The 57,671-nt window shown below is 51.0% G+C and carries 48 protein-coding genes, 1 pseudogene and 1 riboswitch (2 of these 50 only partly in view); of the genes and pseudogenes, 9 read left to right on the top strand and 40 right to left on the bottom strand.

Annotated features, from left to right (window positions below; all coding sequences use genetic code 11):
- The 11 genes from QET93_RS09370 to QET93_RS09320 form a co-directional block, all read right to left on the bottom strand.
- A protein-coding gene (locus tag QET93_RS09370) for a type II secretion system F family protein (protein WP_280126352.1) crosses the window boundary here: on the bottom strand, nt 1-443 show its 5' end (the start). It extends 835 nt beyond the left edge of the window; 443 of the gene's 1,278 nt are visible here — the first part of the coding sequence; the start codon lies at nt 441-443; its stop codon lies beyond the left edge, outside the window.
- A 69-nt stretch (nt 444-512) separates the two neighbouring features.
- Nucleotides 513-2,180 (bottom strand): GspE/PulE family protein, encoded by a 1,668-nt coding sequence (locus QET93_RS09365; protein WP_280126351.1) that lies wholly within the window; start codon nt 2,178-2,180, stop codon nt 513-515.
- Between the two features lie 30 nt (nt 2,181-2,210).
- Complete coding sequence (locus QET93_RS09360; protein WP_322189959.1) at nt 2,211-3,896, bottom strand: ATPase, T2SS/T4P/T4SS family; 1,686 nt, start codon at nt 3,894-3,896, stop codon at nt 2,211-2,213.
- 129 nt (nt 3,897-4,025) lie between these two features.
- Nucleotides 4,026-4,997 carry a tRNA dihydrouridine synthase DusB gene (gene dusB / locus QET93_RS09355; protein WP_280131334.1) on the bottom strand — a complete coding sequence of 324 codons (972 nt, stop codon included), beginning with the start codon at nt 4,995-4,997 and terminating at the stop codon, nt 4,026-4,028.
- An 18-nt stretch (nt 4,998-5,015) separates the two neighbouring features.
- The gene (locus QET93_RS09350; RefSeq protein ID WP_280131335.1) at nt 5,016-5,744 is read right to left on the bottom strand and encodes a metallophosphoesterase family protein; all 729 of its coding nucleotides are present in this window, start codon (nt 5,742-5,744) and stop codon (nt 5,016-5,018) included.
- A 52-nt stretch (nt 5,745-5,796) separates the two neighbouring features.
- Nucleotides 5,797-6,681: a hypothetical protein gene (locus QET93_RS09345; protein ID WP_280131336.1), complete on the bottom strand. Its 885-nt coding sequence runs from the start codon at nt 6,679-6,681 to the stop codon at nt 5,797-5,799.
- 21 nt (nt 6,682-6,702) lie between these two features.
- Nucleotides 6,703-7,626, bottom strand: coding sequence for a 2-dehydropantoate 2-reductase (locus QET93_RS09340; RefSeq protein WP_280131337.1), 924 nt, complete (start codon nt 7,624-7,626; stop codon nt 6,703-6,705).
- Nucleotides 7,627-7,713: 87 nt separating this feature from the next.
- Nucleotides 7,714-9,336 carry a formate--tetrahydrofolate ligase gene (locus QET93_RS09335; RefSeq protein ID WP_280131338.1) on the bottom strand — a complete coding sequence of 541 codons (1,623 nt, stop codon included), beginning with the start codon at nt 9,334-9,336 and terminating at the stop codon, nt 7,714-7,716.
- Between the two features lie 72 nt (nt 9,337-9,408).
- Nucleotides 9,409-10,404: a hypothetical protein gene (locus tag QET93_RS09330; protein ID WP_280131339.1), complete on the bottom strand. Its 996-nt coding sequence runs from the start codon at nt 10,402-10,404 to the stop codon at nt 9,409-9,411.
- A gap of 98 nt (nt 10,405-10,502) precedes the next feature.
- Nucleotides 10,503-10,883, bottom strand: a complete 381-nt coding sequence (locus QET93_RS09325) for an ApaG domain (protein WP_280126343.1) — start codon at nt 10,881-10,883, stop codon at nt 10,503-10,505.
- Nucleotides 10,884-10,894: 11 nt separating this feature from the next.
- Nucleotides 10,895-11,743 carry a hypothetical protein gene (locus QET93_RS09320; protein ID WP_280131340.1) on the bottom strand — a complete coding sequence of 283 codons (849 nt, stop codon included), beginning with the start codon at nt 11,741-11,743 and terminating at the stop codon, nt 10,895-10,897.
- 130 nt (nt 11,744-11,873) lie between these two features.
- Between QET93_RS09320 and QET93_RS09315 the strand changes: the two genes are divergently transcribed.
- The 5 genes from QET93_RS09315 to ptsP all read left to right on the top strand — a co-directional run bounded on the left by QET93_RS09315 (nt 11,874) and on the right by ptsP (nt 17,511).
- Nucleotides 11,874-13,382 (top strand): glycosyltransferase family 2 protein, encoded by a 1,509-nt coding sequence (locus tag QET93_RS09315; protein WP_280131341.1) that lies wholly within the window; start codon nt 11,874-11,876, stop codon nt 13,380-13,382.
- A gap of 116 nt (nt 13,383-13,498) precedes the next feature.
- A complete protein-coding gene (locus tag QET93_RS09310; protein ID WP_280131342.1) occupies nt 13,499-14,248 on the top strand; it encodes a L,D-transpeptidase in 750 nt (249 codons plus the stop codon).
- A gap of 59 nt (nt 14,249-14,307) precedes the next feature.
- The gene (gene hprK / locus QET93_RS09305; protein WP_280126339.1) at nt 14,308-15,282 is read left to right on the top strand and encodes an HPr(Ser) kinase/phosphatase; all 975 of its coding nucleotides are present in this window, start codon (nt 14,308-14,310) and stop codon (nt 15,280-15,282) included.
- A 66-nt stretch (nt 15,283-15,348) separates the two neighbouring features.
- Nucleotides 15,349-15,618, top strand: coding sequence for an HPr family phosphocarrier protein (locus QET93_RS09300; protein WP_280126338.1), 270 nt, complete (start codon nt 15,349-15,351; stop codon nt 15,616-15,618).
- Nucleotides 15,619-15,720: 102 nt separating this feature from the next.
- Nucleotides 15,721-17,511 carry a phosphoenolpyruvate--protein phosphotransferase gene (ptsP, locus tag QET93_RS09295; protein WP_280131343.1) on the top strand — a complete coding sequence of 597 codons (1,791 nt, stop codon included), beginning with the start codon at nt 15,721-15,723 and terminating at the stop codon, nt 17,509-17,511.
- Nucleotides 17,512-17,596: 85 nt separating this feature from the next.
- On the opposite strand, the gene fucU is transcribed toward ptsP, so the two are convergent.
- From fucU to QET93_RS09275, 4 genes and pseudogenes are all read right to left on the bottom strand, one after another.
- A complete protein-coding gene (fucU, locus tag QET93_RS09290; protein ID WP_280126336.1) occupies nt 17,597-18,016 on the bottom strand; it encodes an L-fucose mutarotase in 420 nt (139 codons plus the stop codon).
- Nucleotides 18,017-18,050: 34 nt separating this feature from the next.
- Nucleotides 18,051-19,475 (bottom strand): L-fuculokinase, encoded by a 1,425-nt coding sequence (gene fucK / locus QET93_RS09285; protein WP_280126335.1) that lies wholly within the window; start codon nt 19,473-19,475, stop codon nt 18,051-18,053.
- Nucleotides 19,476-19,590: 115 nt separating this feature from the next.
- Nucleotides 19,591-21,363 carry an L-fucose isomerase gene (locus QET93_RS09280; protein ID WP_280131344.1) on the bottom strand — a complete coding sequence of 591 codons (1,773 nt, stop codon included), beginning with the start codon at nt 21,361-21,363 and terminating at the stop codon, nt 19,591-19,593.
- A gap of 635 nt (nt 21,364-21,998) precedes the next feature.
- A pseudogene (locus tag QET93_RS09275) lies at nt 21,999-23,345 on the bottom strand (sugar MFS transporter); the annotation flags it as partial.
- 276 nt (nt 23,346-23,621) lie between these two features.
- Here QET93_RS09275 and QET93_RS09270 point away from each other — a divergent pair.
- The 3 genes from QET93_RS09270 (at nt 23,622) to QET93_RS09260 (ending at nt 26,518) form a co-directional block, all read left to right on the top strand.
- Nucleotides 23,622-24,584, top strand: a complete 963-nt coding sequence (locus QET93_RS09270) for a bile acid:sodium symporter (RefSeq protein ID WP_280131346.1) — start codon at nt 23,622-23,624, stop codon at nt 24,582-24,584.
- 74 nt (nt 24,585-24,658) lie between these two features.
- Nucleotides 24,659-25,177 (top strand): ferritin, encoded by a 519-nt coding sequence (locus tag QET93_RS09265; RefSeq protein ID WP_280126331.1) that lies wholly within the window; start codon nt 24,659-24,661, stop codon nt 25,175-25,177.
- A 333-nt stretch (nt 25,178-25,510) separates the two neighbouring features.
- On the top strand, nt 25,511-26,518 hold the full coding sequence (locus QET93_RS09260) for an IS110 family transposase (RefSeq protein ID WP_322189958.1): 1,008 nt from the start codon (nt 25,511-25,513) through the stop codon (nt 26,516-26,518).
- Nucleotides 26,519-26,600: 82 nt separating this feature from the next.
- Here QET93_RS09260 and QET93_RS09255 read toward each other — a convergent pair whose 3' ends face one another.
- From QET93_RS09255 to QET93_RS09210, 10 genes are all read right to left on the bottom strand, one after another.
- On the bottom strand, nt 26,601-29,369 hold the full coding sequence (locus QET93_RS09255; protein WP_280132084.1) for a Sip1-related alpha-galactosidase: 2,769 nt from the start codon (nt 29,367-29,369) through the stop codon (nt 26,601-26,603).
- 66 nt (nt 29,370-29,435) lie between these two features.
- The gene (locus QET93_RS09250) at nt 29,436-31,031 is read right to left on the bottom strand and encodes an arylsulfatase (protein ID WP_280132085.1); all 1,596 of its coding nucleotides are present in this window, start codon (nt 31,029-31,031) and stop codon (nt 29,436-29,438) included.
- 191 nt (nt 31,032-31,222) lie between these two features.
- Nucleotides 31,223-32,530, bottom strand: coding sequence for a hypothetical protein (locus QET93_RS09245; protein ID WP_280132086.1), 1,308 nt, complete (start codon nt 32,528-32,530; stop codon nt 31,223-31,225).
- A 103-nt stretch (nt 32,531-32,633) separates the two neighbouring features.
- Nucleotides 32,634-33,377: a hypothetical protein gene (locus tag QET93_RS09240; RefSeq protein WP_280132087.1), complete on the bottom strand. Its 744-nt coding sequence runs from the start codon at nt 33,375-33,377 to the stop codon at nt 32,634-32,636.
- Nucleotides 33,374-34,549: a serine hydrolase domain-containing protein gene (locus QET93_RS09235; protein ID WP_280132088.1), complete on the bottom strand. Its 1,176-nt coding sequence runs from the start codon at nt 34,547-34,549 to the stop codon at nt 33,374-33,376. Before QET93_RS09235 ends, QET93_RS09240 begins: the two co-directional genes overlap by 4 nt.
- A gap of 4 nt (nt 34,550-34,553) precedes the next feature.
- Nucleotides 34,554-35,225: a tRNA (N6-threonylcarbamoyladenosine(37)-N6)-methyltransferase TrmO gene (tsaA, locus tag QET93_RS09230; RefSeq protein WP_280126325.1), complete on the bottom strand. Its 672-nt coding sequence runs from the start codon at nt 35,223-35,225 to the stop codon at nt 34,554-34,556.
- A 77-nt stretch (nt 35,226-35,302) separates the two neighbouring features.
- Nucleotides 35,303-36,574, bottom strand: a complete 1,272-nt coding sequence (locus tag QET93_RS09225) for a dihydroorotase (protein ID WP_280132089.1) — start codon at nt 36,572-36,574, stop codon at nt 35,303-35,305.
- Nucleotides 36,575-36,587: 13 nt separating this feature from the next.
- On the bottom strand, nt 36,588-37,514 hold the full coding sequence (locus QET93_RS09220) for an aspartate carbamoyltransferase catalytic subunit (RefSeq protein ID WP_280126323.1): 927 nt from the start codon (nt 37,512-37,514) through the stop codon (nt 36,588-36,590).
- Nucleotides 37,515-37,580: 66 nt separating this feature from the next.
- The gene (pyrR, locus tag QET93_RS09215) at nt 37,581-38,114 is read right to left on the bottom strand and encodes a bifunctional pyr operon transcriptional regulator/uracil phosphoribosyltransferase PyrR (protein WP_280126322.1); all 534 of its coding nucleotides are present in this window, start codon (nt 38,112-38,114) and stop codon (nt 37,581-37,583) included.
- 56 nt (nt 38,115-38,170) lie between these two features.
- The gene (locus QET93_RS09210; RefSeq protein WP_280126321.1) at nt 38,171-38,581 is read right to left on the bottom strand and encodes a 5-(carboxyamino)imidazole ribonucleotide mutase; all 411 of its coding nucleotides are present in this window, start codon (nt 38,579-38,581) and stop codon (nt 38,171-38,173) included.
- Between the two features lie 364 nt (nt 38,582-38,945).
- Between QET93_RS09210 and QET93_RS09205 the strand changes: the two genes are divergently transcribed.
- Complete coding sequence (locus tag QET93_RS09205) at nt 38,946-39,992, top strand: tyrosine-type recombinase/integrase (RefSeq protein ID WP_322189957.1); 1,047 nt, start codon at nt 38,946-38,948, stop codon at nt 39,990-39,992.
- Between the two features lie 156 nt (nt 39,993-40,148).
- On the opposite strand, the gene QET93_RS09200 is transcribed toward QET93_RS09205, so the two are convergent.
- From QET93_RS09200 to QET93_RS09130, 15 genes are all read right to left on the bottom strand, one after another.
- Nucleotides 40,149-40,544, bottom strand: a complete 396-nt coding sequence (locus QET93_RS09200; protein ID WP_280126319.1) for a hypothetical protein — start codon at nt 40,542-40,544, stop codon at nt 40,149-40,151.
- A gap of 51 nt (nt 40,545-40,595) precedes the next feature.
- Nucleotides 40,596-41,363: a hypothetical protein gene (locus QET93_RS09195; RefSeq protein ID WP_280132091.1), complete on the bottom strand. Its 768-nt coding sequence runs from the start codon at nt 41,361-41,363 to the stop codon at nt 40,596-40,598.
- A gap of 32 nt (nt 41,364-41,395) precedes the next feature.
- Complete coding sequence (gene menB, locus QET93_RS09190; protein ID WP_280132092.1) at nt 41,396-42,220, bottom strand: 1,4-dihydroxy-2-naphthoyl-CoA synthase; 825 nt, start codon at nt 42,218-42,220, stop codon at nt 41,396-41,398.
- 217 nt (nt 42,221-42,437) lie between these two features.
- Nucleotides 42,438-44,042 carry an aspartate:alanine exchanger family transporter gene (locus QET93_RS09185; protein ID WP_280132093.1) on the bottom strand — a complete coding sequence of 535 codons (1,605 nt, stop codon included), beginning with the start codon at nt 44,040-44,042 and terminating at the stop codon, nt 42,438-42,440.
- A gap of 81 nt (nt 44,043-44,123) precedes the next feature.
- Complete coding sequence (locus QET93_RS09180; RefSeq protein WP_280132094.1) at nt 44,124-44,849, bottom strand: anaerobic ribonucleoside-triphosphate reductase activating protein; 726 nt, start codon at nt 44,847-44,849, stop codon at nt 44,124-44,126.
- 52 nt (nt 44,850-44,901) lie between these two features.
- Nucleotides 44,902-45,108, bottom strand: coding sequence for an anaerobic ribonucleoside-triphosphate reductase (gene nrdD / locus QET93_RS09175; RefSeq protein ID WP_280132095.1), 207 nt, complete (start codon nt 45,106-45,108; stop codon nt 44,902-44,904).
- A 54-nt stretch (nt 45,109-45,162) separates the two neighbouring features.
- Nucleotides 45,163-47,277 carry a ribonucleoside triphosphate reductase gene (locus QET93_RS09170; RefSeq protein ID WP_322189956.1) on the bottom strand — a complete coding sequence of 705 codons (2,115 nt, stop codon included), beginning with the start codon at nt 47,275-47,277 and terminating at the stop codon, nt 45,163-45,165.
- A 207-nt stretch (nt 47,278-47,484) separates the two neighbouring features.
- Nucleotides 47,485-47,664: riboswitch (cobalamin riboswitch) on the bottom strand.
- A gap of 185 nt (nt 47,665-47,849) precedes the next feature.
- On the bottom strand, nt 47,850-48,977 hold the full coding sequence (locus QET93_RS09165) for a hypothetical protein (RefSeq protein WP_280132097.1): 1,128 nt from the start codon (nt 48,975-48,977) through the stop codon (nt 47,850-47,852).
- A 59-nt stretch (nt 48,978-49,036) separates the two neighbouring features.
- The gene (locus QET93_RS09160) at nt 49,037-50,122 is read right to left on the bottom strand and encodes a hypothetical protein (protein WP_280132098.1); all 1,086 of its coding nucleotides are present in this window, start codon (nt 50,120-50,122) and stop codon (nt 49,037-49,039) included.
- 60 nt (nt 50,123-50,182) lie between these two features.
- On the bottom strand, nt 50,183-51,151 hold the full coding sequence (locus QET93_RS09155; protein WP_280132099.1) for a LamG-like jellyroll fold domain-containing protein: 969 nt from the start codon (nt 51,149-51,151) through the stop codon (nt 50,183-50,185).
- Between the two features lie 204 nt (nt 51,152-51,355).
- On the bottom strand, nt 51,356-52,453 hold the full coding sequence (locus QET93_RS09150) for a LamG-like jellyroll fold domain-containing protein (protein WP_280132100.1): 1,098 nt from the start codon (nt 52,451-52,453) through the stop codon (nt 51,356-51,358).
- Nucleotides 52,454-52,497: 44 nt separating this feature from the next.
- Complete coding sequence (locus QET93_RS09145; protein ID WP_280132101.1) at nt 52,498-54,000, bottom strand: hypothetical protein; 1,503 nt, start codon at nt 53,998-54,000, stop codon at nt 52,498-52,500.
- Nucleotides 54,001-54,079: 79 nt separating this feature from the next.
- Complete coding sequence (locus tag QET93_RS09140; protein ID WP_280132102.1) at nt 54,080-55,876, bottom strand: hypothetical protein; 1,797 nt, start codon at nt 55,874-55,876, stop codon at nt 54,080-54,082.
- Between the two features lie 35 nt (nt 55,877-55,911).
- Nucleotides 55,912-56,505 carry a hypothetical protein gene (locus QET93_RS09135; protein WP_280132103.1) on the bottom strand — a complete coding sequence of 198 codons (594 nt, stop codon included), beginning with the start codon at nt 56,503-56,505 and terminating at the stop codon, nt 55,912-55,914.
- 2 nt (nt 56,506-56,507) lie between these two features.
- Nucleotides 56,508-57,671 carry the 3' portion of a hypothetical protein gene (locus QET93_RS09130; RefSeq protein ID WP_322189955.1) on the bottom strand. It continues 519 nt past the right edge of the window, so 1,164 of the gene's 1,683 nt are visible here — the last part of the coding sequence; its start codon lies beyond the right edge, outside the window — the gene reads right to left on this strand; the stop codon is at nt 56,508-56,510.

The following is a 57,671-nucleotide window of genomic DNA, read 5'->3' as shown; positions in this document are numbered from 1 at the left end:
ACAAAAAGTTTGTTGAAAATCCTCGGGTGCTGAGCCAGAGATTCGGAGAAAGTAGCTCCACTCTGGACGGCATCTCCGAGAGCATTGATTGTTGCCTTAAGGTTTGGGTTGGCTTCCTGCTTGCCGAGAACGGTAAGGGATTGGAGGAGGGGAAGGCCAGCATCAATCAGGGTAGCGAGCTGGCGTGTGAAGATCATGAGGGTTTTGGTCTTGATCTTGCCGCCTGTTTTGCCCTTTTTGCCTGAATCTCCCTTCTTTTTAGATCCTGACTTTTTAGGTTTGGCTGTAGCCTGGAGCTTGCCTTTGCCTGCTTCAACGATTTCCGTTGGATATAGGCCTGTGGCGCGGATTTTTTCCAAAGCTTCTGCTTCGGAATTGGCCTCGAGAGTTCCCGTCTGGGTTTCGCCCTTGTGGTCAAGAGCAGCGTATTGGTATTTAGCCATAGGTTGTTATTGGTAGTGTTTAAATCAATGAAGTTTGTAACATGGGGATACGAAGATTCGGAGATGTCTTTAGGTGTATTTGAGAACTTCTTCGATGGTTGTTCTACCTTCGTAAATGTTCCGGAGACCGTCTTCGCGAAGTGTCGACATACCCATTTCGATGGCCTTTTGCTTGAGGACAACGCTGGGGGCCTTCTCCGTAATCATGTCGCGAAGAGTGTCGTTGATGTCGAGCAGTTCGTAAATACCTTTTCGCCCCTTGTATCCGGAGTTCGAGCAGCGATCGCACCCCTGTCCGGTGTAGAACTTCTTGTCTCCCAGTTCATAGGGAGATACTCCCAATTGACTCAGGATGGTGGAGGATGGTTCGTAGGGGGTCTTGCAGTCAGCACAAATGGTACGGACGAGTCGCTGGGCCAGGACGCCTTCCAGAGATGCGGCGACGAGGAAAGGCTCGCAACCCATGTCAACAAGTCGTGTGACGGCACCGGCAGAGTCGTTGGTATGGAGGGTGGAGAGAACAAGGTGGCCTGTCAGGGATGCCTGGATGGCAATCTGCGCGGTTTCCATGTCTCGCATTTCCCCCACCATGATGCGGTCGGGGTCCTGACGGAGGAAGGCTCGGAGTACCATGGGGAAGTCAAGCCCGATGGCTTCATTGACGGGGATCTGGACAATGCCGTCGATATCGTATTCGACGGGATCTTCGGCGGTGAGAACCTTGGCATCAATGGTATTGATTTCCCGGAGAGCGGCGTAGAGTGTCGTTGTTTTACCGGCGCCGGTCGGTCCCGTCACGATGAAGATGCCGTTAGGCTTGTTGACGGTTTCCAGAATGTATTCATGGATGTGTCGTGGAAGCCCGAGGTTATCCAGATTGAGGTTGACGGAGGAGCGGTCAAGAATACGAAGCACGACGGACTCACCATATTGAGTGGGCAGAGTCGATACACGCATATCCACCGAGTGGTCTCCAACCTGTTTGACGATACGACCGTCCTGCGGGACGCGGCGTTCGGCAATGTTCATGTTGGACATGACTTTGACGCGGGAGATAACGGGCACGGCAAGGTGAATAGGCGGAGGCTGCATTTCCAGCAAGGCCCCATCGACGCGGTAACGGATCTTGAATTCCTTTTCGAAGGGCTCGAAGTGAATGTCGGATGCGCGTTCCTTGATGGCCTGAAGGAGGACGAGATCCACAAATTTGATGATGGGGGCGGCGTTGGCTTCGTCAGTTCCGTCACCGTTATCTGCTGTCTGCATTTTGTCCAACTCGCTCATGAGGTCGTTCATGGCGGCTTCCGCACCTCCGTAGTATTCGTTAATGCGGGCCTGGACCTGATAGTCCGGGGCAACGAGCAGGAAGATGTCTTTACCGGCGGCAAAACGGAGATCTTCAACCGTTTGCGGATTGAGGGGATCGACGAGGCAGACGTAGATGCCTTCCGGACCGACACGGACGGGAAGGGCTCCGTGCAGGCGGACGAGGGAAGCGGGCAATTGATTGAGGATGACAGGATCGGGCGTGAAATTATCCAGATTGATGCATTCGACGCCGAGGTCGCTGGCGATGACTTGCCAGATGTCGTCCTTGTTTCCGATGATGCCGAAGTTGGAGAGGACTTCCGGGAGTTCCTTGCCGCTGTTCATCATTTCTTCTTTGATGTCGCGGGCAAGGGAACGGTCAATCATTCCTCTGCCGATGAAAAGTTCCAGTGTAAGATTGGTGTCCATGGAAAATAGCTGTTGTGAGTGGCAATAGGATTAGTTGGAGTCGCCCATGGTGACATGGAATACTTCATCGGCGGAGGTGAGCCCGGCCAGGATTTTACGGACGCCGTCTTCGCGGAGGGTTCTCATGCCGAGTTCCCGCGCCCGGTGTCTCAATTGGGGCGTGGTGAGGTTGTCATTGATCATGTTGCGCACTTCGTCGTCGATTTCGAAGATTTCAAAAAGTCCCATACGGCCTTTGTAACCCTTGTTGCGGCATTTGTCGCAACCGCGCGGCCCCTTGATCTGACCGGGGACGAGGCGGGAAACGTCGATATTGAGTGTCTGTGCCTGGCGTTCGGTGAGGGAACCGTCCCGTTTGCAGTTGTCGCAAAGTTTGCGGACGAGTCGCTGGGCCATGACGGCACGGACGGCGGAAGCGATAAGGAATCGCTTGATGCCCATGTCTGCGAGACGGGCAACGGAGCTTGGAGCGTCATTGGTGTGGAGGGTCGAGAGGACAAGGTGACCCGTCAGGGATGCGTTGATGGCGATATTGGCAGTCTCGGCATCTCGAATTTCCCCGATCATGATGATGTTGGGAGCTTGTCGGAGCATGGCTCGGAGGGCTGCGGCGAATGTCATGCCGATGTCGGCCTTGACCATAACCTGATTGATCCCGGAAAGTTCGTATTCGACAGGGTCTTCCACGGTGATGATCTTCTTGTCCGGACGGTTAATGTAGTTCAAACAGGCGTAGAGCGTCGTTGTCTTACCGGAACCGGTGGGACCCGTTACCAGAATGATGCCGTCGGGCAGAGTGATGAGACGGTCAAAAGTAGCTTCATCGTCCGAGAAGAAACCGAGCTGAGGGAGACCGAGGACAAGAGCGGATTTATCCAGAATACGCATGACGATACTTTCGCCGTGGTTACTGGGGACGGAGGAGACACGGAGGTCGATTTGCTTGTCTTCTCCAACATTGGCTTGGATTCGTCCGTCCTGAGGCATTCGTTTTTCGGCGATGCTCATGGTAGAGCTCATAACCTTGATACGGGCGATGATAGGGCCGAGGAGCTTTTTGGGGTGCGTGGCGGTTTCGATGAGTTTGCCGTCCACACGGAAACGAATGCGAAGGCGGTCTTCCATCGGTTCGATATGGATGTCGGATGCCCGCATCTTGTGGGCGTCGACGAGCATTTGCTGGACGAGGCGAATGATAGGAGCGTCTCCGTCTTCGTCGCCGAAGGACATACCGGCAGCCGGCATGATTTGTTCTGGATAGTATTCTTCGAGGGCTTTTTTGATAGCCGATGCCGTGGCGACATGGAAGATGACGTCACGCTTCAGGATGGCGGGAAGGCTGTCGAGCGTTTCAAAATTGAGCGGATCGGCAATGGCGATGTTGAGCGAAAAACCGTCGTCTGCAAAGGGAATAGCTTTGAAACGGCGGGCCGTATCAGCTGGAATCATGGCGATGATTTCCGGAGGGACAGACATGGAAGCCAGGTCGATGACAGCCATTGCTGCGTTGTTGGCGCATACGGCGGCAATGATGTCTTCCGTCAGGTACTGAAGTCTGATCAGGGCATCAATCAGTGATTCGGGCGGAGAGATCTGGCTCTGCGCGTACTGAATGATTTCCGGAGACAGGTAGCCCGCCTCCGTTAGAAGCTCAATGAGATAGGATTCGTTAGAATACACGTCGGGATGAGGATTGATTTTCGAGAGAGACAGCACGTTTCCGCACCGTATTCAATATCCCTTATTCTATGACAGATGGGAGGGGGAAAGTCAACCGAAGGAAGCCCGGGAAGTCGTTAAAAGTGCTATTTTTTTGTAGGATAGGCACTTTGGTATGTACATTGGCTATACAGACTGGGCTAAATCTATGAGTTCGTCCATTGTTTTGATGTGAACGAGCCGGGATCGGAGGTCTTTTGCTCCCGGGAATCCTTTGGTGTAGGCGACGAAGCGGGCGCGCATGAATTTCATGGTGTGAAGTTCGTCTCCGTATCTGCCGGATTCCAGAGAAAGCCTGGCGTGCCGTATGATGAGATCCCATTTGTCGCGGATACTTTTGCGGGGGAGGTGTTCGCCGTGAGTGAGGTAGTGTTTGGCTTCGGAGAATATCCAAGGATTTTCCATGGCGGCACGGCCAATCATGATTCCACGGACGGCGGAGGTGTTCCGGATATGTTCTACCATTTGAGCGGAATTGACGTCGCCGTTTCCGATGATGGGAACGGAAGCGGCGCGTGCGCAGAAATCGATCATATCCCAGTCAGCTTTGCCGGAGTATTGCTGGGCGCGCGTTCTGCCATGGATGGTGATCATGGAGATACCTTCATCCGTGAGGATCCTGCAGGTTTCCGGAGCACAAATGGAGTCGGCGTCCCAACCGGTTCTGATTTTGGCGGTGACGGGGACGAGGTCTCCGACGGCCAGGATAACTCCCCGTGCGACGGAGGCAAGGAGGGGAAGGTTTTTGAGAAGGGAGGAACCTCCGTTTTTACCGACGACTTTGGAGACGGGGCAGCCGCAGTTGATATCAATGAAGTCCGGGCGGAGTTCGTTGACAATGATTTTAGCGGCTTCGCCCATGTTGCGACCGTCCGCCCCGAAGAGCTGGATACCAATGGGGCGGTGGACTTCTTCGAATTCTGTGTAACGCCTGTTGCGTTCCCAGCAGGCAAGAACGCCTTCAGCAGAGACGAATTCTGTGACGACGACATCGGCCCCCATTTCTTTGCACAAGGAACGGAAGACTGGATCGGTGACTCCGGCCATGGGAGCCAGGAACAATGGGAATGCTCCGTTGTCGAACCAAGGCTGATGCATGGGTATTGATTGGCGGGGTCAGACGCCCTTCCCAAGACGTTCGGCCAGCATGGGTGGAAGGCCGGCATCCAGAATTTTTTGCTGGGTTTTGGCAATGTCGTATTCGACGCGGCGGAAGTACACGGCATTGGTATCGGTGTCGAACACACAGTAGCTGGCGCGCCAGTCGTTGTCGCGCGGCTGACCGACGGAACCGACGTTGATGAAGTATTTCTTACCGGGTTCCGGGCAGAAGTCGTTGGCCGCGTATTCGGTGGCTCCTCCGTTTTCGAAGACGAAGATTTTGGGCACGTGGGTATGCCCGTGGAAGCAGATGTTGGTAAACTGGAAGTTGAAGTTGGAAACTGCGTCGAATTTATTGACGATGTAATGCCAGAGGGAGGGCTGGTCCAGTGTGGAGTGGACGATGGTGAAGGGGGGGACGTTACGTACCATGCGGAGCCGTCTCAGCCATTCCTTTTGTTCTTCCGAGAGCTGGCTGCGCGTCCACATCAGGGCGTTGTAAGCCACGGGATTCATTTTTTCCGGGTTGTTGTCGCTGGAGGCGGCTTCGTCATGGTTGCCTTTGACGACTGGGCAATCGAGGGTTCGGATGATTTCCAGGCATTCGGATGGCGATGCATTGTAACCGACGATGTCTCCCAGGCAGGCGATGGAGGTACACCCCATGGCCTGGATGTCTTGCTGGACGGCTTCCAGGGCTTCCTGATTAGCATGAATGTCGCTGATGATTGCAAATCTGCTCATGGTACTTGGGACAATATGAAGGTGAAGAGAGGCTTTGCCAAGCCGGGAATGCTTATTTTTTCTTCTCCGGTGCGGGAGGGAGGGCATCCAGAGCTTCCCTGATTCCGTCCGTCGGGTAGCCGAGGCCGTTGGAGAGCTGGTTGATGAAGGAGACCCTGGCTAGTTTGTCGGAGGGGAAGAGTTCCCGGAAAGGGATTCTGTCCTTTTCCGGTATGTTCAATCTGTTTTGCAAGGCAAAGAGAGTTGTTGCCATGCTGGGGAGGCGGTTATCGGGGTTTTTGTAGAGTTCTTTTCCGAGTTCCCAGGCTTCTTTCGCCTTGCCGGGGATGCGCGCGAGGGAATAGAATTGCTGACGGGAAACAATAGAAGGGGCGCCCAGTTCTTTGGCGCGGGCATAGGCATCGGCGGCTTGCTGGAAGTCGGGATAGCGTTTGGTGTCGCTGAGGATGTTGCCGAGGCGGGACTGGACTAACCAGTCGTCGGGGTTGGTTGCAGCTCCTTTGCGGAGGAAGTTCTTGCCTTTGTCGATGTATTCTCTGTAAAGGCGTCTTTTTTCCGACATCGGGAGGTGATCGTGGTCGTCACGCAGAAATGAGGATGCGGCGTTGTAGGCCAGATGCCAGGCTCCCGTGTCCCAGTAAAAGGCTGTATGGGGGGCCAGGGTAACAATTTGTTTGTAACGGCGTTCGACTCCGTGCCAGTCTCCCTGGCGAAAGCTTTCGAAGGCTTCCAGACTTAGGAATGCGGCAACGAGGGAACGTAGTCCTCCAAGGGAGATCATGGCCATTTGCTGGTTGAGGGCATCGCCGCCGGCAAGCGTCTCCTCGGGGAGAAGTCCTGCTTGATTTTCCCTCCTGAGGATGGAGTTTTCCCAAGGCATGAGAGCTGTACCGAATAAGCCGCAGGAGATCAGAAGGACGAGAATGTTTTTCAACATGGGAGGGAAGGCAGGGGAAAATCAAGAGGGTTGCATGCCAAGACGTTCGCGGATCTCACGGTCGAGTTGTTCCCATTCCGGGATGCTGGCTCCGGCTTCGCGAGCTTTGGCTATAGGAGCCCCCCAGATGGCTTCGTACTCAATGGGGCGGCCCATGTTGTAGTCGATAGCGCTGGACGGGGTGAAGCCTCCCATGGTTTCCGTCCTCTGCATGTGGTAGTCGACGAGATCGTCGCGGAGGGTATAGCCCCGGGCTTTGGCCGCAGAAACTACTTCTTCCATGATACGGCGTGCACGCTCGACATTGGATGGGTCTTTGTAGAGTTCACCGACAGAGATGCCGCCCTTGGCCAGGCACATGCCGTTGAAGGGGATGTTCCAGACGAGTTTGAACCACTGGATTTTTTCCGCTTCGGCAAAGGCTCGGGTCGGGATGGGGGCTTTACCGAACAGTTCGGCCAGCTCTTCCGCTTTGGCTGTGCCTTCCGGGGTTGGGATGAAGGGGGCGAACTGGATGTTGCCTCCTTCCAGATGGGAAATGACGCCAGGATCAGTCCTCATGGTACAGATGAAGCAGAGTCCGACGAATATTTTTTTCGCAGGGATGACTTGTGCGATGGCTTCTGCATTGCCCATGCCGTTCTGGAGCGTGAGGACGATGGTGCCGGGACCCATCAGGGGAGGCAGGGCTTCCTTGAGATGGGAATTGGCTGTTGTTTTCCAGGCTACGATGACCAGGTCGACCGGGCCGACTTCTTCCGGGCTTCGGTATACTTGTACGTTAGGGAGACTGATGTCCCCATGGAGGCTGCGGACTTGAAGTCCATGTGTTTTAACGTAGTCGTATTCCGACCGCATGATGAAGCGGACGTCGTTTCCGGTTTCGACGAGGCGGGAGCCGTAGTAACATCCAAGGGCTCCTGCTCCGAGAACGGCTATTTTCATAATTGATGGCAATGGCTTGAATCGTATCGTCAGAGTAGTTTTTGACGACAATGAGGGAAATAATGCTGTGGAGGAGGCGGCAAAACGTCAGACGCCGTGGATGGTGCCGTCGTCGTCCAGTTCAATGCTCGTGGCATTGGGAATGCGGGGCAGGGCGGGCATGCGCATGATTTCCCCGCAGAGGGCGACGAGGAAGCCTGCTCCGTTGGCAATTTCGAAGTCTCGTACGGTAATGGTGAATCCTTTGGGGCGGCCGCGGAGTTTGGCATTGTCGGAGAGGGAATTCTGCGTTTTGGCCATGCAGACGGGAAGATTGGTCAAACCGCAGGACTCGAAGAGTGCGAGTTTTTTGCGTGCAGCAGGGGTTAGTTCCACTCCATCGGCACCGTAGATTTTCGTAGCGATCGTGCGGATTTTTTCTTCGACGGGAATGTTGACTTCATACAGAGGTTTGAAGTTGGGGCTGGGGCGGTCGGCGGCGGCGATGACTTTTTCCGCGAGTTCCCTGCCTCCTTCTCCTCCATTGGCGAAAATGTCCGCCACGGCGCAGTCGACTCCGCGGTCTTTGCAGAATTCGCGGATCGCCAGGAGTTCTTCTTCGTTGTCATCTGCAAATTTGTTAATGGCGACGACAACGGGCCGCTGGAAATTGGCTGCGGCATCCAGGTGGGCTGCCAGATTGGGAAGGCCGGCGCGGACGGCATCGACATTGGGGACTTTGAGGTCGGCCAGGGCCGTACCTCCGTGCATTTTGAGGGCGCGGGCCGTGGTGACGATCACGATGGCGTCTGGAGCGAGGCCAGTCTGACGGCATTTGATGTCGAGGAATTTTTCAGCGCCGAGGTCGAATGCGAATCCGGCTTCCGTGACGGCGTAGTCCCCATATCGGAGAGCCATCCTGGTGGCCAGGACGGAGTTGCAACCGTGGGCGATGTTGGCAAACGGGCCTCCGTGGAGAAAACAAGGGACTCCTTCCATGGAACGAACGAGGTTGGGCATCATGGCGTCTTTAAGGAGAGCCATGACGGCTCCCGTGATACCGAGTTCTTTGGCGAATACGGGTTTGTCGTCTACGGTGAAGCCGATGACGATACGGTCGATGCGGCTTCTCATGTCGGCATAGGAAGTGGCTAGGCAGAGACAGGCCATGATTTCCGAGGCGGGCGTAATGTCGAACGAGCTTTCGCGAGGAAATCCTTGTTTGTTGAGACCGACGATGATGGAACGCAGGCAACGGTCGTTCATGTCCATGACCCGCTTCCATGTGACTTTGCGCTCATCAAGGTTGATGGTACGGTAGAAAAGGGCGTTGTCGATGACGGCGCTGATGAGGTTATGGGCGGAAGTGATGGCGTGGAAGTCGCCGGTGAAATGCATGTTGATTTCTTCCGTCGGGATAATCGTACTCTTTCCTCCGCCGGTAGCGCCGCCCTTACGTCCGAAAACGGGACCCATGGATGGCTGGCGCAGAGCCAGGCAAACTTTTTTCCCCAGAACCTGCAATCCCTGTGCAAGGCCTACGGAAATGGTGGTTTTCCCTTCTCCCGATGGGGTGGGGGTGATGGCGGAAACCAGGATGAGCTTTCCCTGCTTATGATTGCCATCCAGTGCTTTAATGGAGACTTTGGCTTTGTTGCGGCCCATGGGCAGAATATATTCCGGTTCTGCACCGATGCGTTCCAGACAGTCTGAGAAAGTAGATTGTTCCATAAATGAATATCATGCAGAATATTCGCGGGAAATCAACAATTCATCGCGTTTATTCTTCCATGAGACGATTCATTAGGAAAAACTGGAAATCCTGCGGGACGACTTGAAGAAGGCGAAAAGCGTCAGTGCCGCGATAATTCCGCAAATGGTTAGGGACGCTTTCTTAATGTCGGAGAGCCGGATGCGGTTTTCTTCCATGCGTTTGCTGAGGATGGTGCCGGCTTCGAAGCGTTTGCTTTCCAGTTCGTCGCTGATGCGCGAGCATTCGATCTGGGCGGAGTGAAGAATTCCTGTCAGAATGTTGCGTTCCATCTTGTATTCTTCTTCCAGTTGCTCCAGAAGGTTGATAGAGACCATGGTTCTGGAATGGTTTTGCCTGATGTTTTTGACGGCATCGGAACGATGGTCTATTTTTCTGAGGAGGGTGATGAGTTCTTTTCGTTCCTGGGCGTATTTCAATTCTCCTTCCTTGATTTGAAGCTCTTGCGAGAGGCGATTTTTATAATCTTCCTGTTTGAGTGCCCTGTGTTTTTTATTCATGTTGTTTCTGGCCTGGGCGACGACGCTGGGGACTGTGTCGGATTGTCTGCCGCGGAAGATGCGGTGCTCTTTTTTGAGGTTTTCCAACAGTTGCCAATCCCGTGAAATGATATGGTCGATTTTGGCGGAATGGTCGGACATCCTGGTTTCAAGGTTCTGGAGGGTTTCTTCAAATTGAATTTGCTTTTTTTCCAGAGCTTCTTCGATGGATCTGCGCTGGGCTCGCAGACGGTTCAATTCGTTTTGGACGGTTTGCGAGCGAACCTTGGTTTTGGATTTGTTCAGTTCTTCCTCCTTGCGGATGCTGGTTTTGACGGTGCGGTATTGGCTGGCGAAGGTTGTCTCCGTCTGTCGGATTTCCTCCTGGGTGACAGTCAGATAGATTTGGGCGTGTTCCAGCGATTGTTCAAGTTCCTTGCATTCTTCATGGAGACGGTTGATTTCCGCCTGAACAAGGGAAGGGGAGAGCTTTTTTTCCTGGACGGAGTAGTAGTAGAAGCCTGAACAGCAGACAAGAATAAGAACCATGAACAAAAGGTACCGCATGCAGAAAGAGAAGATTATTGCCCGGAATACATACAAATTTTCCGGTGTAACTCAACTAAAAAATCGAGATCGGATGGCTTCTAGGAGGATTTATCGATCCTGATAACCAAAGGAGGAGTAATGAAATTTTCTCCGTGATTGTCTTTTCCAAGGAGAGTAAGACTGAGAGATGCCGGTTGACGGACGATATGGAAACCGGAGATGCTGAATATCTGACCGGGGCATAGCAAGGGATGGGTGTTGAACACGGTATCTCCCTCTACCACATCCGACTGGTCTTCTGCCGAGTTGATAATCCACTTGCGGCCGATGAGTCTGACTGGTTCCTTGGAAATATTGCGCATGCTGATGTTCAGCATGATAGAGTCATAGCCATCAGGCAGTGAAGAAGGCTGCTCCGACACCATCACGGAGGCCGCGATGCGGAATTCCAGACATTCGGATACGGGCAGTTGCTTCATGACGGGGTCTGTCAGGCGGAGAAGCCCCCGAGAGCCGTTTTGACGAGGCTGACGGCGGTCTCGCGCAACTTTTTGATGGTTTCTTCGGTTGGTTCCGGAGTTTCCGGGGAGAGCGTCATTTGTGCCTGGATGCGCTCAAGGAGTTTTCGGATACCCTGAATGTCGCGGCGTTGCTGCATTTCCGGTTCCAGTCCGCCAAGGATTTCCACAAAATATTCGGGGACGTCGGGTTGGAAGACGACTTTTGCCTGATCCGGCGAGAATTTTTTGTCAAGCGCGGCAGTGGCGGCGTCAAGGGCGCGGATCCATCCTCCGAGTGCAATCAGATGGGCCATATCGGGATCGCGAAGGGAAGCGAGTTCCTGTTCGACGTCGTTCTGGGTCAGGGCCAGATTGTTTTTAAAGTTGGTGAGATCTCCGTCTTCCGCGTTTTTCAACAGGCTGGCCGCATGGCGGTTGACGCGTTCGCCGGCGCCCATGGCTTTGGCGTAACGAGAGAGATCAAGAGCGATGGGACGCACTTCGTTCATTTTACCGCACTGGACAATGATGAATCCGTCCGCCATCAGGAACCCCATTTCCAGAGCGAGGGAGGAACGGTCAACTGGCAATTTGTCCGGGCGTTTTCGGATGGCTGTTTCTTCCGGGATCGGGGGAAGGCCTTCCAGGTCTTCAAAGATCTTTTTGATAGATGGCGCCGTGAATTCATTGACGCCCAGCTCTTCTTTCATATGTGATTCGTCAAGCAGGCGTTCAGGAATGGCCGGTTGACTCTTTTCTTCAACTACAGGTTTTTCCTGGGCCCAGGCATACGTCAGAGAAGCAGCGCCTGCCAATGTCAGCATAGAAAGTTTATTCATGGAAGCTGGTGAGAAAAGGTGTGATGTATCAATGTACTTGACTCCGCCCTCATGGTGGCTTATGCAAGCCGTTCGTCAAGAAAATCTGCCAAAATTGACGCAGATGTGACAAAGAATCCCTCTCCACGCCATGCCTACTCAAGATATCATCTGGTATTCTGCTTATATTCTCGTCCTCATTGGAATGTCAGGTTATGGCTTACACCGTTTGATTATTGTGTACCTCTATTGGAAAAACGTACGCAACCGGCCCGAACCACGAGCTCATTTTGACGAATTGCCGGTTGTGACTGTTCAACTTCCGATGTATAATGAAATGTTTGTGGTGGATCGTCTTCTTGAATCCGTGGCTGCGCTGGATTATCCCAAAGAGAAGTTGGAGATACAGATTCTAGACGATTCTACTGACGGGACAACGGAACTGTGCATGAAGAAAGCAGAAGAATTGCGTTCCCGTGGCTATGATGCAGTTTGCCTGCATCGTACGGACCGGACAGGTTTTAAGGCCGGAGCCCTTGAAGAGGCCACGCAGGTGGCCAAGGGGGATTTTCTGTTTATTCTTGATGCGGATTTTCAGCCTCATTCCGACGTTCTGATGAAACAGATCCATTATTTTACCGATGACAAGGTGGGACTGGTTCAAACACGCTGGGAACATATTAACCGCAATTACAATCTGTTGACCCGCGTGCAGGCGTTGTTTCTGGACGGTCACTTCATGATGGAGCAAACTGCCCGCAACCGTTCCGGACGGTTTTTCACCTTCAACGGAACGGCCGGCATTTGGCGCAAAACAGCCATTACCGATGCCGGCGGCTGGGAACACGACACGCTGACGGAGGATATGGATCTTTCCTACCGTGCCCAGATGAAGGGGTGGCATTTCATCTTCCTGAACGATGTGGTGACTCCGGCGGAGCTTCCCGTGGATATGAACGGCTTCAAGGCTCAGCAGCATCGTTGGACGAAAGGCTCCATCCAAGTGTGCCAGAAAATGCTCTTCGATATTCTTCGTTCATCCGCCCCTCTGAAAGCCAAACTGGAAGCGACGACGCACCTGACAGCCAATTATTCCTATCTTCTGCTCATCCTTTTGTGTTGCCTGATTTACCCAGTTGCCATGGGGAATTTTAATTTTCAGCATTCGATTTATATTATTTTGATTAATCTGCTTCTTTTTTTCTTTGCTTCGATTGCTGTTTGCATCTTTTATGTGAGCGCCCAGATTGCCATCCGTCCTCGTAGTTGGTGGAAGGAACTGCCTTACCTCCCCGTGCTCCTGGCACTGGGTATCGGTATGGCCGTCAACAATGCCAAGGCAGTACTGGAGGCTATTGTGGGACACCAGTCCAGTTTTGTGCGTACTCCCAAATATGGTATCGGAGGCGAAGACGGACGCAAGGAAGGATCGCTCTTGAAGAAGCGCGGATACAAGGCGATCAAGTCGGTGATTGTGCCTGTTCTTGAACTGGCGTTTGGTTGCTTTTTCCTGTGGATGATTATTGAGTTATTGATCAGAGGCAATATCATTTCCGCCGTGCTGATGAGCCCGTTCCTTGGTTTTTTCTATACGTCTTTGTGTTCCTTTGGACAGATGTTGTTCTGTCTGTCCTCGAAAAAAGATGAGGTCCAGGCATAATTGTCCTAGGCAAGAGTGATTTTTTTTGCTTTATATTTCCTAATTAATCCGTTTTACTACTTTTATTAGGTTTATCTATGTTTAGCCGTCTCTTTTCATGGGCTGTTATATCAGGCATGGCTGTATGTTCCATGGTGTCCTGCCGCCATTCGGAGCCTTCCCCTTCGGCTGTTGTTACGGATGGGGTTGTTATTAGTGTCAAGGATCAGAAACTTGCCTTGATGCGTAAGGGAAAAATTGTTCGTACCTATCCCGTTAGCACTTCCAAATTCGGTTTGGGCGACCAGCGAGGCAGTTGCCGCACTCCTTTGGGCGTTCACAGCGTTGCCGCCAAGATCGGAGATAACCAGCCTCGTGGCATGGTTTTTAAGAGCCGGAGGCCGACAGGCGAAGTTGTAGTTCCCAATTCTCCCGGCCGCGATCCCATCGTGACGCGCATTCTCTGGTTGAAAGGCGAGGAAAACCGTAACAAAAATGCCTTTGCCCGCAATATTTACATTCATGGCACGGCCGAGGAACGTTCGATAGGCAGGCCTTCGTCCTACGGTTGCATCCGGATGAAGAGCAGCGATATTCTGGACGTGTACCAGTATGTACAGAGGGGGGAACCTGTCGTGATTGACCGTTGTTCTCTGGCTGCTTCTGAACAGATGGCAGGCAAACTCATGGTGGATCGCAATATGCAGGCCCAGGCCATACAGTCGGCGAATATGAATGCGCAGCGCCGTTCATCCCGATCCTCTTCTTCCAAGGCCATTGCTTCGAGCAGAAAGTCCGGCAAGGCGAAAAAGAGCCGATCCTCTCGCCGGGCCGGAAATGAATTGGCAAAAATTTCTCGTAGTGGCGGACGGGTGAGAAAGGGATGAATCCCCCCCTCTGCGAGAGACTTCCCCTGTCCATTCGGTTACTTCGATATCTTTGAATTATGTTGAGAACATCCCGCATCAAGAAAGTCGATTTTGTTACGGTTCACCAGTTTTACACGAAGTACAAGGATTCCTTGCAGCTTGAACTGATCAACAGCCCTGCCGGGTTGACCCGGAAGATTAGCGAACCGGCTATTAATCGTCCCGGTCTGGCTATTGCTGGATTTTATACCTATTTCGCCCACAAGCGCATCCAGGTGTTTGGCGCGGCGGAAGTGGCCTATCTGTTCCGCCTTCCGGCAGGAATGCGTCGTTCGCGCGTGCTTAGGATGTACAAGTGCGAAGTGCCTTGCATTGTCTTTTCCCGCGACCAGGAACCGCCGGCCGAAGTTTTGGAATTGGCCGATGAAGCGAATGTCTGTGTGTTCCGGACGAGCTTGGTTACAATGAAATTTGTCAATGCGGCAACGATTATTCTGGAAAACGAGTTTGCCGAAAGTACCACCGTGCATGGCTGCATGTTGGATTTGCGTGGAATCGGCATTCTGATTTGCGGCAAGAGCGGCGTAGGGAAGAGTGAAGCAGCCTTGGGATTGATCGAACGCGGAGGGGCTCTTGTCGCCGATGATGTTGTTCAGATCCGCAACATTGGCGGAGAACTGGTGACGAGCGCTCCGGAGATGAGCCGCGGCTTTTTGGAAGTGCGGGGCCTTGGCATCGTCAATGTGACAAACCTGTTCGGATTGAAGGCTTCCCGCAATCACAAGAGACTGGATCTGATTATTACTCTGAAAGCGGCTGCCGATATGTCTGATGTCGATCGTCTGGGACTGGAACGGAAAAAAATTACTGTCATGGGAGAACAGATTTATCACGTTGAACTTCCCGTGGCTCCCGGCCGTGATACGGCGCGTTTGATTGAAGTGGCTGCCATTGACCAGCAGTTGAAAAGCAATGGATATGACATGGCCGGCGAGTTTAATAAACGACTTTTGGACAAACTCTCCGAGGGCAGTGTCGAGGAAAGAAATTAAAAAAGAAGCTTGGAGTCTTTCGTCATTTCGTGTAGAACCCCCCTGAAGCAATCCCTCGAACTCTCCATGGTCACCAAGGAACTTACCATCATCAATAAACTCGGTATTCACGCTCGTCCCGCTGCTCAATTCGTGAAAGCGGCCAGTAAGTTCGTTTCCGATATTATTGTTGAAAAAGATGGAGAAGAAGTTGACGGGAAGAGCATTATGGGACTGATGATGCTGGCGGTAGGACATGGCTCCAAGATTACGGTTTCTGCGACCGGGGAGGATGAAGAGGAAGCGCTCAATGCATTGGAATCTTTGATCGAACGCAAGTTCGAAGAAGACGAATAAAATTTTCCACATGATTGTTCCGGTTCTCCGGATCGGGGCTATATTCTTCCGGGAGAATTCCGGGAAACCTCATCATTACTAACGAAGGGAAGACGAAAAACGATGCCATCCCAGACGATTGGGCTTACCTCTGAAGAATTGTGTTTGAAGGGGGTAGCTGTATCTTCCGGTATTGCCATCGGCGAACTCCTTCTCCGGTTTTCCTCCCATTTGTGTCCGGAAAAGTTTCCGATTACGAAAGATGCCGTGGAGCAGGAATTGGAACGTTTCCAGAAGGCTTTGGAAATTACTGAACAGCAAATTGAAGCTCTTCAGGAAAGAACCCGGACTGTTTCCGGTGAGAAGAACGCTTCGATTTTCGATGCCCACATTCTGTTTCTGAAGGATAGCATGATGCTTTCCCAGGTCAGGAAGGGAGTCGAGGAATCGCTATTGAATGTGGAGTATGTGTTCTACAATACGGTGCAGAGATACTTGCTGGTTATGCAAAGTCTCGGGGACGATTATTTGAGGAACCGTGGTATCGATCTGGAAGATGTCCGTTCCCGCGTCCTGCACAACATGCACTTGCAACAGGAGGACGAACTGGCAAAAGCTTACTATGCCAGCAGCCATATTCTAGTCGCCAACGACTTGAATCCATCCGACACGGCGGCTATGGATGTGGACCAGGTGCTGGGATTCGTTACCGAGCAGGGGTCTGCCATGTCCCATACCGCTATTCTTGCTCGTTCAATGGGTATTCCGGCTATTGTCGGTATGGAGGATGCCATGCAGAGGATTACTGACATGCACGCCCGTTGCGCCATTCTTGATGGCTATGAAGGGGTGCTGATTATTAATCCGTCCCAGGAGACGATTTCGAAATACAAGCGGATCCAGATGGAGAAGAAACGCGCATACCGTGCGTTGGAGAAGATGAAGAATCTTCCAACCGTGACGCTTGACGGCCATCATGTCTGCCTGGCTCTCAATGTGGAATTCCCGCACGAACATGAAGGGATGCGCGAAGTCGGGGCCGAAGGAATCGGATTGTTCAGAACGGAGTTTTTCCTTCTAGGGGACGGGGAACACCCGATGCCCGGAGAGGATGAACAAACGCGCCGTTATGAAGAACTCGTGACGGGATGTGCCCCCTACGAAGTCGTTTTCAGGACGCTTGATGCGGGAGGCGATAAATTGCCGATGGAAAAATCCGATCCCGAACCCAATCCATTCCTGGGATGGAGGGGGATCCGTGTTTCTTTGAGTTGCCGGGAAATGTTCAAGACCCAGCTGAAAGCGATTTTGCGGGCTAGCGCCAAAGGGGCTGCTTCCGTGATGTTTCCAATGGTGTCAGGTCGCACCGAGGTAATTCTGGCTAAGACGATTTTGCAGGAATGCCGGGATGAATTGGATGCTACGGGCATTCCTTATGGCAAGGATTTGAAAGTGGGGATCATGGTGGAAGTGCCGAGTGCCGCCATGCTGGCGGATGTCCTGGCACAAGAAGTGGACTTTTTCTCCATCGGTACCAATGATTTGACTCAGTACGCCATTGCCGTGGATCGCATTAACAGCCGTGTTGCCCATATGTTCCGTCCGACTCATCCCGGAGTCGTACGCATGATGGATATGACGATTCGGGCCGGTAAAAAGCATGGGATTCCGACCACGATTTGCGGCGAGGTAGCGGGGGATATCCTGTTGCTTCCCCTGATTGTAGGTTTGGGAGCCAGGGAACTTTCCGTTGGGGGGCATTTAGTGCCTATTTTGCGTTATGCCATTCGGAGCTTGAATTATGAAGAGTGCAAACGCATTGCTCAGGAAGCCCTGATGGCTCCGGATAGCCACACCGTTTTCAAACTGAGTTCGGAACTGGCAAGAAAGTCGTACCCGATTCTTTTTGAATAATCGGACGAGGACATGAAAAAAGCTGTGCCTGCCTTGATGATGCAGATCACAGCTTCGATATATGGAAATGTTTCCAAAGAGAAATTCAAGAAAGAGGCGTTACTCCCTTTTTCAAGATGATGTTGCCGTATTTGGCTGTTTCTCCGGAAAGAACAACGGCATAGGCAGACATGGCGCGTTCGTAGAAAGCGAAACGTTCCATACGTTCGATTTCTCCTTCGTATCCGAGGGCTTCCCGGTATTTGGCTTCGACTGTCGGGTCGAGCGTATCTCCGGGAACGGCGTCCATCATGACGACGGGCGTGGCATAGGCATCCAGTTCGAACAGGGGAATGATGCCGGAGAGCAGAGTGGTTGCACCGATCCCGTCCGCGCGGACGACATTGGCATTGAAGGTGTGGGCGGGGAAGTGGGCGTCGGAGATGACGATTTCGTCTCCATGACCCATTTCGGCGAGGATCTTGAGTAGTTCAGGGCTGATGGCCGGAGAAATTCCTTTAAGCATATGATTTGGTTGTGAATTGGTTGAAAGGGGGGTATTAGCGCGAAAAGATGTTCCGGTACAGAGCGGCATCCGGACCGGGTTCGTAGGTTTCGTAGGCGATGCCGAAGGCATCCCGGGCTGCTTCCGGAGTGGGATAGATTCCTGCACCGGCAAAGGCGAACATGGAAGCACCCAAAACAGTACTTTCAGAAACTTTGGAGACTTTGACAGGGATATTGAGGATGTCGGCACGGATTTGCGTCCATACTTTGTTGCGGGCTCCCCCTCCGACGAGAACGAGGCATTTGCTTTGGAAGCCTCCGACGGATTCCAGGCGTTCTAGGCGGGATTTGAGCCTGAGCGTGAGAGCTTCCATGGCTGCCCGGTAGATATGAGCGCGCGTCCTTCCGAGGACAAGGCCGTTGATGGAGCCTTTATGTGGATCGGAGGGTAGGAAGTCGGGGACAAGCGTAACTCCGTTGCTGCCGGGCGGGATGGCTGCGGCTTCGGCATCCATCGTGTCGTAGGATTCGCCATTGAAGCAGGTGCTCTTGACCCATTCGATGATGCCGGAACCGATCCACTGGAGACCGGGATTGCGCAGGGCGGGGTCGGCATCAAGTTCGGCAGTGGCTCCGTCATGGTAATCCTCGGGAGAAAGACTGGCCTGAGCGGAGCGAACCATGAGAATTTCCCAAGTTCCGGAGGAGAGGACTGGCTGGTCTTTTTCCGCTCCCGAGCCAAAGACGGCAAACTGAGTATCGTGGCCGGTGGAGATGACGGGGACGCCAGCCAGGGGAAGTCCCAGGGCTTCTGCGGCTTTCGAGGTGATTGTTCCGATGGTTTCTCCAGCATTGACCATGGCAGGGAAGAGGCTGCGTTCCAATCCGAGAGCGGAGAGTATTTCCGGGGAAAAATCTCCTGTGGAGAGATCCGTCATTTGAGAGGTACCGGCCATGGTGCGGTCCGTAGCCATGATTCCTGTGAGACGGTAGGCCAGGATGTTTGAGATGAAGAGCCAAGCATGGGCTTGCCCGATGAGTTCCGGGCGATTTTCCTTGAGCCAGATCAGTTTGTAGATCGTGTTGAAAGCGAAGGCTCCGACGCCGGAAATACGGTTCAGTTCCTCTTGGGGCATATAGGAACCTACTTGTTCCATCACGTCTGCCGTCCGGGGACATTTCCAGGAAATGACGGGATAGAGGAGTTTTCCTTCCCGGTCAACGAGGGTTCCGTCGACTCCGAATGTTGTGATTGTAACCGCCTTGATTCGTGTTGGATCCAGTCCCTCCAGAGTTTTGCGGGCACAGGCGGCAAGCTGTTCCAGGATGCGATCCGCATCCCAGACATGGAAATCGGGATTTTCGCTTCCAGGGGTGGTACTGTTGGGCTGGGAGGCTTTGGCAACGATGGTTCCCTTGTCGTCGACGACCATGGCTCGCACGTTGGTTGCTCCGCAATCAAGACATAAGACAAACATGATGAATGAGTATGGAAATTATATATTCGGAATGACAGACCCCGGCTGAGGATAGGATATGAAAAAGAAGCGGGGGAGGCAATACCTCCCCCGCCCACACGCGGTACGGAATTAATTAATACTTGCCGTAGATTGGGCCGTAGGCTGCACAGGCACGGTAGTCGGAACCTTCCTTGTCCATTCCGAAGGAAGCCCAGGCGGACGGACGGAAGATTTGGCTGTCTTCGATGTTGTGCATGCAAACGGGGATGCGAAGCATCGAAGCCAGTGTAATAACGTCGGCACCGATATGACCATGAACGAGAACACCGTGGTTGGCTCCCCAGTTGGCCATGACGGAGTAAACGTCCGTGAAGGCTCCCTTGCCGGTCAGGCGGGGAGCAAACCAAGTGGTTGGCCAAGAGGGGTCGGTACGCAGGTTGAGCGTATTGTGCACGTCTGCCGGGAGGTCGACGCTCCATCCTTCGGCAAGCTGCAGGACGGGGCCGAGTCCCTTGACCATGTTGACGCGCAGCATGGTGAATGGTACGCCTCCTTTCGTCAGGAAGCAGGAAGAGTAACCACCTCCACGGAAATATTCCGAGATGGCCGGACACCATTTAGTGGCTTGCATGCAGAGTTTGGCGTCTTCACAGGTCACTTCCCAGTGGGGCTTCATGGTCGGCTTGCCTTCGGCATCCGTCATGGCGCAGGAACCGTCGAGGGCGGCAGCACCGGAGTTGATCAGGTGGATGAACCCGTTGGAAGCGGTACCTTCCAGAGTGTGTCCGGTAACGCGCTTGACGGCATCCGGAGACCAATAGGTTCGGACATCGGCGAATATGGAGGCCTTGCCGGTCAACTGATAACCCAACAGGAGGCAGATGCCGTTGAGTGAGTCGTTTTCCGTGGCGACGGGCATGGGCGCACGGGGACCGTTCCAGTCGAAGGTGCTGTTAAGGAGGGCTTCCATCGTGTCGCCGTTCGGGTAAAAGTCCGTCCAGTGGCGCTGGCCTTGGAACCCGCCAAGGATGGCGTTGTAACCCATGCCTTCTTCGATGAACCCTTTGTCGCGGACGGCTTTGTTGCCCTGCATCATGTCGCGGACGATCATGGTCATCATGACGCATTCTTTGAGGACCTTTTTGTTTTCTTCCGGAGTCTTGCGGCTCTTTTCCGAGTTGCGATCCTCGCCCATGATGAAATTATCATTTACCCAGGACATGGCGAGCTGGAGTTCCTGAACATCGTAGATGCCCAGTTCCATGCGGCGTCGAAGTTCCGTCATGTCAACGGCTTGAACACGCATGCCGAGGTAGTTTTCGAAAAGACTCTGGTCCACGATGGAGCCGGCAATGCCCATGGAGCAACCTCCGAGAGACATGTAGCTCTTGCCGCGGATGTCGGCGACGACAAGGCCTGCGCGGACGAAGCGGAGGATTTTTTCTTCGACATCGGCAGGGATGGTATCGTCCTGAGCGTCCTGGACGTCATGACCGTAAATGGAGAATGCGGGCAGACCTTTTTGAGTGTGCCCGGCGAGGGCGGCAGCCAGATAGACGGCTCCCGGCCGTTCCGTGCCGTTGAATCCCCAAATGGCCTTGGGGAGCAGGGGATCCATATCCATCGTTTCACTGCCGTAGCACCAGCAGGGCGTTACCGTGAGCGTCATGCCGACATTGTTGGCCTTGAATTTATCTGCGCACATGCAGGCTTCCGCCGTACCGCCGATGGTTGTGTCGGCAATGACGCATTTGACGGGGGAACCGTCAGCGTGGCGAAGAGTTGATTCGATGAGTTTGGCCGCACTGCGAGCCATGTTCATGGTCTGTTCTTCCAATGATTCGCGGACTCCGCGACGACGTCCGTCAATGACTGGACGAATACCTACCGTGGGATTTGTTTTCATATGATGAGAAAGATGTATCATTATGTATAATATACAGCAAGTGATTTTTATGCGGCACCATCTTCATTTTCTTCTTTGATGTGAGCATTGCGGAAGAAAAAGGCATAGAGAAGGACGATAGCGAAGCAAATGACGGGAATGAAGAAGGATTCGCGAACGGAAGATTCTACAATTTGCTGCTGCTGAGACTGGAATGCATTCATCTCCAGAGGCTTGGCGACAAGATCCGAAATTAGGGACGACTGACTGGGGCTTGTTGAGACGAGAGCGGGAAGAAGTGTGAAGTTTCGGATTTGTTCCGTCCGGTCAGAGGGGGAGGGCAGTTTGGCCAGGTTGCCTTGGAGATTCTCGATTTCGGCATCGGAGATCAGAGCGCAACCGGGCAGAGTTTTGACTGCTACCTTGAATTGATCGCCGGACAGGGTCGGGAGGGTGTTGAAGGTGGCTAGATTTTTTTCAAATTTATCGCGTGTCTGCTTGTCCTGTCCCGTAGCATCGGCAGGGATTTCGGACATTTTGTAAATAGCCAGCATGGAGCTGGTAATGGACTTTTTGGCGTCTGCCTCTTCAGCACGGGCAATGACGGGTCTGTTGATGGAGTCGAAGTACTGTACCTGGTTGGAGACGGTTTGCTGGTCGATGAAATCGCCCATGAACGGGGTGATGATGGCTCCCCCGAGAATAGCCATGATCAAGCCGGCGGCTCCTAGTTTGACTTCATTGCCCAATCCTCTCAGGGCAATACCGTAAATGGTGGGGAACATCAGGGACATGCAACCGGAAATGGCAACGAGGGCCCAGACGGACAGAGAGGAAGGAAGCCACATGGTTCCCAGGCAGCAGAGGATACCTGCTATGGCGAAGAGGGCCATCATATTGGCCGGATTGAATTTCTTCATCAGTGCGGTGGCTGTGGCTCGGCAGATAATGAAGAGAACGATGGAACAAAGGTAGTAGTTGGCGGCGGCGGCTTCCTGGGTACCCGGGAAGACGGCCATGACATATTTTACCGTCCATGTCCAGACGGTGATTTGGAGTCCGACATAGAAGAACTGGGCTATGACGCCGAAGCTGTAACGGGGAAGGCGGAGAAGCTTGAACAGAAGCTCCCGGTAATCGCGCATGAGCAAAAGGCACGCGAAGGGTCCGATCATCATGATCAGGATTTGGTTGATACGACCAAAGACGATACCGAACTGGTAATTGCAAACGATTTGGAAGATGAGGGGGATGATGATGCAGACGATGCACAGCCCGATACGTCCGAATTTGCGTCCGAGGTTATCTTTTCGGGACAGTGACGTTTCGTCCGTTGGCTTGTAGCGCATGAAGAAGAACCAGATAACGGCGGCAATGAGGACGAGGCCGACATAGGGAACGCAGACCCAGAAGAGCTCGTTGTTGACGATCTCGTTACGGATGGCAGGATCCATTGCCTTGCGGGTGTCGATGTCTGCGTCGCTCAGGTGGGAAAGGATGAAATACTGAGCCAGGAAAATGCCCGTCAGGGAACCGATCGGATTAAATGCCTGGGCAAAATTAAGTCGGCGTACGGCCGTGTCGTCCGGGCCCATGGAGAGGACGAACGGGTTGCATGTCGTTTCCAGCACGGACAGGCCGCCGGCAAGGATAAAGATGGCGTACAGGAAGAAGTCGAAACTCTGGCACCCGGCGGCGACGATGTAACCCAATGCTCCGATGATGTAGAATCCGAGGCCGATGAGAACACCTGTTTTGTAGGAGAACTCCTCAATCAGGATCGAGGCGAAGATGGCGAGTACCGCGTAAGCTCCGTAAAAGGAGATTTGAACGGCAGCCGATTCACCGGCATTGATCATGAAGATCTTACTGAAAGCGGGAACGAGGTTGTCCGTCATGTTGTTCAAAAGCCCCCATAGCGCGAAGCAGGAGACAAGCATGGCGAAAGGCACAAGATATTTCTTGGGTACAACAGGAGAGTTGGTAGGAATTGGCTTATCCATATTTCATTTGATGCTCTCATATTCTTCATGTCACGTCAATTTGGAAGTAAGCTGACGGCGCTTTTCATGTATAATGTCCTATTTACAACAACATAGGGCATTTCCAGTGGTGTGTTTTTGACGGGATTCGCATTTTTGGAGGCTGTCCGGCATGAAAAATCCGGGGGGGGGGCCGATTTGAAAGAGTCGGCTCTTGTCCTGGAGGGAGAAGGGTGCTAGTTTCCGGCAAGCACGCCTGTTTTTTCCCCTCCGGCGTGACGTACCTTCCTCAAAGTTATGGCAGCAGCTCTGATCCGAACATTGGCGATCATCCTGGCCTTCATCGCAGGCTATTTTCTTCCTTCCCTCAGTGGCCTGAGCTGGATGATCCGGTGGTTGATTGTCGGCATGCTGTTTATTACGTTTCTTGGGGTAAGGTTCGGCAAGTTGAAACCGGAACGCCGGCACTGGTTCATTGTCGTCGTGACTCTGGCAATGGGGCTTGGCCCCTTTTTTCTTTTGAAATGGCTCGGGTATGAGGATATTGCTATTGCCGCATTTTTTGTCGGTATTACCCCGACTGCGACGGCGGCTCCCGTCATCATGGGTTTTTTGAAGGGGAATGTGGAGTTTGTCCTGACTTCCCTGATTGTCGTGAATGCATTCATTTGTGCATTGATGCCTCTGATAATGCCCTTGGTGGTCGGGCGGGGAGGGATTGAAATTTACGGACAAGTAGCTGGGAGCGTCGGTTTTGTGATGATCGTTCCCTTCGTTCTGGCTATGATTGTGCGGAGGTGGAAACACAGATCTGTCTTGTGGCCCCGCAAGTTGAAAGATGTGTCTTTTGGAGCCTGGGTAGCCTGTCTTGTCCTGATTGCGGCGCATGCTTCGGACGATATTCATAACCGCCCCGAGCTTTCCCATTCCATTCTCTTGTGGATCGGGATTTTGTCTTTGGCAATTTGTGCGCTGAATTTCGGCATTGGTTATTTATTGGGAGGGCCGGATAGGAGGAGGGAATGCAGCCAGTCCCTGGGTCAGAAGAATACGACGCTGACTATCTTTCTGGCTATGATATACGCACCATCTCCCATTGCCTCCCTGGGGCCGACTTTTTACGTCCTGTGGCACAATTTGTGGAATGCCTGGCAGTTGAACCGTGCTGGCAGAGACAAGATGCGGGTTGTTCTCATGGATAATGAACGAACCGGCGAGTTGGAGAGTCTTTCCTATAAAGCCCGGAAATCCGGACGTTAACACTCTTCCCCGTAAATTCCTTGCGGGAGAAGGGAATGAATAGTATATCGGTGTCAACACCTAGGAGAATTAATATGATTAGCGATAAGATTGTCGAAGCACTCAATGAACAGTTGAAGTGGGAACTTTACTCTGCCAACCTTTACCTTTCCATGTCTGCATGGTTTCAGAATGAAGGCCTTCCGGGGTTTGCCAACTGGATGCGCGTGCAGTATCAGGAAGAAACGGCCCATGCTCTTAAATTCTACGATTTTGTCCTGAGTCGTGGAGGAAAGGTTAAGATGAGTTCTATCGAAGCTCCCGACCACAAATGGAAGAATATTCTGGATGTGTACGAGGCAACAGCCAAGCATGAAGCCGAAGTTACCCGCCGTATCAATGCCCTCACGAAGCTTAGCCGTGATGAAAACGATTATGCTTCGGAAATTTTCCTCCAGTGGTTTGTGACGGAACAAATCGAGGAAGAAGAAAATGTGAAGGAAATTCTCGGGCAGCTCAAGCTCATCGGCGGAGACGGTCAAGGCATCCTGATGCTGGACAAGGAATTCGCCACTCGTACCTTCGTGGCTCCTCCTGCCAATGGGAATAATTGATTGATTCCTTCGTCAATAATTTATCGGAGGGGCTGTCTCAGTCGGATTTTTCAATCCTTCGTGAGACAGCCCCAAATAATAAAAAGAGCTAATATTTGATTACCACGGAGGGTAAAATGCTTCGTGGAATCGGAGCAGGGCTTCGAGGATCGCAACCACGAAGCCCTGGCTTGTATTGAGCACGAGAGACAGCCAGATTCCCGCCCTAGGGCGGAGAATGTCAAAGAGTCAGTGCCGATACAAGCCCCATCCGGGGATCCGATCATTCCAAATCTCGAATAGTTGAAAGGACCGTCTCCCCGAGATGAGTCCGCATTTGAGGAGGAGATCAGAATGAAGCCCAACAAAACAAAAATCAATCGTGAAGTAGGAGAAAACATACCTCAAAAGAACTATGCCGGAGTAGATATATCCAAAGACTATTTGGATATCTGCCTTCAGCATAAAACCTACCGATTCACCAACAACAAGACAGGACATAAGAACATGTTCCGTCTTTTTGAAAAACAGGAACAACCAGTTCATGTCGTGTATGAGTCCACCGGCTATTTAAGCCGTCGGCTTATCCCCGTTTTCATGGACGCCAATATCTCCCAAACATGCCTTAATCCGGTACGAGTAAGAAACTATGCCAGAAGTGAAGGACTACAGGCCAAGACCGACCGTTTGGACGCTCAGGTGCTCTGCCAATTGGGAAAAGACAAACAACTTGAGCAAGACTATCCACTTACCCGAGAAATTCTTCAGCTCAAAGAATACGAAAGTGTCCTTACTTTTTATGTCAAAAGACGGGCACAGTTGAAAAACGAGCAAAAAGCAACCAATCAGCCGTTTCTGAAACAGCAATTGGATCAAGCCCTGAAGCAGGAAGAAAAACGCATAGAGGCGTTGCAGGTTCAAATGGAAAAACTCATCAATACTCATCAAGAGCTAAAAGAAAAGTATGAAACCTATTTGAATGTTAAAGGAATAGGGAAACGCAATGCCATGGCGTTGATTAGCCTCATGCCCGAATTGGGAAGCATTAATAGAAAGCAGGCGTCAGCCCTACTCGGAGTAGTGCCTTATTCCTGGGAAAGCGGAACGATGAAAGGAACACGCAAAATACATGGGGGCAGAAAGGAACTGCGCCATCTTCTCTATTTGGCAACGGTTAGTGCCTTGAGGTGCAATGAAATCTTGCAGGCGAAGTACAAACATTTTCTCTCTGTGGGAAAAACACGAAAGTGTGCACTTATTGCCTGCTGTCATTCTCTAATCATTTATCTCAATAGCTTAACGAAAAAAATAATTCCCCCGGATGCAGCGTCGCACGCTGCCGGGGGGATTGGGGGCGAGTAGCCCCCATTTGTCTATTTCTGAATTATAGTTGACTCTTTTTTAGGGATCACCGGGATGTTGGTAATGCTGTTTCAATCGTATTTCATTGCCTTTCGTTCAGGATGGTTACCCGGCGGACAGGCAGTTCCTCGGGAAATTCAACCAGATAAAAATCCGAACTCCCAGGCAGTTTACGGACAGAGGCTCCTTTCACAACGGGGCTACCGCCTTCCCGGTATATCAGGACACAGGCCGAATCCTTCAACGTAAAGATTATTTTCTCGTCTGTTCGGACGATTCCCTCTTCAATGCAGGAGGGAGAAAGATACTTGTCCGGATTTCCCAGAACTGCCCATCCTTTTTCAATGGGGGCAAGAAGGTAAAAAATGTCCTGCATGACGCCGCCCCGGAGGTTCGGCAAGCTCAGGGAGATCCCTTTGTCCGGCAGTTTGACTCCCTTCCGGTTTCTCCAATCATAGGCGACAAGACCTTCCTCAGGAATGTCCCATGAAGAAGTTGCTTTTTTACCCTGTATCATAGAAGGAGCCCATTTATACACGGAAGGCAACAACTTTCCGGAACGAGTGGAAGGTTCCGTGTTCAGATTATAATATACTACGGCCGCACATTTATTGTTGAGCGGAGCAATGACTCCATACAGGCTGTCGCTTTCCAGCGGATGGATGAAGCAGGATTCCGGGAGAGCCGTGGCCGGTGCCAGAGGGCGCAGGATTTTTCCCTTCTTGTTGATCAGGGGCCAAATCCTGTCCGGTTGGAAGTCCTCGGGTTTGTCAGACAAATAGACGGGAGCCCCGGAAAGAGCTTTGGATAGGGCCATTACATCCCCGCAGACGGGATCGGAGGAATGGAACATGTCGTGGTCCGGCCATACCGTTTGTCCTAGCAGGAGCGTATTGGTATAAGACTGAAAAAGATGACTGCGCGAGGCATTCAGGTTATTCAGGGAGTAGTCTATGCTGCATCGGGTGACCGGGCTGGTTCCGGTGTTGAATATGTGGAGTGTTCCCTGTGCCATGCAATTGATCATGCCCAGCAGACCGGAAGCATCAACCGCCCGATTGAGTGACCGGGAACACCAGACGGACTGCCTGGAGGGATTTCCGGTACCCGCCACTTTCTTGAGATATTCCGTTTGGTAGTCCACTTTGATGAAATCAAAGCCTTCTCCCTTCCGGTTGCGGACGGAATTCATGAAATCCCGGTAGAAATCCCGCGTGTCTTTCATGCTTTTTCCTGGAAAATACGTATTGTTTTTCCTGATGAATCTGGAGTTCAGTCCCAGATCGTTGTTTACGTCAATGCCGCCCGTGTCCCCATAAAAACAGTGCCAGAGTCCCATCCACCGAATTTTATCGGGACGGGAAGAATTACGCTGTTTCAGGAGAGGCTCCCATCCCTGAGGAAATTTTTTCTTGTCCGGAAGGAATGACCGTAGTTGAAACTGATTGCTGGTATTCTGAAATCCCGCGTCCACCAGCATCCAACGTACGGGCAGAGGGGATTCATTGATGGACTGGGCAGTGCGTAGCAGTAGATTCGAATTGATGCCATGGCGGTATTGTTCCCAGCTGCACCATCCCAGGTAACGGAAAGGCTCGGGATAATGGGAGTCCTTGGTCCATCTCCAATTAGAATGTCCTTTCAACTGCGGATGTGAGACGGCTTTTTTCCATGTCGCACGCATAGCTTCGTACAGGTTACCGGAAACACCGAAGCAAAGCATGGGCTCCTTTTCATTCGTGATGGATTCGGAGCCCAGAGTTCCGCTTTTAACCTGTAGAGCGTTTCCTTCCACCTCAAGCCAGGAGACTGACCCGTTGCCACACAATGGCAACATGACAAGATAGTTGCCGTTTTTCAAACGGAACAGGGCCAGCATGCCGTGGGAATCCGGACTGCCGCCAGCTGCCGGATTCCGCAAATTCAATGCCTCTTCCAATGAAGCCGCACACCAGGGCAATACCCTGTTGCATCCTGACGGCCAACGACCGGTCTCTGCTGCAAACCATGTGACGCTTTCATATGGAGGAAGATTGATTCGCAAGGAATATTCCTCGCCTTCCTGGGCAGGATGGATTTTTCCGGCGGAGGAAACTTCCAGAAGGGCTGGCGCCTTTTCCGTTCCCCGGATGTCTAGTGAAGGGCTTGTACCTTTCTCCATCCCCGTCTCCGGGGTCAGTACTATGCCGTTTAAGGAGCCGAAACCACCTTCTGCTTTTACCGTGAAAGCCAAGGTGCGGGAATCAGAGGATACCGTAACTACTTTGTTGAAATAAAGGCCACGTTCATTTTCTTGCGTTCCTACGGCACAATTTCCGCCCACGGAGAGTCCCGGAGTTCCATTCACGGCAATGGTCATGTGGGCGGCTTTTTCAACGGAGCGCCCTGCAAAAATTTCCAGTCTGTAGGTTCCCGGTTTCAGGTTGGAAAAGGTCCAGGTCTGGGAGCCGTCTTTCAGGAAAACCCCATCCATCGCAGCGGAGGCCGGCCATTTTCCTACAGCGGTTCCCCCCAAGGCCATCTCAGGAACGTCTTCCTTCAGTGGTTCATACTTTTTTTGATCCAGTCCGGGTGTGCCATAAATACCTCCTTTTCCTGTTACGGTCAGGGAAAGGGGGGCAGCAACAGAATCAACACTCAGAGAAGAAGTAATAAACACGACATTCTTCCGGGGAGCTCCTGTGACGGGACTGTCTAAAAACAAAGGAATCTTTTCCTGTGCGGATTTGTTTTGATTCTCCAAGGCAAGCTGATGCCATCCTTCTTTCTCCGTGCGGCCTGCATAACGGCCCAAGTCAAGCCGAAGGGATTCCGCTCCGGAAGAGGCGGAAAACAATATGCAGCCAATCACACAGAAAACATTAAAAATATTCTTTGAAATCCTCATTTTTTTACTATGAAACAGTATAATTTATTACTATTTAGCGTGTTGTTGTTGTTGTAATTCCCGGTCCATCATTTTGGCAACATCGGGATGCCGGGAAATAATATTGCGACTTTCCCCCAAGTCATCCTTGAGGTTGAATAAAAGTCCATCGGGAGCATTTTTTCTTTCTTCCGATGAGAGGCTTTCCGGGGGGATGTACTTCCAATCTCCTTTGAGGAAAGCCAGATTTTTATCTCCGAACCCGTGTTCGACAAGTTCCTGACGTCCTTTCTTGCTGTGTCCTAGCAAGGCTGGCAGAAGATTCTGACTGTCGGGAAAAGCTCCGGCAGGTATGTTTTGTTTAGTCAGAGAGGCAAGAGATGCTCCCAAATCCATTTGGCAGACCAGGGCATCACTTGTTCCTGGATCTACTTTGCCGGGCCACCAAACGATGAAAGGGATCCGGGTACCTCCTTCGAAGACTGAGCATTTGCCTCCCCGTAGGTTTCCGGCAGGCCGGTGGTTGTTTAAATCCCGTTCGGCTCCATCGGCATATCCGTCGTCGACTACAGGGCCATTGTCACTCGAAAAAATAATGAGCGTATCGTCTTTGATTCCCTGTTGTTCCAGTACTTCCATGATCCGTCTCAGGCAATCGTCCATCTGAACGGTTGCATCTCCTCTGATACCGCATTGGCTTTTACCCAGAAACCTCTTATGGGGATCCCGGGGAACATGAATATCATTGGTGGCAAAGTACATGAAGAAAGGTTTTTCACTGTTGGCCCGAATGAATTTGACCGCCTCGTCGGTCAATGTATCGGCCAGATCGCCGTCTTTCCATAATGCGGCTTTCCCGCCTTTCATAAATCCGATTCGGCTGATGCCATCAACGATGGTTCCGTTATGCCCCATGCTGGGATGGAAACGCAAGAGTTCCGGATGATCCTTGCCGGTAGGTTCTCCCGGGAAATTCTTCTTATAGCTGACTTCAATCGGATCGTTGGGATCGAGATTGACGACTTTGCCGTCCCTGAGATAGACGCAGGGCACCCGGTCGGCGGTGGCAGCCATAATAAAACTTTCGTCAAATCCGACTTCTTTGAGGCCGGGTGTTATGGGTTTGTTCCAGTCGATGTTACCCTTGCCCAAACCCAGATGCCATTTGCCGATGGCGCATGTTTTGTATCCGGCCTGTTTGAGCATGGAAGGAAGAGTCATTCTTTGATCGGCTGTGGGAACAACCATGGCTGCGTCCCCCGGCAGGATATGGACTCCTTTCTTTCTCCACGGATATTCTCCGGTCATGACGGCATAACGGGACGGGGTGCAGACCGATGTCGTACTGTGTGCGTTGGTAAACCGCAATCCCTGATCGGCCAGCTTGTCAATATTCGGAGTCGGTATCTTCGTCGCCCCATAACATCCCGTATCTCCATATCCCAGATCATCCGTGTAGAAGTAAATGATTGCTTTGGGGGCTTTCGGCAATGGCTGTCCTATTTCCTGATTGGCGGAAGGAGGCAATTGACCGGGTAATGGTTCTGCCTTTCCCGGTATGAGTGAAATGGACACCATGGCTGCGGCAAACCATAATTTTGGACGAAGCATCCAACAGGAATTATAGAGATAGGATCGTATTTTCATCAGTTTTTCATATCGTATGCATGGAGATGAGTAAGTCAATAAAACATCAATAATTAAAAAAATTAACATTCGGATTAGATGATGATCAAGAGTGTTGAAGCGGTAACATTCTTGGAGTTTGAACTGTCCGTAATGCTCAAATAGTTTCTTCAAACTATTCGGCAATGAGTGAGATAATTACCCTTTTTGTATTACGGTTGTCTATTATATGATCCCTTGAGCGTCCGGATGGCTTTGTTGTTGGAGAAAAGAATGAGGATGACGCAAAGTGTGAAAATGACCAGAGAAATGTACCATAGATAAGTTGGAAGCATCATTTCCGTACTACAAATCATAAATATTTGCATGATGACGCAGACGATGAAAAAGTTTCTGGTGTTACGTATCATGGGGATGTCGGCCCATTTGCCTGTTGAATAAACAACGAGGATGAGCAAGGAAGGCAGGAATGAAACGATGAGGACTATGACGTTGATGATATAATAATCAGGTGTCCAGAAGGATTGGGTCAGCATGCCGGGAAAGAAAGGAAAACCTGCTGTCAGGGAATTGGCTGCAAGTAATACGACTAAACAGGTCATGGGAGACAGACTGGGGAAGATTTCAGTTCCGTCGGATAATTTCAGGCGAATTGCCAAGGTAAAACTCAAGGAGAGAAAGAACAGTAATTGTAGAAACCAATTCCAGTTGACGACAGTCAGAAATGCGAAATTATCATAAGTAGAAAAGAAGGGAATCGATGATTTTAATAGAATTACTCCTATAATTATACCGGCTGCCACAAAACATAACAATGTCAGGATAAGCCATTTGGGAATGATGAACGGAGGCCATTCCCGGAAGGCTGGTTCTCCTTTGTCCTGTCGATAGATGATAAGGAGTTTGTTGGTAAGATAGACGACTCCTCCTTGCACGATGAAGGTACTCACGGATGAGATCCAATGAGAGTTCTCCTGGTAGAAGCTCAGAAAGCCCTTGAAGTTGTACCATTTGTCATTCTCAAACATATTGGCAGTTTGCATGAGCGCCAGGAGAATCAACAGGGATCCACATGTTTTGACCTGTTTATATCTTTTCCATTTGCCGTATGTCATCGTAATGGCCGGCACAAGGAGGGCGGCAAGACGTATGGGGGAGCGTAACTGGTAGCAGGAGAAAGGAAGTGAGGTCGCCAGAATGTTGAGACCGATGACTATTCCGGTGATGATCCATGGGTTGGATATGCGACTTGTGGATCGGTCTTCCATTCTCCTGATGACCATCAATCTGTAGATGCTGATGTAGAATAAAATATGCAGAATATACATCAGGTTGTCAAAGATACCTGACGGACCGCGAAGAGAGATTCTGTCTCCATAAAGGGTTGGCAGGGAGGGCCAGTTCCAATAAGGGGTAAGAGACAGTCCCAGAAGGAGCATGAGTAAACCAGCCCATTTGAGTAAAGACGGCGAAATGGGGATGGGCAGTAAAATCCGGGAAGAATTTCCGATTTCTTGCATGATAGAACTACTTTTAGTCCTATTTGTCTGGAAGTAAAGAGGTAAAGGTAAGGGATAGATTCTCCCGGAAAGAAATCGTCCTTATTTTGGGACGGCAGTTTCTCTATCCACATGAAGAGTTCGGAACGGAGAGGGCAGGACTGCCGTTCCTGTAATAGCGGGCAACGAGCATGCGAGCTTCGTCCATGTTGTCTGTGAAGGCGAAAAAGTCAATGTTCCGGCATTTCAGTTGAAAGTAATGCGGGAAGAAAAGGACATCGGTGATGTCTTTCCAGTCTGCACTTTCTACGGTGCAGTAGTTGCCTGTGGTCAGCCAGTTGTTATCGTCTTTACCCGGGATAATCCAACGTACTCCCCGGTGGTCGACGAGGGAAATCATGTTTCCCTCTTTCATGTTCAAATACAGTCGTTTATAGTTTTTGAAAAGCCATATTCTCAAACCGGCCAGACAACACACGGCTATGATGAATAAAATGAGGTGGGAGGTAAGGTATGCATAGACGCCGATCCAGACGAGGAGGAGAAGGTTCAAAGAAGAACTAATGGGCATTCCCCAAGGAGAAAAGACGAGGTTCCATAGGAAATATCCGATGTGATCGGGATTGTTGTAAAGAGCCATTTGAGGAACATCCGACCAGTTTTTGGGACAGGAACCTACCTCTTTGAGGCGAATGATCGAACGATAAACTCCATGTCCCGACCAGAGTATGGCACAACCTAGCGAAAGCCCGGATTCCCAAGTAATCTTGCTGTTGTCGATGATCCTCATAAAGAGGAAGACAAGGGACACCAACAGACTGGCGCTGATGATGAGTCCTGCTGTGGCCCTGGTTTTGGTGACTTTCATCGGAGAAGGGAGGGGGGGGAGTGGTTGACCCTGGTGAGGGCGTTGACTAGGGCTTGGGTTTTGGTGCCGGGCAGGACATTGAGATCCATGTGGTTCATGGTGTAGGCGAAGGAGAGTCCATTGATGGGATCTGCAAAGGCGTGGGAGCCTCCAGCCCCTGCATGACCGAAACCCTCGTAGCCGAAAAGGTGGCGGAGGGGTATGCCGGTAGCTGGATCACGGGGATCCAGCATGAAACCGCAGGAATAGGCTGTGGGTGTGAGCATGGTTTTGTCTTCTCCGTCTGTAACGATCGTCGTCATCCAGGAACGGACTTCATCCGGAATGAAGGGAGAAGATGTACCAGGCGGATTCAGGCTGCCGAGGCAAATCTGATAGAAGGAGGCCAGTCCTTGTGCGGATGCAACGGCACCGAATGCGGGGGAGGCGCATGTCCAGCCGGCTGGGGTATTCATCTGGCGGACGGTGTTGATGCCGACGAGGGAATGAAAGGCGCGGAAGATGGGCGTGCCGGGCTGGAGGTATTCCTTGTAGAAGGGGGTAGAGAGGCTTTCCTTGTCTGCTTTGCCGGGGTAGAGTGTCGCAACCCGGTCAAAATGCTCTTCCGGTAGCCCGATGAAAAGGTCCAGCCCGAAAATGGTACGGATATTGCGCTCCCACCAGGTACCGATGCGTTCTCCCGTGAGACGGATCATGAGTTCGTCCATGATGGGACCGTAGGTATGCGGGTGATAGCCGTGATCGGGAGGGTACCAGGCGGGGTCGGTTCTTTCGATAGCAGCCACGCAGGCTTCATGGTCGAACAGGTCTACGGGTCTGTCGAAGGCTGCCAGGCCGCACTGGTGAGACATGAGCTGGCGGACTGTGGCTCCGGGCATGGGGAAAGACGGCCAGATGTCTCCGATGACGAGCGAAGGATCGGCACCCTGGGAGTGCAAGGCCAGCAGGATACAAGCGGCGGCGGGTCCTTTGGTAGCGGAGTAAACGGGGACGAGTGTCCGGTTTGACCAGGGCGTTGTACGGGCGTGCGTCGTGTAACCTCGGTGGAGGGATAATATTTCCCGGCCATCCTTCCAAACGGATACTGAAGCTCCGATTTCGCCCCGAAAGTTGAAGTTGTCGTCAAAAGCGATATGCAGCCTTGAGGGGCGATTGGATAGGGAGGAAACCATTTTTTTATACGGGTTGGATGCTGCAAACGGTCAGAACGTTGATTTTGACTCGGAATTTGATGTCAAACCCGCCGTAGGTGAGGCCGTAGATACGGTCGGGGTCGTCCTGGTAGGAGGGGCGGGGATCCTGGGAGAGTGTTTGGCGTAGAGGGGAAAGATAACTTGGAGGAAGAACAGCTTCCCATTCGGGAGGTATCAAGACATCAAGGTTGTGGTCGAAGACCTGGCCAGCGAAGCCGTCTGATGCATCCGGGATACAGTCGGCAAACGGAAGGTAGGGTTTGATGTCCAGAATGGGGGTTCCGTCCATCAGGTCTGCTCCGAGGACATGGAGCAAGGGACCGAGTTCGGGGTGTACCTCCAGCCGGTCCAGTTTGACGGCAGACAAGCCTATGGGATTGGGGCGAAACGGGGAGCGCGTTGCAAAGACACCCATGCGCGTGTTGCCTCCAAGACGCGGCGGACGGACGGTGGGGCTCCAAGTGTCGCGTATGTTTTCACTGAACAGCCAGATGAGCCACAGATGGGAGAAGCCTTGCAGGCCGCGAATGGCATCGGGATTGCGGAATTCCGGCTCGAAGCGGATGGTTCCCGGATCATCGGGGATCAATCCGCTTTGCCGGGGAATTCCGAATTTTCCCGGGTAACATGTACGGATGGTCGCAATCGGGCGCATGGTCTGCGGCGAGGAGGAAATGGAGGGGGGACGGTTGTGTTCCGGAAACACCCTCAGACGGGAAATGTGATCCGGTTTTAGAACAGGTGCGCTTTGCCGTTGACGAAGACAGCCTGGACTTTACCGGGAATGGTTTGCCCGAGGAAGGGGGTGTTGCGGGAACGACTCTTGAGAAAGTCTTCCGTAACGACGGTGTTTTCGTCGGGATTGAAGAGAACGAAACCCGCGCTGACGCCTGCTTCCAGAGTGGCGTTGGGGAGGTGCATGAGCTTCCGGGGGTTGTCACAACAGAGTGTGACGATCTGATGCCAGGTGAGGAAACCGGGTTTGACCAGATGGGCATATAATGCGGGCAGGAAGGTATCCAGAAGGGCCATTCCGTGGGGAGCGACGCAGAAGTCCTGCTTTTTCTCGAACGGGGTAGCCGGGGTATGGTCGGAGACGATGCAGTCGATGGTGCCGTCCTGAAGAGCGGCGATCAGGGCGTCTTTGTCCTTTTGGTCGCGGAGGGGAGGAAGAGTTTTGTAGGTCGTGTCGTAGTCTCCAACGTTTTCATGGGTAAAAAGAAGATGATGGAGAGCGACTTCCGCGCTCAGGTTCGGACGTTCTTTTTTCCATTGGCGGATGGCTTCGGCTCCTCCGGCGGTCGAGACGGTCTGGACATGGAGGGAGGCCTCCGTAGCGGCGGCCAGGCGGATGATCGTGTCGATGCCGATTTCTTCTGCACAGACGGGAGAACCGGCCAGGCCGAGGCGGTATGAAGTGGGAGAGGGGTGCATGACTCCTTTGGCGGTCAGAGCCGGTACGTCTCCGCGTAGGGCGAAGGTGATGCCCAGGGGGGCTGCATACTGCATGGCTCGGTAGAGAAGGAGTATGTTGGACGGAACATGGTCCGCATCGGTGATGAACTGGACGCCTTTGGCTCTCAGGGAATCGTAAGAGACCTGTTCTTCTCCTTCAGCTCCTTTGGTGATGCATCCGGTCGGGATGACTGTTACGGGGGATTGTTCCTGGCACAATTCCAGCAAGGATTGGATTTGTGCGGAATTGTCCATGACGGGGGAAGTATCCGGCATGGCCTGGAGACCGGTGACTCCGCCGTGCAGGGCTGCGGCGGTAGCGGTGGCGATACGTTCGCGGTTTTCGTAGCCGGGCTGTCCGAGATGGGCGTGCAAGTCAAAGAGGCCGGGAAGAACGAGGGACCCGCCGGCATCAACGAGCGAGGCTCCTGAAGGGGCGGTCTGGGAACCGGCGGGAGAGATGCTTTCGATCATGCCTCCGGCAACCGTCATGTCGATTTTGTCTCCTGTCGTTGCGACGCAAGCATTGCGAATGAAATAGGTGCTCATGGAAAGAAAGGGCTCAGTGTTGGGTTTGGGGGCAAAGGTGGTAGAGGACGGACATGCGGCAGGCGATGCCGTTTTCTACCTGCGTGTTGATGAGGCAGCGTTCGTACTCCATCGCGGCATCGCAGATTTCCACGCCGCGGTTGACGGGACCGGGGTGCATGATGTACATGCCTTCGCCGGCGATGCGTTCCAGGCGTTCTTCCGTGACGCCGTAGATTTTGTTGTACTCGCGCGAGCTGGGGAAGAAGGGAGCGTCCTGGCGTTCCTTCTGGACGCGGAGGAGGTAGATGAAATCAGGTTTCCAGGCAAAGGCCTCGTCGAATGTTTTGAAGATCGGTATGCCGGAATGGGCTGTCGGAGGTACGAGCGAACCCGGCCCCAGATAGGCGACCTGGGCGCCCAGCCTTTTCAAGATGAGGGAGGTGGAACGTGCTACGCGGGAGTGGAGGATGTCTCCGATGATGACGATTTTCCTTCCGGCGATGCTGCCGGAGGCCTCGCGGATGGTGAAGGCGTCCAGCAGAGCCTGGGTGGGATGGGCGTGGGCGCCGTCCCCGGCATTGATGACACTGGCGTTGGTAGCACGGGCGATCACGGCGGGGAGGCCGCTGTTGTAGTGGCGCACGATGATATAGTCCATTTTCATGGACTGGAGGGTTGCGATCGTGTCGTGGACGGATTCTCCCTTGACGACGGATGAGGTGGATACTGTGAAGCTTGTGACATCGGCCGAGAGGCGTTCCGCGGCGACTTCAAATGAGGAGTGCGTGCGAGTGCTCGGTTCGTAGAACAGGGTGAGCACGGATTTCCCTTTGAGGGCGGGTACTTTTTTGACGCTTTTGGTGAACAGTTCTTTCATCGGCATGGCCGATTCAAGGAGAGTCGCAATTTCTTCGTCGCTCAGGGAGGATATGTTTAGTAGATCCTTGCGTGGATTCATTGTCGGTAGAGGAAGAATGTATTTCTGGGAAAACCTTGGGATGCGGATATGAAAAAGGGCCTATGATTAGGCCCTGGATTGAAGAAAGACAACGTCGATGTCGTCGATTTCCTGGAGTTTGACGATGACTTTATCGTCCGTGTTGTCCATTTGGTGACCGACGTAGTCAGGCTGGATGGGGACTTCCCGTCCGCTTCGATCAATCAGGCAGGCCAGTTCGATGCGGGCCGGACGGCCATAGTCGAAGATGGCGTTGAGAGCTGCACGAATGGTCCGGCCCGTGTTCAAGACATCATCGACCAGGACGATGCGCATGTCGTCAGTCGAAAAGGACAGGTTGGACGAACGCAAAGCAGGTTTTGCTTCGAGCTTGTAGATGTCGTCCCGGTAGAGTGAAATGTCAATGGCGCCGCACATGGTGTCGACGCCGAGTTCACGGATCATGGTCGCCAGGCGCATGGCCAGGACGTCTCCCCGGCTGAGAAGGCCGACGATGCCCAACGGCTCCCCGTTGTTGCGGGCGGCAATGCCCATGGCTATTCGGGTGAGAGCCAGCCGTATGCCTTCCTCGTCCAGAATCGGTTCAGTGATGTGTTTCATGGCTGGAGTGGATGGATGATCCCGGCCAATGCCGGGGTGGGGAGATTGAAAGGCCTTTATTTGGCGGCCAGTTTGAGGATGCGGTGTGCAGCCATGGCAGCGTTGACGGGAGCCTTCTTGTGAAGTCCGACCGTCGTGCAGGGAACTCCGCCGGGCACTTGTGAAATAGCCAGCAGAGCGTCGATGCCGTTCAGGGGGCCGCCGGGAACCGGTACGCCGATAACGGGTAGGGAACAACTCATGACGACGACTCCCGGAAGGGCTGCGGAAAGGCCGGCTACGGCTAGAATAACAGCTTTTTCTCCGCTGTTTTCAAGATCTTGAAGGTACTGCATGAGTTCGGGAAGATCTCTGTGCGCGGAAAGAACCGTTTCCTCGTAAGAGACATGTTGCTCGTCGAAGTAGACGCGTGCGGGTTCCATGAAGGGTTTGTCGTTGGCGCTTCCGTAGATCACGATGACTTTCATTGTACAAATAAGGTTGAGTGGATGGGGTCTGGATGAGTTATTCCACGATTGGGGCATTCTGGCAAGAACGGAGTCAGGGTATTTTCCCGGAGGTTGTTTCCGGGGAGAAGTTCGTATCGGACATGTGGCTTATTTGAATATTTCCTTATTATAGGAAAAATATTCGATAAAACGGGAAATATATTTATATAATTATTCCAATTCAAGATTATATTTGCAAATTAGTGAATGATTTTGGATTTTGCAGTCTCACAGAAAGACTCGATGTCAGAATTTATAATAACCATTCTTGTCTTGAAGCTTTGAAAATTGAAATTTGAATTGTCACATATGAGAATACATGCCTCTCCAACTTAACCGATACATGCAACAAAACACAGAAATGAGATACAGTGAAAAGGACATCGCAGCCGCCCTGTTGGACGGAAGCGGCGTCAAGCTTCTGGATGCAGTATTACTTGCCTTGGATCTGCTGCGGGAATGCGGTGGACGAGGCAATAAACTACGTCGAGCAAGAAAAGGTATAGCCATGGGGGCGGATGCCCTTAGGCGACTTGAAAAAACAGTTACGTTTGACAAGGCTCTTCAAGCGACAATAGAAGCTAAAAGCCACCGGCGTTCGCGAACGGTGCGGGATATCCGCTACGTGATGGAGACGCTGATGCGTTCGTGTCCTGAAATTAAAAGGAGACATATCAGTGCCATGACCCCGGAGGAATGCCAGGAATATTTGGACAAGGCGTTTACCACAACGCGCCAGAAGTTCAAGGCCCGCGTGATTATGAATGGGATTTTTACATTGTCCCAGAAAAGAGGTTGGTGCGCGGACAATCCGATCGACCGGGTGGACGTGCCTGTCGTATATGAGCGGCAGATACGGGCTCTTTCGATCGATGAGATTCTTCAATTGAGGAATGTAGCCCTTGCTGATGAGGAATCCGGCTTATGTGCGCCGGCTTTCGGATTGATGCTCTATGCCGGGATCCGCCCCCGGGAAGTGGAGCGCCTCCGTTGGAAGGAACTGGACTTGAAGGACGGCGTGGTGCATATCATGCCCAATCACAGTAAGACCGGAGGGATGCGTCATGTGACTCTCTATCCTGTACTGAGGCGCTGGCTTGCCAAATTCCCGACCGGCAACCCCGATCAGAAGATCTGTCCCGTCCTTTGGCCTAAACGATGGAAGAGGATGCGTGCATTGGCCGGATGGGGAACGGAAAAGGGGCAGCGTCCCTGGCTTCAGGATTGCCTGAGGCATACGTTCGCATCTTACCATGCCAAGCATTTCAAGAGCCTTGACTCCCTCCAGATGGAGATGGGTCATCATTCCTCACTGTTGCTGAGAACCCGCTATCTCAATATGAGCGGAATCAGTGCAAAAAACGCAGAGGAATTTTGGAATATGGAATAAATTGAAAGGTTGCCGACTATGTGTAGGCTCCTCCATGGCTGATACCTGAGCGGGAATTGGCCATAAAATGACCGGTAACGCTGCAGGAAGCGTTACCGGTCATTTTTTACTTTTTAAAGGGAGAAGGGCTGTCCCGGGGGATACCTCTCGGATTTGTTAAAAGATATTTATGTCGTTCGGGAGATAGAAGACTTTGCCGTCGTAGGGATCGATTACTTTTTGTCCGGGTTTCATACCGGTCGTATCCAGTCTGCGGTAGGGCTGATAGGGGGAATGGACGCAATTGCGGTACCCGGATTCCAGGCCATAGGGAATTTGGTCTCCTGCGTAATCAATTTTTCGAGTAGAAAGTTCGGAAGAAGCGGGCAGTTCATAGGGATCGACAGGCAGTAGTTTGACGTGTTGCTGGGTTCCTTCATAAGGGATGACTGTGGCCGGTTTGTCACCGACGTATTCCGGTTTGGGGCTCAGGTGGTCATACCAGTAGCTGACGCATGACGACAGTCCGGCACAGAGCGGAAGAAGCAGAAAAGAAAAAAACCGCAGGTTCATGGTAGAATGAGTCTTGGAGAGAGTGTAACGTTCAAATGCAGACCGGGAAAATCAGAATGTTTGCTGGGGTAGGGGGAGTAAATCTACACGGCCTTCGGAAATGCGGATGATTTTGCCGCTATCGACAATGGAATCCAGAATATCCTTGTAGGCATGTGCCAGGTTTTCAAAAGCGGGGCGCAGGAAGATCATGTAGCCTTGTGGAACGACGAGGCGTCCCAGGGTGCCTCCACGGCTGACAACGTTGTTTTTTTCAGCCGAGTCGCAGAATTCCAGCCGAGTGACGGGCAGAGAGGAATTGCCTGCAACTTCCTGCACGATGGTGATGTACATGGAGACGGTTTGCAAGGTGCTGATGCCGATACGGCGTTCGATGATGATTTCCATGTAGTTGTCATGGAAACGGATGCCGACGCCGTTAGGACGGGCCAAGGGGGAGAGGATACCGTTTTGCGATGCCTTCAACGTTGAGGCAAGGTACCGGTTTACGTCGCTTTCCGTCAGGGTCAGGGCTGCATTTTTTTTGTTAGCCTGGCGGAGGAGCTCCGGGATATTGGGGGCGACGTCTGCCTGGCGGTAGCCCGGCAAGTCGGAGAGGTCCTGGGGGAGCCACGTTTGGTACACGACCCAGCCGATACCGAGAATGATGGACAGTGTGAAGATGAAGATCAGATTGCCCAGAAGGGAAAAAGGAGTCCGTACAGGACGTTCTTCTTCCATTTCTTCATCGTCGTCGTCTTTACCGTACAAGCCTTCTTCCACACCGTTGCGGCGCGGATGCTGCTTGTTTTTGTCTTTCTTGTTGCGGAATAGTCCCATATGGAGAGCTCCTGAATCGATACAACTGCCGGTCAGGGCAGGCGGGGGAATTTGCTGAAGTCGGGTTTCCGTTTCTGGACGTAGGCGTCACGGCCTTCCTGGGCTTCTTCGCTCATATAGTAGAGGAGTGTGGCGTTGCCGGCAAGGTCAAGCAAGCCCATTTGCCCGTCGCAGTCGGCATTCATGCAGGCCTTCAGGCAACGAAGGGACATTGGGCTGTGCTGAAGCATCTGACGGCACCAGGAGAGGGTTTCTTCTTCCAGTCGATCCAACGGGACAACCGTATTGACCAGCCCCATGTCCAATGCCTGCTGAGCATTGTACATGCGACAGAGATACCAGATTTCACGGGCTTTTTTTTGCCCGACAATGCGGGCGAGGTATGAGGAACCCAATCCTCCGTCAAATGAACCGACACGGGGGCCGGTCTGACCGAATTGGGCGTTGTCCGCGGCAATCGTCAAGTCACAGACGACATGCAGGACGTGTCCGCCTCCGACGGCATAGCCGGCTACCATGGCAACTACGGGTTTGGGGATGGTGCGGATGGTGCGCTGGACATCAAGGATGTTCAAACGGGGAACTCCATCATCACCGACGTAGCCGGCATCGCCTCGTACCTTTTGGTCTCCTCCGGAACAGAAGGCGAGCGGGCCTTCTCCGGTCAGGATGATGACGCCGACTTTGGGATCTTCATGAGCCAGGTTGAAAGCATTGAGCAGTTCCTTGACAGTCTGGGGGCGGAATGCGTTGCGGACTTCCGGTCTGTTGATGGTGATTTTGGCAATGGCGCCGTGATCGGTCGTCTCGTATTTGATATCCGTGTAATCTTTAACCTTGATCCATTCTGTACTCATACCTGTGGTGGGATTGTAAAGTTACGCTTTCCAAAGTGAAGCATAAAATCAGGATATCATGGCGGGAGCAGGATGTTTTCCCCGATACGGAATACGTCCATAGACGTTCGCTTTTTGTCACAACGATTCATGAAAAGCGCACCAGGAAAAAACGCTCCGATGCTTTTCCCTGAAACAGGTGAAAAAGCATCGGAGAGGGAAAAGAGGTGTAACGGATTTAGGCGCCCAGCACGCTGATGATAGTCTTGGCTCCCAGCGTCATCAGAATCAGAGCGACGGGGTAGGCCGTGGCATAGCTGACGACCGGGGCCTGGGAATCCGTCTTGCTGGCGATGGCTCCCAGAGCGGGAGTTGACGTCATACCGCCGCAGATGCCGCCCAGGCATTCCAGAATGTTCATCTTGAAGTACCGCATGCCGATGACGTAGGCCAGGAACATGGGGATGCAGGTGACGAGCATGCCCATCAGGAAGACCGTTATCCCGTATTGCTGGACGGTGACAACGAGGTCGGCGCCGCCTTTGATTCCGGCGTCCGCCAGGAAGAAGACGAGCCCCAGGTCCTGCAGGAGCACCCGGGACGGGCGGGGGATGTATCCGACGAACGGCCCGAATTTGCCGAAGTGCCCCATGATCAGGGCAACGATGAGGGGACCTCCTGCCGTACCCAAGGAAATAGAGGCCCCGCCGGGCAAGCCGACTTCGACCATTCCGAGGATGATGCCGGCACAAAGTCCGAATGCGAGGGACATGATGTCGGTGGCATTGATGGCACTGCTGCGGTGACCGATCTTCTGGGCGTATTGATCGATTTTTTCAGAAGTTCCGACGACAGTCAGTACGTCGTTTCTTTGGAGAATGGTACTTCCCGTCGGGATAAAAGTGAAGCCGAGCCGGGAGATGCGGGAAATGATGATGCTATCGTTGCTGAGGAGATCCAGTTCCTTGATGGTTTTCCCGGCATAGGACGGCGAGGTCAGGATGAGTTCCCGGCGTTCGTGGTCGGCATCGATCGCGTAGGGGTTGTCGCACATTTCACCGAGGTAATCGGCAGCCATGCGAAGGTCTTTTTTTGTACCGACGACCAGGATTTCCACACCGGGGTGGAATTCGTCCCGGGGTGTCAGGGGGAAGAGGCGGTTGTCTTTAACAATGCGAGTAATGCGGCAGTGGATTTTGTCCATGATCCGGCAAGTGGAGATATTGGTGCCGTTCAGATCTTCACGCGTAACGCGGATGAGCTTGGTGGCAATGCCGCCATTGGAGCCTCCTTTGAAGTTGCGGGCTTCTTCCGTAAGGTTGAATTTGAACAAACGGGGAATGAGTTGTACGAACAGGACGACTCCGACTACGCCGAAGGGATATGCAATGCCGTAGCCGATACTGACGCCGGACGATTGTCCGGTTACCGTCGACATGACTTCCGAAGCGGCCGCCAAGGCTGGCGTGCTGGTACAGGCTCCGGCAAAAATACCGGATGATATGCCGCCGGGAACACCGAGCAATTTACCGAAAAGGCAGGTGACGATGGCTCCTGCGCCAACGATAATAGCGGAGAGAATAGCCAGTTTGCTTCCCTGTTTGGCCAGGGATGAGAAGAAGCGGTTGCCTGCACTCAACCCGACGCAATACACAAAGAGGGCCAGACCGAGGGAACCGACTCCTCCGGGGATTTTCAAACCATGGTGACCAGCCAGCAGCGCAGCAAACAGAACTCCTGAGAGCCCCAGGGAAAGCCCTTTGATTTGGATGCTGCCCAAGGCAATCCCCAGAAAGATGATTCCGAACAGGACGATGAGTGGTTGGTGGAGGATTTGGTCCATAGGAAGTGATTAGGAAAGATAGGAATGATGGAGAGAAGTGGAGGGGGGACAAGAAATGATACTTGAATTGTATTTTCAAGACTATTTGTCCGGCTCTGTCTTGAAATGGCGTAATACGACTGGAATGTTTCCGGGAAGCTTTCCGGGATCGAATGCCCTGACAGGACGTTCCAGCTGATCCATATTATGATCCGTATGGAAGTAATGCTGGAGATAATATGTACCGCGGTAACCGCGTGCCGCCAGATCCTTGATAATTCTGCCGACGGCCTTTTCATCAAGGAGGTCGGGATGGACTGTCGTTCGGACTTCAAAGGGGAATTCGCTGCCGATTAAATACTGCAACGTTTTGCCGAAAGCGGCGAACAAGTTTGCGGAACATCCGCCGGTGATGTTGGCAAACTCGTCGGACGGAGCTTTGTAATCCAGGGCAATGTAGTTGACAAGGCCCTGTTCGACAAGGAATCGAACGGTGTCGGGGCGGGTACCGTTTGTATCCATTTTCACCTCGTATCCGAGGGATTGAGCAAGCCGGCATATTTCCGGAAGATCAGGGCAGAGAGAACATTCTCCGCCCGATAGGACGACTCCGTCGAGGAATCCTGCACGTGTCTTCAGGAATTCTTCCAGAGATTTTTCCCGGAGATGGCTGGGAAAGGCTGCCTTCGCCTTACAGCCTTTCGCCAGGTCTGCGTTGTAGCAGTACCGGCAGCGCATGTTGCAGCCGCCGAACCACAGGATGCAGGCCGCCTTCCCCGGGTAGTCCAGAAGGGTGAGCGGAGTAATGTCCTCAATGCCCTGATGCATGCCTCCCAATAACGATACGGTTATGTGCGGGAAAAGGGATGATTGGTGGGAATTAGGCGCTTTGGGCGTTCCTGGTAGATTGGCAGGAACAGGTATCCGGTTGTGGGATGGGTTCCAGGAAGTGCTTTCTGTCGTGGAATTCTCCCTGTTTGCCGGCATTGAATGTTTCCACGGGGCGGTGATAGCCCATGACTCGGGTGTAAACTGTGCAGCGGGTGCGTTCTTCCGTGTGGAGGGCTAGTATTTCTTCTTGTTTCATGATGGTGATTGTTTTTGGGTTAGGGGTAAGGGGGAATTGGATCGGAGGAGGGATTCAGTCCAAGGTATCGGCAGTGTCCGATGCATGCCTGACCAGGATTTCTTCGTCGCAGTAGGGGCAGTATTCGTGTTCCCCTTGCAGGTATCCGTGGCGGGAGCATACCGAGAAGAGGGGGGTAACTGTCAGGTAGGGGAGGCGGAAGTTGGTGAGTACTTTGCGAACGAGGTCTCGGCAGGCTTCGGGGGAGCTGATTCCTTCGTTCATGTACATATGAAAGACGGTGCCTCCCGTGTAGCAGCATTGGAGGTCATCCTGGAGGGTGAGGGCCTGGAAAAGGTCGGACGTGAAATTGGCGGGAAGTTGGGAACTGTTCGAGTAGTACCGTTTCCCGACGGGGCCTTGCTGGATAATATCCGGATAGCGCTTGGCATCTTCGCGGGCGAAGCGGTGCGTGGTGCCTTCGGCCGGGGTTGCTTCCAGGTTGTAGAGGTTGCCGGTTTCCTCTTGGAAGAGGCGTATTTTATCCCGCATGAATTCCAGGATTTCCCGGGCCATGGCGATGCCTTGGTCGGTGCTGATGTCCATGGTATCGTTGGAGAAATTCCTCAGGAGTTCATTCATTCCGTTGACGCCGATGGTGGAGAAATGGTTGCGGAATCCGGGCAGATAGCGCCGGGTATAGGGATAGAGTCCGCGGTCATAGAGTTCCTGAATGAATGTGCGTTTTTTTTCCAGAGTGGATTTGGCCAGTTCCATGAGCAGGGAAAGGTGTTTGAAGAGGTTTTCCCTGTTTTGCTTGTAGAGGTAGCCGAGGCGGGCCAGGTTGATAGTGACGACGCCGATGGAGCCCGTCATTTCCGCAGAGCCGAACAGGCCTCCTCCGCGCTTGAGCAGTTCTCTCAGGTCGAGCTGCAGGCGGCAGCACATGGATCTTACGGCATCGGGTTTGTAGGCGCGTTCATCGGGAATTTTATTGCCGTTTTCGTCACGGGTATATTGACTGCCGATGAAGTTCTGGAAATAGGAAGAACCTATCTTGGCGGCATTTTCGAAGAGTAGGGGGACATTGGGGTTGTCCCAGTCGAAATCTTCCGTGATGTTGACGGTAGGGATGGGAAAGGTGAACGGTTGTCCGGTGCTGTCCCCTTCCGTGAGGACTTCGTAGAAAGCCTTGTTAATCAGGTCCATTTCCGGCTGGAAATGTTTGAACGTCATCTTCTCCGGAGATTCAGCCCCTCGTTCCCGGGCAAGAGCGTCAAGCCGGGGATCGTTGATTCCTTCAAGCAGGTGTTTACCTCCGCTGAAGGGGACTTGTTCGCGCAAGTCACGGGGTACCGTCCAGTCGATGGTTACATTGGTGAAGGGAGACTGTCCCCAGCGAGATGGCACGTTCAGGTTGTAAACGAATCCCCGTATGGCTTTTTTCAAGACCTGGAACGAGGGTTGATCTTTGAAGACATAGGGAGCCAGGAAGGTATCGAAGGAGCTGAAAGCCTGGGCTCCCGCCCATTCGCTTTGGAGGATTCCCAGGAAGTTTGCCATTTGTCCGAGAGCTTCCTTCAGATGTTTCGGGGGGCGGCTGTTCACTCGTGAACGGACGCCGTTGAACCCTTCGTTGAGAAGATTCCGCAGGCTCCAGCCGGCACAATAGCCTGTCAGACAGTCCAGATCGTGGATGTGGTAGTCACCGTTGCGATGGGCTGCTCCTTCCTCTTCCGAGTACACTTGGTCGAGCCAGTAATTGGCAATGACCTTGCCGGCGGTATTGTTGATCAGGCCGGCATTGGAATAGGTCGTGTTGGAGTTGGCCGCGATGCGCCAGTCCGTCCGTCCGATGTATTCTTCAACGGTTTGTTTGCAATCGACATAAGTATTGCCGTGGTAAATGCCTCCTATTTGTTCCCGCTGCATCTTGTGCAGGAAGCGGTAGGTGATAAAAGAACGAGCCGTCTCGAAACATCCGCACTTGAACAAGGTTCGTTCGATCAGATCCTGGACTTCTTCTACGGTTACGGATTCACGGGAACCCAGCGATGCGAGGACTCGGACATAGACGAAATCGTCATATTTTGTCCCGGAACTGTGGAAGGCTTTCCGGATTGCTTCCTCGATCTTGTATCCTTGGAAGCTCTCGGATTTACCGTTTCTTTTGATGATTGTGGAGACCATGCGGCGCAGATATTTGAAGGTGGCGTAAAAGACGCATCGCGCGGCATGTACACACGACATCCCCGGGAAGGGGATGGGGCGGGTACAAAAGAAAACAAATACAAAAAAGAATTGCGGAGGTGGGGATAGCTTGGAGGATCCATTCAGATTGCCTTTGCCGACCGGTTGCCGGAATTCCGATTCGTACGCGCATCCTTTCGCGAGATGGTGATACTATGGTTGCCCAGGTCGTCTTCTGGCTTCCGGTTCTTGACCATATTTTTCGGGATGAACTTCCCACTTCCTCTCGGGAGCAGTGTCCACTCCGGGATCAACCGGTTACAGCGGCGCGTCCGCGACGGATTTTCACCGTCTTCCGTTACCTGTGCTGGAACGGTTTCTACATCAATCAAGCGCGAGGATGCAAGAGAATTTTCTCATTTTGTATGTAAATATTATCATACATACAATATATTGTAGTCTATAGAGAAAACCTGACTTGAATTGTGTGAGGCGCATTTGGCGGTTTTATCGAAGTATGAACAACCGGATATTCGGGCGTAGGATAGGGATGAAAATCCGCTCCAAATGGGTCAACGCCTGTTCGGTACAGCAGAGTCCTCTTTCGATGGCGTCTTGAAAAAGAGAAGGGAAGGCTCCGTGTCCTCAATCGTTTTTATTATTTTTTGGATTTCGACGATTTTATCGAATTGCTTCTTCTGAGCATATTGGGCTTGTTGCTGGAGAATTGTTTTCAAATAAGCCTGCTTGATTTGTTCTCCCAGCTGCTCTTTCTGAATTGTGTAGGCCGTGGCAAGGCGGAGAACTTCCCGGGGAAGCTTTTCTTCCTTGACCGGAGAATCGGGAGATTTGACGATATCCTGGATCAGTGTAACGGTGGCGAAGTCCTGTTTCTTGACATATTTCTGCTGGAGTTTCTTGAGAGAGGCGATGTATTTGTTTCTCAGGATATCACTGCGAGAATGGAACATTTTTGAGAACTCCGGCATGAGCGGGAGTGAGGCCGCCGGTGGAACGGCATCGTTGTAGAAATTGACGTTGTTGATTTTCATCGTACCTTTCATGATATGAAAGTTTCCGAATGCTTGACCGAACTGGGCTCCAGTGAGAGCCGGATGTTTTGGATCCCAGTTTGTGATGGAACCAGTCAGTAAATCGTTGATGTAGATGGAAAGGGTATGTGCGGACAAATCGGAAACGATGCAAAATTTGATCCATTCGTCCGACTGAAGATCCTTGATTGTTAAACCGGTATCGATGGATTTGACATTTCCGGTTTCCTCTCCACCAAAGGAAACGGCTCCGTTGATCATGTTATAAAGGTAAAGCTTTCCTTTATTGTCAAATTGTAATTGAAGAGAATAGAAATTAGCGTTGTAGTTTTGACTATTGAAATAATGGTGATTATTCGAATACAAGCTCAGAATTGTTTTTCCGTTATTGTTATCGCAGGAGAGGTTTTTCACGTCGAAACTGACTGTGAAATTGGAGGGGAAATCGGTAATTTTTTCGGCAAACGGTACCCTGCCAGCACCAAAAGAGGCATAGTCGTCACCGGGATTGTATCTGAATAGCGCATACCATTTGGTAGCTTTAATTTGAGCCCCGTCCGGTGTGTATTTCCATGAATAAACGGGTGTGGCTGCCTCGGATATTGCTATGGCAAAGAGGAAAATAAATAGGAGGGGGAGTCGATTCATGGATAAACGATTTATGGTTGATCTATTTTTGAAGAAAACGTTTTATGGACGACCAATAGTCATTTTTTCTTTATTGTCATAAAGAGTTCAGTGGGAGATGTTTCCTCGATTGTTTTTATTATTTTTTGGATTTCGACGATTTTATCGAATTGCTTCTTCTGAGCATATTGGGCTTGTTGCTGGAGAATTGTTTTCAAATAAGCCTGCTTGATTTGTTCTCCCAGCTGCTCTTTCTGAATTGTGTAGGCCGTGGCAAGGTGGAGTACTTCCCGGGGAAGCTTTTCTTCCTTGACCGGAGAATCGGGAGATTTGACGATATTCTGGATCAGTGTAACGGTAGCGAAGTCCTGTTTCTTGACATATTTCTGCTGGAGTTTCTTGAGAGAAGCGATGTATTTGTTTCTCAGGATATCACTGCGCGAATGAAACATTTTTGAGAATTCCGGCATGCGCGGCATCTTTGAGAAGAGTGAGGCCGCCGGCGGAACGGCATCGTTGTAGAAATTGACGTTGTTGATTTCCATCGTGCCGTTCAGAGATGAGGTGATTCCGAACACTTTTCCGAATTGGGCGCCCGTAAGTGCCGGATGTTTTGGATCCCAGTTTGTGATGGAACCAGTCAGTAAATCTTTGATGTAGATGGAAAGAGTGTGTGCGGACAAATCGGAAACGATGCAAAATTTGATCCATTCGTCCGACTGAAGATTCTTGGTCGTTAAACCGGTATCGATGAATTTGGCATTTCCGGTCTTGTCTCCGCCAAAAGAAACGGCTCCATGTAACCTATTATAGAAATACAGTTTTCCTTTTTCGTTGAATTTTAATTCTAGAGGATAATCGGTAGTATCGTTATTGAGATACAGACTCAAGAGTGTTTTTCCTTGGCTATTGATATTGGAAAGGCATTTTATATCGAATCTGACAGTAAAACTGGCAGGGATCTCGGTAATTTCCGTTTTAAACGGAGTATTCCCGAATCCGAAAATGGCAAATTCATCACCTTTTGTATACTTGAATGAACTAAGCCATCCGGGGGCGTTGATCTGTGTCCCATCCGGTGTGTATTTCCATGAATAAACGGGTGTGGCTGCTTCGGATATCGCTATGGCAAAGAGGAAAATCAAGAGGAAGGGGAGTCGATTCATGGATAGACTATGTTATGGTTTATTTCTTTCTTAAGAATACGTCTCATGAACATTTAACAGTCATTTCTTGTCTGTTTTCATAAAAAGTTCGGATGGATATGTTTGTTCGATTGTTTTTATTATTTTTTGGATTTCAGCGATTTTATCGAATTGTTTCTTCTGAGCATATTGGGCTTGTTGCTGGAGAATTGTTTTCAAATAAGCCTGCTTGATTTGTTCTCCCAGCTGCTCTTTCTGAATTGTGTAGGCCGTGGCAAGGCGGAGTACTTCCCGGGGAAGCTTTTCTTCCTTGACCGGAGAATCGGGAGATTTGACGATATTCTGGATCAGTGTAACGGTGGCGAAGTCCTGTTTCTTGACGTACTTTTGCTGGATTTTCTGGAGAGAAGCGATGTATTTGTTTCTCAGGATGTCACTGCGCGAATGGAACATTTTTGAGAACTCCGGCATGAGCGGCATGTCGGCGAAGAGAGAACCTGGCGGAACGGCATCGTTGTAGAAATTGACGTTGTTGATTTTTATCGTGCCGCTCATGGTATGGACTTTTCCGAATGCTTGACCGAACTGGGCGCCCGTAAGGGCCGGATGTTTCGGGTTCCAGTTTGTGATGGAACCAGCCATGGAACCGTTGACGTAGATGGAAAGAGTATGTGCGGACAAATCGGAAACGATGCAGAATTTGATCCATTTGTCCGACTGAAGATCATGGCTGGTCAAACCAGTATCGATGGATTTGACATTTCCGGTTTCCTCTCCTCCAAAGGACACGGCGCCATTGATCATATTGTAGAAATAAAGTTTCCCTTGGTCGTTGAATTGCAATTGGAGAGAATGAGTATCGGAACTGTAGTAATTATTATTGGAATACAAGCTCAGAAGCGTTTTCCCATTCAAGTTGGCACAGGAGAGACTTTTTACGTCGAAGCTGACAGTAAAACTAGCGGGAAAGTCGGTCAATTTTGTATGAAACGGTATAGTTCCGGCGCCAAAACTAGCATAGTCGTCACCGGGTTTGTATGTGAAGGTCATATCCCATCCAGTTGCGTTAATGTGTGCTCCTTCCGGTGTGTATTTCCACGAATAAACGGGAGTGGCGGCCTCGGATATTGCAATGGCAAAGATGAGAATAAAAAAGATGGAAAGTCGATTCATTAAATAGCTTATAGAATAAAATGTGTTTATCTGGTCACGGTTTTCCTCATTTTTTAGATATTCTTTATGAATTCCTTGCTGTTATTCATTGTTCATGATCATAAAAAGTTCGGAAGGAGATTTTTGTTCAACGGTTCGGATTATTTCTCGAATCTCAATGAGCTTGTTGAATTGTTGTTTTTGAGCATATTGGACTTGTTGCTGGAGAAGGGTCTTTAGATAGGCCTGTTTGATTTGTTCTCCCATTTGATCTTTATGAATCTTGTAGGCTGTGGCAAGGTTGAGTATTTCCTGGGGCAATTGTTCTTCCGCGACCGGTGAATCAGGATCCTTGAGGATATCCAGAATGAGAGAGACTGAGGCAAAGTCTTGTTTTTTGATATATTTTTGCTGAAGTTTTTTGAGGGCAACTATGTATTTGTTTTTTAAATTTCTCGCACGCGAATTGAACATTTTTGAGAACTCCGATATGTGCGGCATGTTTGAGAAAAGTGATGATCCAGGCGGAACGGCATCGTTATAGAAATTGACGTTGTTAATTTCTATCGTACCGTTTAGAGAGGGGGTGTTTCCGAAAGATTTTCCGAATTGAGCGCCCGTAAGTGCCGGATGTTTTGGATTCCAATCTGTGATAGAAGCAATTAAGGACTTGTTGACGTAGACGGAGAGGGTATGTGCGGACAAATTGGAAACGATGCAGATATTAGTCCATTTGTTCGCTCGAAGAGTCTTGCAAGTCAAACCAGTATCGATGAATTTGGCATTTCCGGTTTCTTCTCCGCCAAAGGAAACGGCTCCATATAACCTATTATAGAGATACAGTTTTCCTTTTTCATTGAATTTCAATTCTAGAGGATAGTTATTATCGTCATGATTGAGATATAAACTCAAGAGTGTTTGCCCTTGAATATTGATATTGGAGAGGCTTTTTATATCAAAGCTGACAGTAAAACCGGCAGGGAATTCGGTCATTTCCCCCTTAAAGGGAGTATTCCCGAATCCCAAAATGGCAAATTCATCACCTTTTGTATACTTGAATGCACTAAGCCATCCTGGAGCGTTGATCTGGGCCCCGTCCGGTGTGTATTTCCATGAATAAACGGTTACCGCAGCATCGGATATCGCTATGGCAAAGAGTAAAATAAAGATGATGAAAAATCGTTTCGCTAAATCAATCATAGGATAAACATGTGTTCATATTTTAACTTGCCTTAAGAAAATTCTTATTCCTCGTTCGTATCCGTAAAGAGTTCGGAAGGGGATGTTTTTTCAACGATTTTGACAGCTTCCTGAATTTCAACTATTTTATCGAATTGTTGCTTTTGAGCGTATTGAGCCTGACTTTGTTTGAGGGTTTTCAGATAGGCCTGTTTTACTTGTTCATCAATCTGTTCCCTTTGGTTTTTATAGGCTATGGCAAGACGTGATATTTCTTGTGGAAGTGTGGCGATTTGTAAGGAAGACTCCGGGGCATTGATCATTTCCTGAATAATTGAAACAACGGAAAAGTTCTGGGATTTTGCATATTTTTGTTGGAATTTTTTCAGAGAGGATATGTATTTACGTTGAAGAACATCTCTTTTCTTTGCGTATACTTTAGAGAATTCGGAATGCAAAGGTATATTTGTAAGAGGTGGAGGTGAAATACTGGTAGATGATTGTCTATCTGTTTGTTGATTGTTTCCTGATGGCAATTGTGTATTTCCCTTAAAAGCTAGAGAGAAAGAAGAAGCCTCGGCTGATGTCAGGCGTCTTAATTTCAAGAGATTGAATCCCATGACTCCACCTATTCCCGTCAATTGGAAGGGTTCCTCAACTCGAAATCCGATCCAACCGGGACCTGCGGGCAACGTGAAAACGCCAATGGGCATGGATATGGATATGGCTCCAGGAATTGTTTTCAAAGTTCTCCAGTAAAAGGGAGGCGATGTTTCCGATTTAATCGACATGAGTTTTCCCGGATTATGGGCGGAATCGTAATCAATTTCTGCGAGATAGGTACCTGCTTGCTGTAAATTGAGTTTCCAACTTGCTCCGGCTCCTTTTCTGTCAAAGTAACCGATGATTGGACTGATGTGTTTAGTCTCAATACGGGTTCCCCCGAATAGACTAGCTGCCTCGGGACGAAGGAAAATAGAATTTTCATCGGCAAGCTCAAGTGGGATGAAGTGAACAGCTGCAATTCCAAAAGCACCGACTGTATCGCTTAAGGGAGCTTTTTCCATTGTTACGGAAAAACTTGCTGTTCCTTGTGATAACAATACAGACCCCAGTACAGCAGAGCGGAGGTAGGGAGTACTGCCCGAGGGGATTTCCCATGTTTCCTTTTTAGTTCCGCTTGTAATGGTTAAGGCAAGAGATTCGGGCACTGCTTTCGTATAGGTTATTTCAATAACGTAGGTTCCTGTAGCAGGAATAGGCAGTTTGGCTTTCATTGATGCTCCCTTGTAATTCCATCCTCCGGTAATGGACTGACCACAGAAAGTTTCCTGCTTGGCTCCTTTGGACAGTGTAACGTTGAGAGGATGAAGGCAGATTTCACGCTTGATTCGAGAGGATGGCTTGGCTTGCGATTCTATGAATTGTTGTACCGTATGTTCTTCTCCAGGTCTGGTTGCCGTTGCTTTGAGATCATGTGATAATCCTGGTGATATGATCATCAGGCAAACAAGGACATTCCTAGAGGCAGAGAGAAGGAAATGTGGAGAGGAGAACATGTTGACCATGGTAATGAATGGGGGATGAATAATGACGGTTTTGTGACAAGAAGAAGGAATAGAAGGCGCAATAAAAGATTTTCACAAACTATTCCTTTTTTCTTTTGTAGAGGCATGAACCATGCCATGGCATGTCGAACGTATCATCATCGACGAAGTGGAATCTTCCCAGGATTTCTTTGATGGATGGAGAAAAGAAGATGAATTGATTGTCACCTGTTTTCCGGACTTGGAAAGCCCATCCCCATTGAGCCTTTGGTTTTTGTCCATTATCCAGTCTTGTGCATTGTCCGTCCGGATTAATCGTAATAGATGTACGGATGTTGTTTTTGTCTATACATTCCCATGTTCCGACGAGATAACGGATGGATGATTTTTCCCGTTGTTGTGTGAAAAGTTCTTTCGGCGACTTTTCTTCCACGTTTTTGACGATCTTCTGGATTTCGGCAATTTGGTCGAATTGCTGTTTTTCGGCAAAACCGGCCTGCAACTGTCTCAACTCCTGGAGATAGGATTGTTTGATTTGTTCTTCAAGCTGATTGTTTTGAATTTCGTAGGCTTTGGCGAAGCGGATTGCCTCGTTGGGGAGTCCGGTATCTTTTGGCGGAGTATTCGGATTTTTGATAATTTCCTGAATGGCTGCAACAGCCGCAAAATCCTGATATTGCACATATTTTTGTTGAAGCTTTTTCAACGTGGCGATGTATTTGTTTCTTAAGCTTTCTGTTTTTGTTTTGTAAACTTCTGTGAAACGATCCAGGGAGAGGAGATCTTTTTCAGTTTCGGGTTGTTTTGCAAGTTCCGGGAAAACAGCTACTCCGAAATCGAGATTTTTTCTAGCAGGAGGGGGAGGAGTCGGTGCAGGGGAGGAGGAGACAGTAGAGGCAGGAGCTTCCTGTCTGAGGGTTTCCTTCACGGCGACGGCTTCCTGGGAGGATAAAGGCCTCAACGTAAGAAGAAGGATCCCGAAATCGGATTCCATGACAGGTTCTTCCGCGCTGAGATAAATTTTGCAGTTACCCTTGTCCAGTTGCAGAACGCCGACTGTTTTCGTCATGAACCGTCCTTGTGTCGGTTCCGCTTTCCAAGGAATACTCGTGGAATTGGAGGGGAGTGAAACTACAAAATCCTTGGGAGATTCCAGTCGGGACTGGTAGTCGACTTCCACCGCGTACGAACCCGTTTCCGGAATGTCGATTACCCAGAAACCTCCTCGCTTTTTATCCTTGAAATTTTTCAAGACAAGGACGTTATCCTGAGAACTGCAATGCGGTCCGTCTGCCTCTATGTTGATGCTTTCGGCTCTCAGCACGAGTGGCGACGAGGGAATATGTGCCGGAAGCAACCTGATTGAAGTGAGGTAAAGAGAACTGAGTTGATCCTTTTGCTGGATGATAGCCAGAGGGCATTCTCCGGCGGGAAGCTTCAAAGGACCTATCGTATAGGGTTGAAAGGAGTACGAGAATTCTGTTGCCCAGTTGAAGGTATGGTTCCCGATTTTAACGGTAAAGGGAGAGGGAGACGGTTTTGTGCAGTATAGCAGTTCCAGATTATAGGTGCCGTCAGCGGGAATTTTAAAATTTCCTCTGACGGTTGAGCCTTTGGAATCAAAGTACCCGGCAACCTGCAGGAATCGGAAAAATTCCAGCCTGGTTCCTTGTTCGTATGTGAGGGATTTGAGAGGCAGGGGAATTTCAGCTTTGTATCGTTCGCTGGGGCGGAACAGAGATATGTTTTTGAGGGGCTGGCGAGTTCGCTCCCTTTGAGAGGATTGTTCAAGTTCTTCTTTAGTGCGGCCAAATCCCTGGGCATAGGTTACTTGTAAACTGCTACCAAGGAAAAGCAGACATAATATGAAGAGAGTCCATCTGATTTTCTGATTCATGGATGTAGTGCTGGGTATGAGTTAAGTGCCGCATGTTATTGCTTTTTTCTTTTGAAGAAGGCAGATCCACCGTATGGCATGTCAATCGTATCGTCATCGACGAAGTGGAATCTTCCTAAGATGGAGTTGGTACTAGGAGAGTAGAAAATGAACTTATTTTCTCCGATTTTTCTGACCTGGAATGCCCACTGCCATGCTCCCAGTACGGCTTTTTGATCTTTGTTGTATCGGGAGCATGTTCCGTCAGGATTGATCGTAATGGAAATAGTTGGTTGACCGTTGTGAATGTATTCCCATGTTCCGACGAGATGGCGGATGGGTATTTCTTGCTTTTTAGGCGCGAAGAGTTCCGAAGGAGGCATGCTTTCCGCAGCCTGGATCACTTTCTGGATTTCGGCGATTTGATCGAATTGCTGCTTTTGAGCATATTCGGCTTGTCGTTGACGGAGGAGCTGGAGATAGGATTGCTTGATTTGTTCCTCCAGTTTTGCTTTTTGACTGGCGTAGATACGCGCCATGTTCAAGGCTTCTTTCGGCAGGTCGTCTGTGTCGGAGGCATACAGGAGTGAAGGCGATACGGAAACAGTTGTCCAAAGAACGGCGTTAAGAAATGATGGTGCGAGTTTCATGGTTATTCTTCTCCTTTCAATCGTTTGAATTCTTTCCCTTCGATATTGAGGGTATCCTTGTCTGTTTGATAAACTCTTGTGGTTAAATTCCCTTCGTCAGATAAGACCGATAAATAATTGCCGTACCGGTAATACGATTTCGCTTTCTTGCTGCGCTTGCCGTTTTCGACACATTTGACGCGTTTTCGAGTCCAGAATGTATAAACGGTATCCTGGGTTGTTGATTTCCAGCGACCGAGAAACGATGTATCGCTCATGGCAAAGACTACCTCTTTTTTAGGGGTAGCGGTGGTTGCAGAATCCTGTTTATCTGTCGGAACGGAAGTATTGGAGGATGTTTGAGCCTCGGATATATCTTTGGTTGGAGGGGGGATCAAGTTATCCGGATTGGAAATGAGTTCCTGAATAGCGGCAACAGCGGAAAAGTCCTGGTTCTGGACATATTTCTGTTGGAGTTTTTTAAGAGATGCGACGTATTTGTCGTTCAGGTTTTTGGTTCGCATTTCATAATTTTTCGTAAATTCCTGAAGGAATGGCATTTCCCCATTCATGGCAGGTGGAGCGGAGAGTTCCGGGAACGTGCTTATACCAAATTCTTCTTCCTTTTTACTGGCGGGAGAAGGGGATGTTCCGGCAGGCATGTTTTTGGAAAGCAACTGCCGGAGCGTGGAGGCATCCTGTTCCGAAATGGGGCGTAATTTAATGGCGAGAATAGCTGGGTTGTCGTCCTGTTCCGAAGGAGAAGGGCTGCTTTCGGGAACGAGGCTGGCTTTGTTGGGGGCCTGGATCAGATTAGCGATACCTATTGTTTTTGTGATGTATTTTCCGCCTGTTGGTTCGGCATTCCATTGAAAGGAAGGGACGGAGCCTGCTTGACGATTCCAGTTGTGTAACCGGAAAGAGAACGGTTTTGCATAGGAGAGGGACGATTTGTAATCGACTTCAACCGCGTAGAGTGAGGAAATCGGTATATTGATTTCCCAGTCAGCACCGGCTCCTTTTTCCTGAAATTTTCCGAGGCTTGCTGTATTGTCCTGGAACAGGCGGCGCGGGCCTTTCGATTCTACCCAGGCAGCTTCCGGACGTATGGTCACGCATGTTTCGGAAATTTGTTCCGGGATGAGTCTGATCGAGGAAATGACTAGAGGTCCTCCCGGGCCCTGTTC

The sequence above is a fragment of the Akkermansia sp. N21116 genome, from assembly GCF_029854705.2.
Taxonomy (GTDB): Bacteria; Verrucomicrobiota; Verrucomicrobiia; order Verrucomicrobiales; family Akkermansiaceae; genus Akkermansia.
The sequence above is the reverse complement of the archived record's forward strand: the minus strand, read 5'-3'. Positions and strand labels throughout refer to the sequence as shown.

Bases quoted from the DNA above. Each gene is read 5' to 3' on its own strand.
- QET93_RS09310 (WP_280131342.1), top strand. From the start codon at position 13,499: ATGGCTGTATGTTCCATGGTGTCCTGCCGCCATTCGGAGCCTTCCCCT.
- nrdD (WP_280132095.1), bottom strand. From the start codon at position 45,108: ATGAAACAAGAAGAAATACTAGCCCTCCACACGGAAGAACGCACCCGC.
- QET93_RS09195 (WP_280132091.1), bottom strand. From the start codon at position 41,363: ATGGGACTATTCCGCAACAAGAAAGACAAAAACAAGCAGCATCCGCGC.
- QET93_RS09270 (WP_280131346.1), top strand. From the start codon at position 23,622: ATGGCAGCAGCTCTGATCCGAACATTGGCGATCATCCTGGCCTTCATC.
- QET93_RS09320 (WP_280131340.1), bottom strand. From the start codon at position 11,743: ATGAATAAACTTTCTATGCTGACATTGGCAGGCGCTGCTTCTCTGACG.
- QET93_RS09165 (WP_280132097.1), bottom strand. From the start codon at position 48,977: ATGAATCGACTCCCCCTCCTATTTATTTTCCTCTTTGCCATAGCAATA.
- QET93_RS09140 (WP_280132102.1), bottom strand. From the start codon at position 55,876: ATGAATCAGAAAATCAGATGGACTCTCTTCATATTATGTCTGCTTTTC.
- QET93_RS09135 (WP_280132103.1), bottom strand. From the start codon at position 56,505: ATGAAACTCGCACCATCATTTCTTAACGCCGTTCTTTGGACAACTGTT.
- QET93_RS09180 (WP_280132094.1), bottom strand. From the start codon at position 44,849: ATGCATCAGGGCATTGAGGACATTACTCCGCTCACCCTTCTGGACTAC.
- QET93_RS09260 (WP_322189958.1), top strand. From the start codon at position 25,511: ATGAAGCCCAACAAAACAAAAATCAATCGTGAAGTAGGAGAAAACATA.
- dusB (WP_280131334.1), bottom strand. From the start codon at position 4,997: ATGCATCAGCCTTGGTTCGACAACGGAGCATTCCCATTGTTCCTGGCT.
- QET93_RS09240 (WP_280132087.1), bottom strand. From the start codon at position 33,377: ATGAAAGTCACCAAAACCAGGGCCACAGCAGGACTCATCATCAGCGCC.
- QET93_RS09170 (WP_322189956.1), bottom strand. From the start codon at position 47,277: ATGGTCTCCACAATCATCAAAAGAAACGGTAAATCCGAGAGCTTCCAA.
- QET93_RS09350 (WP_280131335.1), bottom strand. From the start codon at position 5,744: ATGAGCAGATTTGCAATCATCAGCGACATTCATGCTAATCAGGAAGCC.
- QET93_RS09330 (WP_280131339.1), bottom strand. From the start codon at position 10,404: ATGGTTCTTATTCTTGTCTGCTGTTCAGGCTTCTACTACTACTCCGTC.
- QET93_RS09205 (WP_322189957.1), top strand. From the start codon at position 38,946: ATGCAACAAAACACAGAAATGAGATACAGTGAAAAGGACATCGCAGCC.
- QET93_RS09210 (WP_280126321.1), bottom strand. From the start codon at position 38,581: ATGAAAGTCATCGTGATCTACGGAAGCGCCAACGACAAACCCTTCATG.
- ptsP (WP_280131343.1), top strand. From the start codon at position 15,721: ATGCCATCCCAGACGATTGGGCTTACCTCTGAAGAATTGTGTTTGAAG.
- QET93_RS09300 (WP_280126338.1), top strand. From the start codon at position 15,349: ATGGTCACCAAGGAACTTACCATCATCAATAAACTCGGTATTCACGCT.
- tsaA (WP_280126325.1), bottom strand. From the start codon at position 35,225: ATGCGCCCGATTGCGACCATCCGTACATGTTACCCGGGAAAATTCGGA.
- QET93_RS09265 (WP_280126331.1), top strand. From the start codon at position 24,659: ATGATTAGCGATAAGATTGTCGAAGCACTCAATGAACAGTTGAAGTGG.
- QET93_RS09185 (WP_280132093.1), bottom strand. From the start codon at position 44,042: ATGGACCAAATCCTCCACCAACCACTCATCGTCCTGTTCGGAATCATC.
- QET93_RS09145 (WP_280132101.1), bottom strand. From the start codon at position 54,000: ATGGTCAACATGTTCTCCTCTCCACATTTCCTTCTCTCTGCCTCTAGG.
- fucK (WP_280126335.1), bottom strand. From the start codon at position 19,475: ATGTTTGTCTTATGTCTTGATTGCGGAGCAACCAACGTGCGAGCCATG.
- QET93_RS09365 (WP_280126351.1), bottom strand. From the start codon at position 2,180: ATGGACACCAATCTTACACTGGAACTTTTCATCGGCAGAGGAATGATT.
- menB (WP_280132092.1), bottom strand. From the start codon at position 42,220: ATGAGTACAGAATGGATCAAGGTTAAAGATTACACGGATATCAAATAC.
- QET93_RS09315 (WP_280131341.1), top strand. From the start codon at position 11,874: ATGCCTACTCAAGATATCATCTGGTATTCTGCTTATATTCTCGTCCTC.
- QET93_RS09250 (WP_280132085.1), bottom strand. From the start codon at position 31,031: ATGAAAATACGATCCTATCTCTATAATTCCTGTTGGATGCTTCGTCCA.
- fucU (WP_280126336.1), bottom strand. From the start codon at position 18,016: ATGCTTAAAGGAATTTCTCCGGCCATCAGCCCTGAACTACTCAAGATC.
- QET93_RS09225 (WP_280132089.1), bottom strand. From the start codon at position 36,574: ATGAGCACCTATTTCATTCGCAATGCTTGCGTCGCAACGACAGGAGAC.
- QET93_RS09280 (WP_280131344.1), bottom strand. From the start codon at position 21,363: ATGAAAACAAATCCCACGGTAGGTATTCGTCCAGTCATTGACGGACGT.
- hprK (WP_280126339.1), top strand. From the start codon at position 14,308: ATGTTGAGAACATCCCGCATCAAGAAAGTCGATTTTGTTACGGTTCAC.
- QET93_RS09160 (WP_280132098.1), bottom strand. From the start codon at position 50,122: ATGAATCGACTCCCCTTCCTCTTGATTTTCCTCTTTGCCATAGCGATA.
- QET93_RS09150 (WP_280132100.1), bottom strand. From the start codon at position 52,453: ATGATTGATTTAGCGAAACGATTTTTCATCATCTTTATTTTACTCTTT.
- QET93_RS09345 (WP_280131336.1), bottom strand. From the start codon at position 6,681: ATGTTGAAAAACATTCTCGTCCTTCTGATCTCCTGCGGCTTATTCGGT.
- QET93_RS09340 (WP_280131337.1), bottom strand. From the start codon at position 7,626: ATGAAAATAGCCGTTCTCGGAGCAGGAGCCCTTGGATGTTACTACGGC.
- QET93_RS09245 (WP_280132086.1), bottom strand. From the start codon at position 32,530: ATGCAAGAAATCGGAAATTCTTCCCGGATTTTACTGCCCATCCCCATT.
- QET93_RS09325 (WP_280126343.1), bottom strand. From the start codon at position 10,883: ATGAAGCAACTGCCCGTATCCGAATGTCTGGAATTCCGCATCGCGGCC.
- QET93_RS09335 (WP_280131338.1), bottom strand. From the start codon at position 9,336: ATGGAACAATCTACTTTCTCAGACTGTCTGGAACGCATCGGTGCAGAA.
- QET93_RS09200 (WP_280126319.1), bottom strand. From the start codon at position 40,544: ATGAACCTGCGGTTTTTTTCTTTTCTGCTTCTTCCGCTCTGTGCCGGA.
- pyrR (WP_280126322.1), bottom strand. From the start codon at position 38,114: ATGAAACACATCACTGAACCGATTCTGGACGAGGAAGGCATACGGCTG.
- QET93_RS09220 (WP_280126323.1), bottom strand. From the start codon at position 37,514: ATGAATCCACGCAAGGATCTACTAAACATATCCTCCCTGAGCGACGAA.
- QET93_RS09235 (WP_280132088.1), bottom strand. From the start codon at position 34,549: ATGGTTTCCTCCCTATCCAATCGCCCCTCAAGGCTGCATATCGCTTTT.
- QET93_RS09155 (WP_280132099.1), bottom strand. From the start codon at position 51,151: ATGACCTTCACATACAAACCCGGTGACGACTATGCTAGTTTTGGCGCC.